This window comes from Curtobacterium sp. ODYSSEY 48 V2, from assembly GCF_023712625.1.
Taxonomy (GTDB): domain Bacteria; phylum Actinomycetota; class Actinomycetes; order Actinomycetales; family Microbacteriaceae; genus Curtobacterium.
On record NZ_JAMAXX010000005.1, the window covers coordinates 287,692 to 340,589 of the forward strand.

At 73.2% G+C, this 52,898-nt stretch carries 47 protein-coding genes, 3 tRNA genes and 1 rRNA gene (1 of these 51 running past the window's edge); 14 read left to right on the forward strand and 37 right to left on the reverse strand.

From position 1 onward, the window contains the following. Window positions 1-390 carry the 5' end (the start) of a signal recognition particle protein gene (ffh, locus tag M3666_RS09910; protein ID WP_066654840.1) on the reverse strand. Its footprint begins 1,167 nt before the window's first position, so 390 of the gene's 1,557 nt are visible here — the first part of the coding sequence; it begins with the start codon at window positions 388-390; its stop codon lies off the left edge, out of view. 95 nt (window positions 391-485) lie between these two features. Between ffh and lipB the strand changes: the two genes are divergently transcribed. Both lipB and lipA read left to right on the forward strand, forming a co-directional pair. After that, window positions 486-1,169: a lipoyl(octanoyl) transferase LipB gene (gene lipB / locus M3666_RS09915; protein WP_374109578.1), complete on the forward strand. Its 684-nt coding sequence runs from the start codon at window positions 486-488 to the stop codon at window positions 1,167-1,169. Further along, window positions 1,166-2,149, forward strand: coding sequence for a lipoyl synthase (gene lipA / locus M3666_RS09920; RefSeq protein ID WP_209682212.1), 984 nt, complete (start codon window positions 1,166-1,168; stop codon window positions 2,147-2,149). Before lipB ends, lipA begins: the two co-directional genes overlap by 4 nt. Window positions 2,150-2,247: 98 nt before the next feature. On the opposite strand, the gene M3666_RS09925 is transcribed toward lipA, so the two are convergent. The 4 genes from M3666_RS09925 to ftsY are packed head-to-tail and all read right to left on the reverse strand — an operon-like array spanning window position 2,248 to window position 6,065. After that, window positions 2,248-2,406: a DUF4175 domain-containing protein gene (locus M3666_RS09925; protein ID WP_137767577.1), complete on the reverse strand. Its 159-nt coding sequence runs from the start codon at window positions 2,404-2,406 to the stop codon at window positions 2,248-2,250. A 55-nt stretch (window positions 2,407-2,461) separates the two neighbouring features. Then, on the reverse strand, window positions 2,462-3,832 hold the full coding sequence (locus M3666_RS09930; RefSeq protein WP_251155120.1) for a hypothetical protein: 1,371 nt from the start codon (window positions 3,830-3,832) through the stop codon (window positions 2,462-2,464). Beyond that, on the reverse strand, window positions 3,829-5,199 hold the full coding sequence (locus tag M3666_RS09935; protein ID WP_144411318.1) for a hypothetical protein: 1,371 nt from the start codon (window positions 5,197-5,199) through the stop codon (window positions 3,829-3,831). Before M3666_RS09935 ends, M3666_RS09930 begins: the two co-directional genes overlap by 4 nt. Beyond that, window positions 5,196-6,065 carry a signal recognition particle-docking protein FtsY gene (gene ftsY / locus M3666_RS09940; protein ID WP_058748735.1) on the reverse strand — a complete coding sequence of 290 codons (870 nt, stop codon included), beginning with the start codon at window positions 6,063-6,065 and terminating at the stop codon, window positions 5,196-5,198. Before ftsY ends, M3666_RS09935 begins: the two co-directional genes overlap by 4 nt. A 214-nt stretch (window positions 6,066-6,279) precedes the next feature. Here ftsY and M3666_RS09945 point away from each other — a divergent pair, with 214 nt between their 5' ends. Next, window positions 6,280-7,305: a TerC family protein gene (locus tag M3666_RS09945; RefSeq protein WP_066654849.1), complete on the forward strand. Its 1,026-nt coding sequence runs from the start codon at window positions 6,280-6,282 to the stop codon at window positions 7,303-7,305. 187 nt (window positions 7,306-7,492) lie between these two features. On the opposite strand, the gene M3666_RS09950 is transcribed toward M3666_RS09945, so the two are convergent. The 7 genes from M3666_RS09950 to M3666_RS09980 all read right to left on the reverse strand — a co-directional run bounded on the left by M3666_RS09950 (window position 7,493) and on the right by M3666_RS09980 (window position 16,615). Beyond that, complete coding sequence (locus M3666_RS09950) at window positions 7,493-11,245, reverse strand: chromosome segregation SMC family protein (protein ID WP_251155121.1); 3,753 nt, start codon at window positions 11,243-11,245, stop codon at window positions 7,493-7,495. 32 nt (window positions 11,246-11,277) lie between these two features. Then, complete coding sequence (gene mutM / locus M3666_RS09955) at window positions 11,278-12,249, reverse strand: bifunctional DNA-formamidopyrimidine glycosylase/DNA-(apurinic or apyrimidinic site) lyase (protein WP_251155122.1); 972 nt, start codon at window positions 12,247-12,249, stop codon at window positions 11,278-11,280. 4 nt (window positions 12,250-12,253) lie between these two features. Continuing rightward, window positions 12,254-12,979, reverse strand: a complete 726-nt coding sequence (gene rnc / locus M3666_RS09960) for a ribonuclease III (protein WP_066654858.1) — start codon at window positions 12,977-12,979, stop codon at window positions 12,254-12,256. Between the two features lie 14 nt (window positions 12,980-12,993). Then, window positions 12,994-13,197 carry a 50S ribosomal protein L32 gene (rpmF, locus tag M3666_RS09965; protein WP_058728177.1) on the reverse strand — a complete coding sequence of 68 codons (204 nt, stop codon included), beginning with the start codon at window positions 13,195-13,197 and terminating at the stop codon, window positions 12,994-12,996. Window positions 13,198-13,240: 43 nt separating this feature from the next. After that, on the reverse strand, window positions 13,241-13,831 hold the full coding sequence (locus M3666_RS09970; RefSeq protein ID WP_066654860.1) for a DUF177 domain-containing protein: 591 nt from the start codon (window positions 13,829-13,831) through the stop codon (window positions 13,241-13,243). Between the two features lie 70 nt (window positions 13,832-13,901). Further along, window positions 13,902-14,396 carry a pantetheine-phosphate adenylyltransferase gene (gene coaD, locus M3666_RS09975; protein ID WP_066654861.1) on the reverse strand — a complete coding sequence of 165 codons (495 nt, stop codon included), beginning with the start codon at window positions 14,394-14,396 and terminating at the stop codon, window positions 13,902-13,904. Between the two features lie 26 nt (window positions 14,397-14,422). Beyond that, window positions 14,423-16,615 carry an ATP-dependent DNA helicase RecG gene (locus M3666_RS09980; protein WP_251155152.1) on the reverse strand — a complete coding sequence of 731 codons (2,193 nt, stop codon included), beginning with the start codon at window positions 16,613-16,615 and terminating at the stop codon, window positions 14,423-14,425. A gap of 123 nt (window positions 16,616-16,738) precedes the next feature. Between M3666_RS09980 and M3666_RS09985 the strand changes: the two genes are divergently transcribed. Then, complete coding sequence (locus M3666_RS09985; protein WP_066654862.1) at window positions 16,739-17,299, forward strand: RsmD family RNA methyltransferase; 561 nt, start codon at window positions 16,739-16,741, stop codon at window positions 17,297-17,299. A 66-nt stretch (window positions 17,300-17,365) separates the two neighbouring features. Here the strand turns inward: M3666_RS09985 and thiL are convergent, their stop codons facing one another. Then, a complete protein-coding gene (gene thiL, locus M3666_RS09990) occupies window positions 17,366-18,358 on the reverse strand; it encodes a thiamine-phosphate kinase (RefSeq protein WP_251155153.1) in 993 nt (330 codons plus the stop codon). Window positions 18,359-18,392: 34 nt separating this feature from the next. Here thiL and M3666_RS09995 point away from each other — a divergent pair, with 34 nt between their 5' ends. Continuing rightward, entirely contained in the window at window positions 18,393-18,878 is a 486-nt protein-coding gene (locus tag M3666_RS09995) for a DUF3515 family protein (RefSeq protein WP_066654863.1), read from the forward strand. Window positions 18,879-18,923: 45 nt separating this feature from the next. Here M3666_RS09995 and M3666_RS10000 read toward each other — a convergent pair whose 3' ends face one another. The 6 genes from M3666_RS10000 to leuC all read right to left on the reverse strand — a co-directional run bounded on the left by M3666_RS10000 (window position 18,924) and on the right by leuC (window position 25,447). Then, on the reverse strand, window positions 18,924-20,021 hold the full coding sequence (locus M3666_RS10000; RefSeq protein ID WP_066658373.1) for a D-alanine--D-alanine ligase family protein: 1,098 nt from the start codon (window positions 20,019-20,021) through the stop codon (window positions 18,924-18,926). Between the two features lie 32 nt (window positions 20,022-20,053). Further along, a complete protein-coding gene (locus tag M3666_RS10005) occupies window positions 20,054-21,067 on the reverse strand; it encodes an NAD(P)H-dependent glycerol-3-phosphate dehydrogenase (protein WP_066658371.1) in 1,014 nt (337 codons plus the stop codon). A 91-nt stretch (window positions 21,068-21,158) separates the two neighbouring features. Next, entirely contained in the window at window positions 21,159-22,007 is an 849-nt protein-coding gene (locus tag M3666_RS10010; RefSeq protein WP_235426341.1) for a 1-acyl-sn-glycerol-3-phosphate acyltransferase, read from the reverse strand. A 4-nt stretch (window positions 22,008-22,011) separates the two neighbouring features. Next, window positions 22,012-23,379 (reverse strand): UDP-N-acetylglucosamine 1-carboxyvinyltransferase, encoded by a 1,368-nt coding sequence (murA, locus tag M3666_RS10015; protein ID WP_066654865.1) that lies wholly within the window; start codon window positions 23,377-23,379, stop codon window positions 22,012-22,014. Beyond that, a complete protein-coding gene (leuD, locus tag M3666_RS10020) occupies window positions 23,379-23,975 on the reverse strand; it encodes a 3-isopropylmalate dehydratase small subunit (protein ID WP_066654867.1) in 597 nt (198 codons plus the stop codon). Before leuD ends, murA begins: the two co-directional genes overlap by 1 nt. After that, on the reverse strand, window positions 23,975-25,447 hold the full coding sequence (leuC, locus tag M3666_RS10025) for a 3-isopropylmalate dehydratase large subunit (protein WP_251155123.1): 1,473 nt from the start codon (window positions 25,445-25,447) through the stop codon (window positions 23,975-23,977). Before leuC ends, leuD begins: the two co-directional genes overlap by 1 nt. 204 nt (window positions 25,448-25,651) lie before the next feature. Between leuC and M3666_RS10030 the strand changes: the two genes are divergently transcribed. Further along, complete coding sequence (locus tag M3666_RS10030; RefSeq protein ID WP_251155124.1) at window positions 25,652-26,719, forward strand: FUSC family protein; 1,068 nt, start codon at window positions 25,652-25,654, stop codon at window positions 26,717-26,719. 341 nt (window positions 26,720-27,060) lie between these two features. Here M3666_RS10030 and M3666_RS10035 read toward each other — a convergent pair whose 3' ends face one another. From M3666_RS10035 to M3666_RS10065, 7 genes are all read right to left on the reverse strand, one after another. Next, window positions 27,061-27,666 (reverse strand): histidine phosphatase family protein, encoded by a 606-nt coding sequence (locus tag M3666_RS10035; protein ID WP_066654871.1) that lies wholly within the window; start codon window positions 27,664-27,666, stop codon window positions 27,061-27,063. After that, on the reverse strand, window positions 27,663-28,052 hold the full coding sequence (crcB, locus tag M3666_RS10040; RefSeq protein ID WP_209682187.1) for a fluoride efflux transporter CrcB: 390 nt from the start codon (window positions 28,050-28,052) through the stop codon (window positions 27,663-27,665). The genes M3666_RS10035 and crcB overlap by 4 nt, the downstream gene beginning before the upstream one ends. After that, window positions 28,049-28,498 (reverse strand): CrcB family protein, encoded by a 450-nt coding sequence (locus M3666_RS10045; RefSeq protein ID WP_251155125.1) that lies wholly within the window; start codon window positions 28,496-28,498, stop codon window positions 28,049-28,051. The genes crcB and M3666_RS10045 overlap by 4 nt, the downstream gene beginning before the upstream one ends. 5 nt (window positions 28,499-28,503) lie before the next feature. Further along, the gene (locus tag M3666_RS10050; RefSeq protein ID WP_251155126.1) at window positions 28,504-28,911 is read right to left on the reverse strand and encodes a RidA family protein; all 408 of its coding nucleotides are present in this window, start codon (window positions 28,909-28,911) and stop codon (window positions 28,504-28,506) included. Window positions 28,912-28,995: 84 nt separating this feature from the next. After that, the gene (locus M3666_RS10055) at window positions 28,996-31,332 is read right to left on the reverse strand and encodes a GNAT family N-acetyltransferase (RefSeq protein ID WP_251155127.1); all 2,337 of its coding nucleotides are present in this window, start codon (window positions 31,330-31,332) and stop codon (window positions 28,996-28,998) included. Further along, window positions 31,329-32,834, reverse strand: a complete 1,506-nt coding sequence (locus tag M3666_RS10060; RefSeq protein ID WP_374109579.1) for a lysine N(6)-hydroxylase/L-ornithine N(5)-oxygenase family protein — start codon at window positions 32,832-32,834, stop codon at window positions 31,329-31,331. Before M3666_RS10060 ends, M3666_RS10055 begins: the two co-directional genes overlap by 4 nt. Continuing rightward, window positions 32,831-34,330, reverse strand: a complete 1,500-nt coding sequence (locus M3666_RS10065) for an aspartate aminotransferase family protein (protein WP_251155128.1) — start codon at window positions 34,328-34,330, stop codon at window positions 32,831-32,833. The genes M3666_RS10060 and M3666_RS10065 overlap by 4 nt, the downstream gene beginning before the upstream one ends. Before the next feature lie 110 nt (window positions 34,331-34,440). Here M3666_RS10065 and M3666_RS10070 point away from each other — a divergent pair, with 110 nt between their 5' ends. After that, complete coding sequence (locus M3666_RS10070; RefSeq protein WP_251155129.1) at window positions 34,441-35,634, forward strand: NAD(P)-binding domain-containing protein; 1,194 nt, start codon at window positions 34,441-34,443, stop codon at window positions 35,632-35,634. Between the two features lie 54 nt (window positions 35,635-35,688). Here the strand turns inward: M3666_RS10070 and M3666_RS10075 are convergent, their stop codons facing one another. Next, window positions 35,689-36,894 (reverse strand): FAD-dependent monooxygenase, encoded by a 1,206-nt coding sequence (locus M3666_RS10075; protein ID WP_251155130.1) that lies wholly within the window; start codon window positions 36,892-36,894, stop codon window positions 35,689-35,691. Window positions 36,895-36,979: 85 nt separating this feature from the next. On the opposite strand from M3666_RS10075, the gene M3666_RS10080 reads away from it, so the two are divergent. Next, the gene (locus tag M3666_RS10080) at window positions 36,980-37,504 is read left to right on the forward strand and encodes a MarR family winged helix-turn-helix transcriptional regulator (protein ID WP_251155131.1); all 525 of its coding nucleotides are present in this window, start codon (window positions 36,980-36,982) and stop codon (window positions 37,502-37,504) included. Between the two features lie 111 nt (window positions 37,505-37,615). Here the strand turns inward: M3666_RS10080 and M3666_RS10085 are convergent. The 3 genes from M3666_RS10085 to M3666_RS10095 all read right to left on the reverse strand — a co-directional run bounded on the left by M3666_RS10085 (window position 37,616) and on the right by M3666_RS10095 (window position 38,556). After that, a tRNA-Glu gene (locus tag M3666_RS10085) sits at window positions 37,616-37,691 on the reverse strand. Between the two features lie 58 nt (window positions 37,692-37,749). Further along, window positions 37,750-37,825 (reverse strand) — tRNA-Glu (locus tag M3666_RS10090). Between the two features lie 98 nt (window positions 37,826-37,923). After that, window positions 37,924-38,556 carry an MBL fold metallo-hydrolase gene (locus M3666_RS10095; protein WP_251155132.1) on the reverse strand — a complete coding sequence of 211 codons (633 nt, stop codon included), beginning with the start codon at window positions 38,554-38,556 and terminating at the stop codon, window positions 37,924-37,926. A gap of 102 nt (window positions 38,557-38,658) precedes the next feature. Here M3666_RS10095 and M3666_RS10100 point away from each other — a divergent pair, with 102 nt between their 5' ends. The 4 genes from M3666_RS10100 to M3666_RS10115 all read left to right on the forward strand — a co-directional run bounded on the left by M3666_RS10100 (window position 38,659) and on the right by M3666_RS10115 (window position 42,841). Then, a complete protein-coding gene (locus tag M3666_RS10100) occupies window positions 38,659-40,005 on the forward strand; it encodes a glycosyltransferase (protein WP_251155133.1) in 1,347 nt (448 codons plus the stop codon). Between the two features lie 74 nt (window positions 40,006-40,079). After that, window positions 40,080-40,283 carry a hypothetical protein gene (locus tag M3666_RS10105; RefSeq protein WP_066654886.1) on the forward strand — a complete coding sequence of 68 codons (204 nt, stop codon included), beginning with the start codon at window positions 40,080-40,082 and terminating at the stop codon, window positions 40,281-40,283. Between the two features lie 102 nt (window positions 40,284-40,385). Continuing rightward, window positions 40,386-41,291, forward strand: a complete 906-nt coding sequence (locus M3666_RS10110; RefSeq protein ID WP_066654888.1) for a beta-1,6-N-acetylglucosaminyltransferase — start codon at window positions 40,386-40,388, stop codon at window positions 41,289-41,291. Continuing rightward, the gene (locus M3666_RS10115) at window positions 41,288-42,841 is read left to right on the forward strand and encodes an oligosaccharide flippase family protein (RefSeq protein ID WP_251155134.1); all 1,554 of its coding nucleotides are present in this window, start codon (window positions 41,288-41,290) and stop codon (window positions 42,839-42,841) included. Before M3666_RS10110 ends, M3666_RS10115 begins: the two co-directional genes overlap by 4 nt. A 91-nt stretch (window positions 42,842-42,932) precedes the next feature. Here M3666_RS10115 and M3666_RS10120 read toward each other — a convergent pair whose 3' ends face one another. From M3666_RS10120 to M3666_RS10130, 3 genes are all read right to left on the reverse strand, one after another. After that, window positions 42,933-43,892 (reverse strand): glycosyltransferase family 2 protein, encoded by a 960-nt coding sequence (locus M3666_RS10120; protein ID WP_251155135.1) that lies wholly within the window; start codon window positions 43,890-43,892, stop codon window positions 42,933-42,935. Further along, the gene (locus tag M3666_RS10125; RefSeq protein ID WP_066654892.1) at window positions 43,889-44,716 is read right to left on the reverse strand and encodes a glycosyltransferase family 2 protein; all 828 of its coding nucleotides are present in this window, start codon (window positions 44,714-44,716) and stop codon (window positions 43,889-43,891) included. The genes M3666_RS10120 and M3666_RS10125 overlap by 4 nt, the downstream gene beginning before the upstream one ends. A 502-nt stretch (window positions 44,717-45,218) precedes the next feature. Further along, window positions 45,219-46,559, reverse strand: coding sequence for a glycosyltransferase family 2 protein (locus M3666_RS10130; protein WP_251155136.1), 1,341 nt, complete (start codon window positions 46,557-46,559; stop codon window positions 45,219-45,221). A gap of 229 nt (window positions 46,560-46,788) precedes the next feature. On the opposite strand from M3666_RS10130, the gene M3666_RS10135 reads away from it, so the two are divergent. Together M3666_RS10135 and M3666_RS10140 are read left to right on the forward strand one after the other, a co-directional pair. Beyond that, window positions 46,789-49,008, forward strand: a complete 2,220-nt coding sequence (locus M3666_RS10135) for a hypothetical protein (RefSeq protein WP_251155137.1) — start codon at window positions 46,789-46,791, stop codon at window positions 49,006-49,008. Continuing rightward, a complete protein-coding gene (locus M3666_RS10140) occupies window positions 48,998-49,876 on the forward strand; it encodes a glycoside hydrolase family 16 protein (protein ID WP_251155138.1) in 879 nt (292 codons plus the stop codon). The genes M3666_RS10135 and M3666_RS10140 overlap by 11 nt, the downstream gene beginning before the upstream one ends. Window positions 49,877-50,106: 230 nt before the next feature. Here the strand turns inward: M3666_RS10140 and M3666_RS10145 are convergent. From M3666_RS10145 to rrf, 4 genes are all read right to left on the reverse strand, one after another. Next, a tRNA-Gln gene (locus M3666_RS10145) sits at window positions 50,107-50,178 on the reverse strand. A gap of 46 nt (window positions 50,179-50,224) precedes the next feature. After that, window positions 50,225-51,184, reverse strand: coding sequence for an NAD(P)/FAD-dependent oxidoreductase (locus M3666_RS10150; RefSeq protein WP_251155139.1), 960 nt, complete (start codon window positions 51,182-51,184; stop codon window positions 50,225-50,227). A 10-nt stretch (window positions 51,185-51,194) separates the two neighbouring features. Further along, window positions 51,195-52,682: a glutamate--tRNA ligase gene (gltX, locus tag M3666_RS10155; protein WP_251155140.1), complete on the reverse strand. Its 1,488-nt coding sequence runs from the start codon at window positions 52,680-52,682 to the stop codon at window positions 51,195-51,197. Window positions 52,683-52,807: 125 nt separating this feature from the next. Further along, window positions 52,808-52,898, reverse strand: a 5S ribosomal RNA gene (gene rrf, locus M3666_RS10160); the annotation flags it as partial.

Consider the following 52,898-nt stretch of genomic DNA (forward strand, 5'->3'; position numbering starts at 1 on the left):
GCCGTCCTTCTTGAGCCACTTGCCGAGCTTGCCCGCGAGCGTCGTCTTGCCGGCGCCCTGGAGGCCCGCGAGCATGATCACGGTCGGCGGTCGCTTCGCGAACTCGAGTCGGCGCTGCTGGCCGCCGAGGATGCCGACGAGTTCCTCGTTGACGATCTGGACGACCTGCTGCGCGGGGTTGAGCGCCTTGTTGACCTCGTCCGAGAGCGCACGTTCCCGCACCGAGGCGGTGAAGGCCTTGACGACCTCGAGCGCGACGTCCGCGTCGAGCAGGGCCCGGCGGATCTCGCGGACGGTGCCGTCGACGTCGGACGGGGACAGACGACCCTTGCTCCGCAGGTTGCGGAAGGTCTCGGTCAGCCGATCGGAGAGTGAGCCGAATTGTGCCATGGTCCGACGATTCTACAGGGCCACCTCCGACCGCCCCGGACCGCCCACGAACCGGTTGTTGGACTGCGTCCAGGAACCGGGGTAGCGTGCTCGACGTGCCCCAGCTCGAGATCATCCGCTGGCCCGGGCTCCTCGACTACGAGGAGGGCCTCGCCGTCCAGCGGTCGTTCCACGCCGACGTCGTCGCCGGCCGCTCCCCCGGCGTCGTCGTGCTCTGCGAGCACCCGAGCGTCTACACGGCCGGGCGCCGCACCGAAGCCGCTGACCTGCCGACCGACGGGTCCCCGGTCATCGACGTCGACCGGGGCGGACGGATCACGTGGCACGGGCCGGGGCAGCTCGTGGCCTACCCGATCGTCCGGCTCGCCGACCCGCTCGACGTCGTCGCGTGGGTCCGCGACCTCGAGCAGGTCGTCCTCGACGCGGCGGCCTCGGTCGGGGTCACCGCCGGACGGGTCGACGGGCGCAGCGGTGTCTGGGTGCCCCGACCGGGCGGCGGCCCGCACGACAAGGTGGGCGCGATCGGCCTGCACGTCGCTGAGCACGTCTCGAGCCACGGCATCGCGGTCAACTGCGACAACGACCTCGCCCCCTACGGCGCGATCGTCCCGTGCGGCATCGCCGACGCGGGCGTCACCACCCTCAGCCGCGCGACCGGCCGCCACGTCACGGTCGACGAGGTCGCCGCCCTCGTCGGGCCGCGGATCCAGCAGGCGGTCGACGGCATGCACGCCGGTCACCGCATCAGCAGCACCACGCGACAGGAGGTCGCCGCATGACCCTCGCCCCCGACGGCCGCCGCATGCTCCGGGTCGAGGCCCGCAACGCCGCGACACCCATCGAGACGAAGCCCGCCTGGATCAAGACCCGCGCGACGCAGGGCCCGGAGTTCCGGGACCTCTCCGCACTGGTCCGGGACAAGCAGCTGCACACCGTCTGCCAGGAGGCCGGCTGCCCGAACATCTTCGAGTGCTGGGAGGACCGGGAGGCCACCTTCCTGATCGGCGGCTCGCAGTGCACCCGGCGCTGCGACTTCTGCCAGATCGACACCGGTAAGCCGAGCCCGCTCGACCGGGGCGAACCCCGGCGTGTGGCGGACTCGGTCGTGTCGATGGGCCTCAAGTACGCGACCGTGACCGGGGTCGCCCGGGACGACCTCGACGACGGCGGCGCCTGGCTCTACGCGGAGACCATCCGACAGGTCCACGAGCACTCCCCCGGCACCGGCGTCGAGATCCTCGTACCGGACTTCAACGGCCGCCCCGACCAGCTCGGGCAGGTGTTCGACGCCCGCCCGGAGGTCTTCGCGCACAACGTCGAGACCGTGCCACGCATCTTCAAGCGCATCCGGCCCGCGTTCCGCTTCGAGCGCTCGCTCGACGTCCTCACGCAGGGCCGCGACGCGGGCCTGGTGACGAAGTCGAACCTCATCCTCGGCATGGGCGAGGAACGGCACGAGGTCGTCGACGCACTCGAGCAGCTGCACGAGGCGGGTACCGACATCATCACGCTGACGCAGTACCTCCGTCCGTCGCCGCGGCACCTGCCCGTCGCGCGGTGGGTGACGCCGGAGGAGTTCGTCGACCTGCGCGAGATCGCCGAGGACATCGGCTTCGCGGGTGTGCTCGCCGGTCCGCTCGTGCGCTCGTCCTACCGGGCGGGCCGGCTGTGGGCGCGCGCCACCGTTGCGCGCGGGGGCACGGTGCCGCCGCACCTCGCCCACCTGCTCGAGGCGACCCCGGGTCGCCAGGCCGTGTAGCGCCGATCCGGCGACCGACGGACGGACGGGAGGCCCGGTACCAGCTGGTACCGGGCCTCCCGTCCGTCCGTGGTCACGTCCGACGTGACCGGCCGACGCTACGCGCGACCGCGGATGCTCCGGAGGAGCCAGCCGATGACCGCCAGCAGGATGAGCACGATGCCCACCCAGAGCAGGAACTTCAGCGCACCGACGAAGATGCCGCTGAAGAGCAGGACGAGGCCGACGATGATCGCGATGATCAGCAGTGCGGGCATGAGGGTCTCCAATCCCTGGAACGAGACCGAGCGGACGCCCGGGCCGAAGCGGACACTACTCGCGAGCCGGCGACGCCGTTCCCCGAGCACGGAGCCCGGCAGCTGCCCCCGGTCGGGGATCCGGCCCCGGGCGGTCCGCGTCGCGGTCCACCGCACGGCTCCGCAGGAACACCACCGCCAGGATCGGCAGCAGGACGATCTGCCCCCAGATCCCGATGGTCTGCGCCTCGTCCGCCCAGGTCCGGGCGGAGACGCCCACGGCCTTCAGCGCGAACGAGTGGAACCACCCGACGAAGAGCAGCAGGTTCGCGGTCACGTAGGCCACCACCCACCCGAGGCGGATCCGCACGACGGCGAAGAACGGCGTCAACCAGAGCACGTACTGCAGCGAGTCGACCTTGTTCGTGACGAGGTACGCACACAGCAGCGCCGCGCTCGTCTCGATCCAGGGCATGCGGCCGCGCCGGAGCCCGATGACCAGACCGACGGCGAGCACGGCCAGCACGGCCACGGCGGTCGCCGCCGTCGAGAGCAGGTTGAGTCGGAGCTGGACCTCCGGGCTGCTCTGCGCGGACCACGGCTGCAGCGCCCAGTACCAGACCGACAGGGTGCTCGGGTCGATGTCCCGGGTGCCCTGGAAGCGGATCACGGAGAACCACGACGTGGCGTTGACGAGCACGAACGGCAGGTTCGCGGCGAGGACCACGCCGAGCGCGCCGGCCACCGCCCCGGCGGCACGACGGACCCGGTCCGGCCAGGACGGCCCGGCGTCCACGAGGAGTGCGAGGACGAACGGTGCCACGAACGCGAGCGGGTACAGCTTGAACGCTCCGCCGAGTCCGAACAGCGCGCCCACCACGACGGCACGCCACACCAGCGCACGTCCGGCCGGCCACCGCACCGCGGCGAAGACGCCCGCGGTCGTGCACACCACGGTGAGCAGGTCCCAGTTGTAGAGCGCGTAGAGGAACAGCGGCGGTGTCGCGGCGAAGATCCACGCGCGCCGGCCGGCCATCCGGGCGAGGAGGACGGTCACGACCACCACCACCGGCACGAACGTGAGCGCCGTCACCACGAGGAACCCGCGGCTGGACCCGACCGGCAGGGCGCTGAGCCAGGCCCACAGGCCGGTGAGGGTCGGGTACTCGAGCGTGCCGGGCGGCAGGCCGCGGGTGGTCAGCGGCCCGACGTAGGGGAACACGTGCGATGCGAGGTCGCGGATGCCCCAGAGGCTCAGGGTGTCGCCGAGGCAGGCGTGCCGTGTCACGTACGCCAGGTCGAGACCCTCGCCCGCGCACTGCAGCTTCTGGAACAGGCTCCCGACGGTCAGGCCGACGGCGACCACGCACATCACGACGAGCTCGACGGCGGCGACCCCGCCGGCCGGACGGACGCTGCTGCTGCCGGCGATCGCGCGCGTGTTCACGCGCTCGGCGTGGGCGTCCGCTGCGGCTCCGGCGCTCCGTGCACCACCGACACCTCGTCGTCGCGGTCCACCGCCCGGCTGCGCAGGAACACGACCGCCAGGATCGGGAGCAGGACGATCTGCGCCCAGACACCGATCGACATCGCCTCGTCCGCGTAGGTCCGCACGGTGGTCCCGATCGCCTGCAGGTAGATGTGCCGGAACCACCCGGCGAAGAGCAGCGTGTTCGCGGCCAGGTAGGCGATCACCCAACCGCTGCGGATCCGGACGAACACGAAGAACGGCGCGAGCCAGAGCGCGTACTGCAGCGAGTCCACCTTGTTCGCGACCAGGTAGGCGCAGAGGAGCGCCGCGCTGGTCTCGATCCAGGGCATGCGACCGCGACGGACCCCGAGGACGAACCCGGTGACCAGCACCGCGAGCAGTGCCACCGCCGTCGCTCCGGTCGCCAGCAGGTTCAGCGTGTGCTGGAACGCGGGCGAGTCCTCGGCCGACCACGGCTGGAAGGCGTAGTACCAGACCGAGAGCGTCGCCCCGTCGATGTTCCGGATGCCCTGGTAGCGGATCACGGAGAACCACGACTCGGCGTTGATGAGCACGAACGGCAGGTTGGCCACGAGGACCACGCCCACCGAGCCCGCCACCGCACCGAGGGCACGGCGCACGCGATCGCCCCACGATGCGGTCGCGTCGACGAGCAGGGCGAGGACGAACGGCGCGACGAAGACGAGCGGGTACAGCTTGAAGGCACCGCCGAGACCGAACAGCGCACCGACGACGACGGCCCGCCACACCAGCGACCGCCCGGCCGGCCACCAGACCGCCACCGCGATCGCGACGACCGTGCACATCACCGGGAGCAGGTCCCAGTTGTAGAGCGCGTAGAGGAAGAGCGGCGGCGTGGCCGCGAAGAACCACGCCCGGCGTCCGGCGACGCGGGCCAGCGCCACGACGGTGACGACGACCACGGGCACGAAGGTCAGCGCGGTGACCACGAGGAACCCGTGCAGCGAGCTCACCGGCAGCGCGCTCAGCCACGCCCAGATCCCGCTGAGCGTCGGGTACTCGAGGCTCCCCGGCGGCAGCCCGTTCTCGCCGAGCGGCTGCACGTACGGGAACACGTGCGACGCGAGCTCGCGACTGGAGAACAGGCTCACGGTGTCCGCGAAGCAGGCCTTGCGCGTGGCGGTCACGAAGTCGACCCCGGGGGCGGCGCACTGCAGCTTGTGCAGCAGGCTGCCGATCGTCAGCCCGACCGCGACCACGCACATCACGACGACCTCGAGCACCGAGACGGTGGCCGGCGGTCGGGTCCCTCGCCCGCCGGTCGTGGACGGCGCGGTCGCGGACGACACCACGGCGCTCAACCGACCAGGTTCTGGACGAAGACGTGCGGGGTGAAGCCGGTGAGGTCGTTGATGCCCTCACCCTGCCCGATGAGCTTGATGGGGATGCCGGTCTTCTCCTGCACGCTGAGCACGAAGCCGGCCTTGGCCGATCCGTCGAGCTTGGTGATGACGAGTCCGGTGACGCCGGCACCCTCGATGAAGGCCTGCGCCTGGGCGAGACCGTTCTGCCCGGTGGTGGCGTCCAGGACGAGCAGCACCTCGGCGATCTCGGTCTGCTTCTCGACGACGCGCTTGATCTTGCCGAGCTCGTCCATCAGGCCGGCCTTGGTGTGCAGTCGGCCGGCGGTGTCGATCACGACGATCTCGGTACCGTCGCGCATGGCCTTCTCGACCGTCTGGTACGCCACCGAGGCCGGGTCCTGGCCGGGCTGCGCCGGTCGGACGACCTCGACCCCGGCGCGCTGCGCCCACGTCGCGACCTGCTCGACCGCCGCCGCGCGGAACGTGTCCGCCGCGCCGACCACGACCGTGCGGTCGTAGGTCTTGAGGAACTTCGCGAACTTGCCGATCGTCGTGGTCTTGCCGACGCCGTTGACGCCGACGACGAGCACGACCGCCGGGCGGTTGCTGAGCTTGAGGGTCGTGTCGAGCTTCGACAGGCGCTCCTCGAGCACCTCGCGGAGCATGCGCTGCAGGTCGGCGGGGTCCGTCGTGCCGTACCGGTCGACGCGGGCGTGGAGGTCCTCGATGACCTCGTCCGCGATGTCGGGGCCGAAATCCGCACCGATCAACGCGGTCTCGAGATCGTCCCACGTGGTCTCGTCGATGGTCTTCCGCTGGAACAGGCCGCGCAGACGGGTGGACAGTGACCAGGAACTCGCCATGCTCCCAGCTTAGGGCGCGACCAGTGGGCACTGCGCCCGGTATCCTCGGTTCCTGAAGGGGAGTACTCCCGCGCGGCGCACCCGTCAGTACGGTCTGGGACGATCCAGACCCGGGACGCCGGTCGTGTCCGACCAGTCGGTCGACACGGCGGAGGAGACCTTCAGGCATCGGCGTACCCGCTCCGCGGGACGCCCCGAACCTGAAGGACATCCATTGGACGTTCCCCTCTTCGTCTGGCTCCTCACCATCGCGGGCATCCTCGCGCTGCTGGTGTTCGACTTCTACTCGCACGTGCGGACCCCGCACGTGCCGCACATCAAGGAGTCCGCGTTCTGGTCGGCGTTCTACGTCGGGCTCGCGATCCTGTTCGGTGTCGGGATCCTGGTCTTCGGCGGCGGTCAGGCCGGTGGCGAGTACTTCGCCGGCTGGTTGACCGAGAAGGCCCTGTCGGTCGACAACCTGTTCGTCTTCCTCATCATCATGTCGAGCTTCGCGGTGCCGAAGGAGTTCCAGCAGAAGGTCCTGCTGGTCGGCGTCGCGATCGCCCTCGTCGCCCGAGGCGTCTTCATCGCCCTCGGCGTCACGATCATCGAGAACTTCTCGTGGGTCTTCTACCTGTTCGGCGCGCTGCTGTTCTGGCTCGCCTGGTCGCAGGCGAAGGGCGGCGGGCACGACGAGACCGAGGGCGACTCGAAGCTCATCCGTGTCCTGCGTCGCATCATCCCGACCACGGACGACTACCACGGTGACAAGCTCACGGCCCGTGTCGACGGCAAGCGCCTGTTCACCCCGATGCTGCTCGTCATGGTCGCGATCGGCCTCACCGACGTGCTGTTCGCCCTGGACTCGATCCCCGCGATCTTCGGTCTGACGCAGGACGCGTTCATCGTGTTCACCGCCAACGCGTTCTCCCTGCTGGGTCTGCGTCAGCTGTACTTCCTCATCGCGGGGCTGCTCGAGCGCCTCATCTACCTCGGTCAGGGCCTGGCGGTCATCCTCGCCTTCATCGGCGTCAAGCTCGTCTTCCACGCCATGCACGTCAACGAGCTGCCCTTCATCAACGGTGGCGAGCACATCGAGTGGGCCCCGGAGATCCCGATCTGGTTCTCGCTGAGCTTCATCGCGCTGACGATCGCGGTGGCCACGGCCGCCTCGCTCATCGTCTCGAAGAAGCGCCAGGAGCGCGGCCTGACCCCGACGGGCGAGCCGAAGGAGGCCGTGGAGGCCGACGCGAAGTAGTCGCGACCACGTGCCGGACGGGAGGCGCGGTGCCGGCTGGCACCGCGCCTCCCGTTCGTCTCCGCACCCCGAGACTCGCTCCAGCGGACGGTTTCGCGGTGTCCCCGTCACGAACGTGCCCGCCGAGCCGAGTCTCGCCGTGCGGCCGCCAGCGCGCCAGGGCCAGCGCGGGCCGGGCGCGGGCGCGCTACGCGACCGCGGCCGCGTCCGCGGGCTCGCGCCGCTGCACGCGCTGACCGACCACGGCGGACACGCCGTCCTGCCGCATCGAGACGCCGTACAGCGCGTCGGCGATCTCCATCGTGCGCTTCTGGTGCGTGATCACGATGAGCTGCGACGACTCCCGCAGTCGCTCGAACACGGTGAGCAGCCGCCCGAGGTTGGCGTCGTCGAGCGCCGCCTCGACCTCGTCCATGATGTAGAACGGCGACGGCCTGGCGGTGAAGATCGCCACGAGCAGGGCCACCGCCGCGAGCGAGCGTTCACCGCCCGACAGGAGCGTCAACCGGTCGATCTTCTTGCCCGCGGGCTTCACCTGGACGTCGAGCCCCGTCGCGAGCATGTCGTCGGGGTCGGTCAGCGTGATCGATCCCGTGCCGCCCGGGAACAGGATCGGGAAGATCACGTCGAACGCGGCCTTCGTGTCGTTGTACGCCGCCTCGAAGATCGTCTGCATCTTCGTGTCGAGCTCCTCGATGATGGTGAGGAGGTCGGTCCGGGTCTTCTGCAGGTCGTCGAGCTGCTCCGCGAGGAAGGCGTGCCGCTGCTCGAGCGCCTGGAACTCCTCGAGCGCGAGGGGGTTCACCTTGCCGAGCCGGCCGAGGTCCCGCTCCGCCGCTGCGAGCCGCTGCTCCTGCTCCGCGCGGACGTACGGCACCGTCTCGACGTCGGCGGGGTCGACCTCGTCGGTGGTGTCGAGCTCGGGCAGCGCCGGACCGCCGGGCAGTGTCGACTCGGCGTCGACGAGCCCGGGCAGGTCGGCGTCGACATCGACATCGGCGACGGCGGTCGTGGCGGCGTCGCCATCGGGAGCGTCCGCGTCGGGCGCCGCTGCGGCCTCTGCCGCCGCCCGTGCCCGGTCGGCCTCGCGGTGCCGACGCGCGAGCACCCGTGGGTCGACCAGGACGTCCACCGGCACCGGCACGTCCGGCCCGTACTCCGCGACGAGCACGGCCTCGTTCAGCCCGAGGTCGCTCTGCGCGCGGTCGAGCACGCCGGACACGTGCAGCTTCTTCTCGTAGATCTCCATCTCGAGCGAGTGCACGCCGTCGGTGATGGTCTGCAGCCGCTCGCGGAGCTCGCGCTCCTCGTTGCGGACGACCTGCAGCTCAGTGTTCCGCTTCGTGCGCTCGGCCTCCTCGGTCGCGAGCTGCACCCGGGCCTCGGCGAGCGACCGGTCGACCGCGCCGAGCACGCCCGGCAGGTCGGCGAGCACCCCCTCGGCGACGGCGATCTGTCCGCGCCGGATCACCGCGAGCCGCGCTGCCTCCTCCGCAGCCGCACGCTCCGCCTCGAGCTGCCGCTGCAGACCGGCCGCACGGTTCCGCTCCGACCGGGCCCGCTCCCGCACGGTCTCCACCTGGATGCGCTGCTCGATCTCCGCGGCCCGCGCGGACTCGACGGCGTCCTGCAGCGCCGGGCGCCCGGACGCGTCGACGACGGGTCGCGGTCGCTCCTCGAACCCCCGCAGCGCGTCCTCGGCCCCGGCCAGCGCGGCGTCGACCGCCTCGACCGCACCGTCCGTCTCGCCCAGGGCGGCGCGCAGACGTTCCACCTCGGCCGCGGCGTTCTCCGCCCCGGCGCGGACCGCGGCACTGGAGCGGTCGTAGTCGGCGACCGCCGCGGTGTGCGCGCGCAGCGCGCGATCGGCCTCGTCGGCACGGCGGCGCACGTCCTCGACCTCCTGGCGAGCGGCCTGGAGGCCCGTGGCCGCGTCCGCCGCGTCCGCCGCGACCGCGTCACGGCGGGCCTGCGCGTCGTCGCGTTCCGCCACGAGCTCGATGCGGGAGACCGTGCGCGCGCCACCGCCGGTCACCCGGACGGTGCGGACGAGGTCACCCGACCGCGTGACGACCGTCGCGTGCGGGGCGGCGGCGAGCACGGCATCCAGGTCGACGTCGTCCGCCACCGCGACCAGCGTCGCACGGAGCACCGCGGTGATCGCGGTCGGCCCCTGCACCACGTCGAGGGCCGGACGCACGCCCGGCGGCAGCGACGCGGGGAGCCCCGGCCCGTCGAGCTCCGCGTCCGCGACGACGACGTCCACGCGGCCGAGGTCGGCGCCGCGCGCGTGGGCGACCGTGGCGAGGGCGGTGCCGCGGTCGGTGGCGAGGACCGCGTCGGCGAGCCCGTCCAGCGCTGTGGCGATCGAGGCCTCGAACCCGGGCTCGACCGTCAGCGCGTCGGCGAGGCGACCGAGCACGCCGTCGCGCCGGGCGTCGATCACCGCCTGCGACCCGTCCCGGACATCGATCGACATGCCGAGGGCCGCGACCCGGGCATCGAGGGCGTCGCGCTCGCGTTCCAGGGCGTGGAGCCGGTCGCGCAGGGTCTCGCGCGCCGTCTGCGCTGCCTCGAGCCGCTGCCGCGCCGTGTCGTGCGCGGCGGCGAGTGCGTCCACGTCCACCCCGGCGGAGGGGTCGTCCCCGATGTCGTGCAGGGCCGCGGCGGCACGCGCCGCTCGGTCCTCGGCCTCGGCCAGTGCCCGGGCCCGCCGTTCGCGGTCCGCGACGACGGAGGCGCGGCGCGACCGCTGCACGTCCACGGCGTTGCGGAGGCGCTGGGCCTCGAGGTCGTGCTGCGAGACGAGCGCGGCCTGCGCGGCGATCTGCTCGTCGAGGGCGTCCAGGCGGGCCCGCGCCTGCTCGACGGCCGCCGCCGCTGCCCCGGACCCGGCTGCCATCTCGGCAGCACGGGCCTCGAGCCGGTCCGCCTCGGCACGGACGCCCTGCACCCGCTCCGGCGTGATCGTGGGGCCCTGCTGCGGCGCGTCGGCCTGCTGGGCGAGGAACATCAGGCGCTGGTTCGCCAGGCTCGACAGCCCGCGGAGCCGCTCCTGCACGCTCTCCAGCCGGTGCACGACGGTCCGGGCGCGGTCGACGGCGTCACCGACCATGCTCTGCTCGACCTGCTGCTGCCGGGCACGGGTCTGGTCGAGGCGCTCCTGCAGGACGATGCGCTCGGACTTCCGGCCCGTCTCGACCTCCTGGTGCTCGTGGAGCTCACGGCGCAGCCGGACGACCTCGTCGGCCAGGAGGCGGGCCTTGGCGTCGCGGGCCACCGCGGCGACGGACTGCGCCTTGCGCGCGACCTCGGCCTGCCGACCGAGCGGCTTCAGCTGCCGACGGATCTCCCCCGCGAGGTCGGACAACCGCGTCAGGTTCGTCTGCATGGCGTCGAGCTTGCGGAGCGTCTTCTCCTTGCGACGCCGGTGCTTGAGGATCCCGGCGGCCTCCTCGATGAAGCCGCGGCGGTCCTCCGGCGTGGCGTGCAGCACCTTGTCGAGCTGGCCCTGCCCGACGATCACGTGCATCTCGCGACCGAGCCCGGTGTCGCTCAGGAGTTCCTGCACGTCGAGCAGCCGGCAGTTCTCGCCGTTGATGGCGTACTCGCTGCCACCGTTCCGGAAGAGCGTGCGGGCGATCGTCACCTCGGAGTACTCGATCGGCAGCAGGCCGTCGGTGTTGTCGATGGTCAGGAGCACCTGCGCGCGACCGAGCGGACCGCGCGTCGAGGTGCCTGCGAAGATGACGTCCTCCATCTTGCCGCCGCGGAGGGTCTTCGCGCCCTGCTCCCCCATCACCCAGGCGAGGGCGTCCACCACGTTCGACTTGCCCGAGCCGTTCGGGCCGACGATGCAGGTGACGCCGGGCTCGAACGCGAACGTCGTCGGCTGCGCGAAGGACTTGAACCCCTTGATGGTCAGGCTCTTCAAGTACATGCGGGTCTCCGGGTGCTCGGTTGCGCGTCAGGCTAACGCCTGCGTCGGCGCGGAGCGGGTTGGCACACGGGGCACCGGTGGCTCGACCGGTTCATGAAGGCCTCGCGCACGATGGTCGTGCCGCAGCGCGGGCACGGCTTCCCCTGCTGCCCGTACACCGCGAGACGCTGCGAGAAGTACCCGGACTGCCCGTTGACGTTGACGTACTGCGCGTCGAAGCTCGTCCCGCCGTCCTCGAGGGCACGGGCGAGCACGGTGCGGACCTCGGCCAGGAGCCGGTGCAGGTCGGCCCGCGGCAGGCGGTCGGCCGGACGGTCGAAGTGCAGCTGCGCGGCCCAGAGCGACTCGTCGGCGTAGATGTTGCCGATGCCGCTCACCACGCCCTGGTCGAGCAGGACGCGCTTGATGCCGCTGGAACGCTTCCGCGCCATCGCGACGAAGCGGTCGTCGTCGAACGCCGGGTCGAGCGGGTCCCGGGCGATGTGCGACACCTGGGTCGGGATGCTCCTCCGCCACGGCGCGTCGGGGTCGTGGGCGTCGACCGCACCGGCGGACCCGGCCGGGGCCCCGTCGACGGTCGGCACCATCGCGTCGATCGCCATCGACCCGAAGGTCCGCTGATCGACGAACTCCAGCGCGACCGGCTGCTCGGGACGGCCGTCTCGGTCGGTCCCCGTCGGTTGCACGTCGATCAGGATGCGGCGGTGCCTCGCGGCCGGTCGGTCGCGGCCGAGCAGGACCTGACCGGACATCCCCAGGTGGGTGACGAGTGCCTCGGGTCGGTCGCCGTCGCGCTCGGGGACGAGGGGGAACCACATGAACTTGCCACGGCGCACGGCCGCGGCGATCGTGCGGTCGGTCAGGCGTTCGGCGAAGTCCTCGGCCGGGCCGTCGTGCCGGGTGAGTGCGCGGTCGTCGACCACGTCGACGTGCAGCACGCGGGCACCGCTGACGGCGGGTTCGAGGCCGGCACGGACCACCTCGACCTCGGGGAGTTCGGGCACGCGGTCAGGCCGCCCGGCCGGAGAGCCGCGTCCACGCCTCGAGCGCGGCGGCCATCTCGGCGGTCTTCTTGCTGGTGCCGGACCCCGTCGACACGTCCTCGCCCTGCAGCACGACCGTCGCGTGGAAGGTCTTGTCGTGGTCGGGGCCCTCCTCGGTCACCCGGTAGGCCGGGTTGCCGAGGGACAGGCTCGCGGCGAGCTCCTGCAGGCTCGTCTTCGGGTCCATGGCGGCGCCGAATCGGTCCGGGTCGACGAGCAGCGGCTCGACCAGTCGCAGCACCAGGTCCGTCGCGGCGTCGGGGCCCGCGGACAGGAACGTCGCACCGATGACGGCCTCGACCGTGTCGGCCAGGATCGACGCCTTGCCCCGGCCGCCGGTCTGCTCCTCGCCCTTGCCGAGGCGCAGGTAGGAGCCGAGCCCGATCATCCGGGCGATCTCGGCCAGGGCGACCGTCGAGACGAGGCTGGCGCGCCGCTTGGCGAGCTCACCTTCGTCGAGGTCGGGGAAGGACCGGAAGAGCTTCACGGTCACGGCCTGGCCGAGGATGGAGTCCCCGAGGAACTCGAGGCGCTCGTTGTGCTTGATGCCCCCGTGCTCGTACGCGTACGAGCGGTGCGTGAGGGCGAGCTGGAGCAGCTCGGCGTCGATCTGGACGTCGAGGATGCCCTGCAGACGAACGACGTCCGGCCCCACGGGGCGGGACCCCGTGGCGCCGGACGTCGCTGTCATGTGGTCCGGTCCGATCAGACGTCGGCGACCTTGCGGCCCTTGTACTCCATGTACAGGGCGGTGCCGGCCGAGTCCTCGACGACCTTCGCGCGGTGCGGGAGGCTGTAGGTGACCTTGCCGTTCTCGATCGTCTTCACGAGCTGGACCGGCGCGGCCTTCCACTGCGAACGACGGGCGTGCGTGTTGGCACGGGACTGCTTGCGCTTGGGAACGGCCATGGTGGTTCTCTTTCGGTTGGTCGGTGGTCAGGGTCGAGGTGCGTCAGGCCGTGCGGCCGTCGCCCTCGGGGCTCTGGGTGGGGGTGCTGTCGTCGGCGTCGGTGCTGTCGGCGTCGGTGCTGTCCGCGTCGGCGCCCCGGAAGCCGCTCAGCGCGGCCCAACGCGGGTCGACGACCTCGCGCGGGGTGACCTCGCCGAGGTCGGCCAGCCGCTCACCCGTGACGGGGTCGAGGCCGGGGCAGTCCGGCCGGCAGACCGGCTGGAACGGCAGCGCCAGCACTACCGCATCTCGAACGACCGGTTCACAATCCACGTGGTCATCGTGAACGAAGAAGTCGAAATCCTCCGAGACATCGTACGCGAACAGCTCGGCGAAGTCGACTTCGACCGGTTCGCTGATGTCGATGAGGCAGCGCGAGCACTCCCCCGTGGCCTCGGCCGAGGCGTGTCCGGAGACCAGGACACCCTCGTGCAGGCCCTCGAGCTTCACGTCGAGCTGCAGCGTGGCGCCCTCGCGCACGGCGATGACGCCGGCGCCCATCGCGTCCGGCACCTCGACGTCGAGCGAGTGCTCGCGCATCTCGCCCGGCCGGTGCGCGAGGTCGCGCACGCGCAGGGCGAAGGGGCTGTTCACGGGGGAAGACACGATCGACGAGTCTACCGCGATCTCCTGCGGACGTCGAGGACGCCCGGGACGCGGCGTGTCAGCGCCCGAGGTGCTCGGCCAACGCGTCCGCGACGACGACGGGCACGTAGGGCGTCACGTCGCCCCCGAGCGTCGCGACCTGGCGGATGAGGGAGCTCGACACGTGCGCCCGCGACGCCTCGGGCAGCAGGAAGACCGTCTCGACGTCGGCCAGGTGCCGGTTCATGATGGCCATCGGGGTCTCGTACGCGACGTCCTCGCCCGAGCGCACACCCTTCACGAGCACACCCGCACCCACCTGTCGGCAGTAGTCGACGAGCAGGCCGGAGGTCCACTCCCCGACCCGGACGCTGTCCGGTGCCCCGGTCTCGACGAGGGACTGCTCGATCAACCGCACCCGGTCGGCGGCGGCGAACATCGCGGGCTGCTTGTCCGGGTTGTGCACGACGAGCACGTGCACCTCGTCGAACAGCCGCGCGGCACGCCCGATGACGTCGAGGTGCCCGAGGGTCACGGGGTCGAAGGAGCCGGGGACGACGGCGATCTGGGCCATGTCCGTCACGCTACCTGCCGACGGCGTCAGTTCTTCCCGAGGAACGCGGCGTCGGACTCGTCGAGCCGCCGTGCCAGGGCTTCGCGCAGGGCGGGGTGCTCCCGCAGCTCGGGGTCGGGCTCGAGCACGCGTTCGGCCTCGCCGCGTGCGTCGACGATGAGGTCGGCGTGCTCGACGACGCGGAGCAGGTTCAGCGACGACCGGCCGCCGGACTGCCGCTCGCCGAGCACGTCGCCCTCGCGCCGGAGCTCCAGGTCGACGCGGGCGAGCTCGAAGCCGTCGTCGGACGCCGCCACCGCGTCGACGCGCTCGCGTGCGGTCGTCTCGGCCTCGGCGGTCGTCACGAGCAGGCACACCCCGGCGTACTGCCCACGACCGATGCGACCGCGCAGCTGGTGGAGCTGGGAGACCCCGAAGCGGTCGGCGTCGAGCACCGCCATCATCGACGCGTTCGGCACGTCCACGCCGACCTCGATCACGGTCGTCGCGACGAGCACGTCGACGTCGCCGGCCGCGAAGGACGTCATGACGCGGTCCTTCTCGTCCGCGGTCATCCGCCCGTGCAGGACCTCGATCCGTCGGTCCTGCAGGACCGGCATGGCCCGCATCCGCTCGGCCGTCGCGAGCACCGTCGCCGGTGTGTGCTTCGGCGCGTCGTCCTCGGCGGGCTCGGGGCCGCCGTCGTCCTCGGCGTGGGCGTCGTCGATCGCCGGGCAGACCACGAAGGCCTGCCGCCCGTCGGCGAGCTCCTCGGCCATCCGGGTCCAGATGCGCCCCTCCCACCCGGGGTGCTCGGCCAGCCCGACGGCGAAGGTCTCGACCCCGGCACGGCCAGACGGCAGCCCGGTGATGGTGGACACGTCGAGGTCGCCGAACACCGTCATCGCGACGGTGCGCGGGATCGGCGTCGCGGTGAGGACGAGCACGTGGGGTGGGGTCGCGCCCTTCGTCCGCAGCGCCTCGCGCTGCTCGACGCCGAACCGGTGCTGCTCGTCGACCACGACCAGACCGAGCTCCGCGAAGTCGACCCGGTCGCCCAGCAGCGCGTGCGTGCCGACGACGAGCCGTGAGCTGCCGGATGCCGCCGCGAGCAGTGCCCGGCGCCGTTCGTCGGTCGACTGCGAGCCCGTCAGGATGACCGGCCGGAGCTCGGCCGCCAGGTCGGGGCCGAGGAACTTGACGATCGACCGGAGGTGCTGCGCCGCGAGCACCTCGGTCGGGGCGATGAGGGCCGACTGCCCACCGGACTCGGCGACCGTCAGCATCGCCCGGATCGCGACCAGGGTCTTGCCGGAGCCCACCTCGCCCTGCACCAGCCGGTGCATCGGCCAGTCCCCCGCCAGGTCGTGCGCGATCTCGGCCCCCACCGCCTGCTGGTCGTCGGTCAGGGTGAACGGCAGCGAGGCGTCGAAACGCTCGAGGGTCCCGCCGGGCGCCGCCCGACGCGGGGTGGCAGCGGTCGCCCGGGCAGCGATGCGCCGCTGCACGAGGGCGGTCTGCAGCACGAATGCCTCGCGGTAGCGCAGCGCGTCCTGCGCGCGCTTGAAGTCGGCGACCTTCTCCGGACGGTGCAGGAGCTCCAGTGCTCGGCGGAACGGCACCAGGCCGAGTCGCGTGCGCGCGGGTGCCGGGATCGGGTCAGGCACGTCGGGCAGGGTGTCGAGGACGACGGCGATCGCCTTCGCGATCTGCCACGAGGTCAGCGACGCCGTCGCCGGGTAGATCGGGATGGGCTGCCGTGACCAGCGGATCGCCTCTTCGTCCTCGGGGTCCGCCGTCGCGCGGGGGTCGTCGCGGTCGAACAGCTCGTAGTCCGGGTGGGCGAGCTGCCGCGCACCCCGGTAGTCGCCGACCTTGCCGGCGAAGATCCCACGGGCACCGGGCACGAGGTCCTTCGTGCGCCACCCCTGGTTGAAGAAGGTGAGCGTGAGCAGGCCCTTGCCGTCACCGATCTTCGCTTCGAGGATCGAGCCGCGTCGAGCGCGCATGGTCCGTTCGCGCACGTCGATGACCTCGGCCACGATCGTGACCGACTCGCCGATCGCGAGCGAGTCGAGCGCGGTCAGGGCGCCGCGCTCCGCGTACCGCCGGGGTGCGTGCTCGAGGAACTCACCGACGGTGCGGTACCCGAAGGCCTTCTCGATCGCCTTCGCCGTCCGTCCGCCGAGGACCCCGCCCAGCCGGGCGTCGAGGGGCGCGGGGCCGAGGTCGGGCCGCACCGGCGGCGCCTCGGTGTCGGGGGTGTCGGAGGTGACCACGCGACCACGGTACCGGGCCGGTCCGACGCACCGCGCGCCTCCCGTCCGGCCTGTGGAAGCCGTGCACGCCGCTACGGTGGCTGCATGACCCGCATCATCGCCGGCGCCGCCGGTTCCACGACGCTCCGGGTGCCGAAGTCCGGCACCCGGCCGACGAGCGACCGCGTGCGCGAGGCCCTGTTCTCGTCGCTCGGCGCGCGCGGGCTCGTGGAGGGCACCTCGGTCGCGGACCTCTACGCCGGGACGGGCGCGCTCGGGCTCGAGGCGGCGTCCCGCGGGGCGGCGGAGGTCGTGCTCGTCGACCGCGCGTCCGCTGCCGCGCAGGCGTGCCGGGCGAACGCGAAGGCCGTGCAGCAGCGGGTGCCGGGGGTGCGGATCGACGTGCAGCCGCAGCCGGCGCTCGGCTACCTGCGGAGCACGGTGCGGACCTTCGACCTCGTCTTCGTCGACCCGCCGTACGAGGTCGCCGAGCAGGAGATCGCGGACGTGCTCGAAGCACTCGTGCCGCGCCTGACGGCGGGCGCGGTGGTCGTCGTCGAGCGGAGCAAGCGGTCGCCGGAGCCGACGTGGCCGGCCGGGTTGGAGCCCTTCAGCAAGCGCAGCTACGGCGAGACCGTGGCGTGGGAGGCCGTCACCCCGGCCTGACGCAGGCGGTCGGACGCGCGCGGTCGCGCGATCGGGCGGCCGGGAGGCCCGGCGCGGCCCCGACGGTCAGCCCGCGGCGCCGTCCCAGTCGGCGTACGGGTCCCACCCGGTCGTCGGGACCGGCTCGCCTCCGCGCACCAGGTCCGCGTCGCCGCGGGCGACGACCGCGCCGATGCGCCGGAAGCCGCCGGGCAGCGCCACGCCGGGCGGGAAGGTCGCGAGCAGCCCGTGGTCCTCGCCGCCGTGCAGTGCGAGGTCGTCGGCGCCCGCGACACCGTCGGCATCGAGGTCGAGCGTCACCCGGCTGGCCCGGGCGAGCCGCCCGGCGTCGATCGCCAGCCCGTCGGACAGGTCGAGCATCGCGGTCGCCCCGGCCGTGGCCGCGAGCGGACCGTCGGCGATCGGCGGGACCGGGCGTCGCTGCCGGTCCACGTCGGGGTCGGTGTCCGCGCCGCTCGCGACGGTCGCCGACCGCGAGGGCTCTCCGTGCGCGTCGACGCCGTCGCGGAACAGCCGTGCGAGGCCACGAGCGGCGCGGCCGAGCTCCCCCGAGACCGCGAGGACGTCGCCGGGACGAGCACTCGAGCGGAGCACCGGCGCTCGCCCACCGAGGTCGCCGAACGCCGTCACCGAGACCGTGAACACGGCCGAGGTCGACAGGTCCCCGCCGACCACGCCGCAGCCCGGGGAGAGCTCGTCCACGGCAGCCCGCACCCCGTCCGCGAAGGACTCGAGCACCGCGACGGGGGTCTCCTGCGGCGCGGCCAGGGCGATCACGAGTCCGCTCGGCGTCGCGCCCATCGCTGCGACGTCGGACAGGTTCGTCGCTGCCGCCTTCCACCCGACGTCCGCCGGCGACGACCACGCCCACCGGAAGTCGGGCCCGTGCACCATCATGTCCGTCGTGACGACGAACCGGCCGTCCGGGGCCGCGACGACGGCGCAGTCGTCACCGGGACCGACGTCCGGTGCACCCGCCGGCAGTCGACGGACGATCCGGTCCAGCACGGCGAGCTCCCCCAGCTGTCCCACGGTCGGTCCGGTCCAGGCGTCGTCCATCTCGTCCACGTCCGCAACGGTAGCCTGGACGTCGATGGACACCGTGCGCCGACCCTTCCGCTGGACCGCGATCGCGGGTGTCGCCGTGGCACTCGCCGCCGGGCTGACCGGGTGCACGAACGCCGTGTCGATGGCACCCGCTCCGTCCGCCGACACCGCCGCGTGCGCAGCCGTGCAGGTCCGCCTCCCCACGACCGTCGGGAACGACCTGCCGTTGCGGAACACGAACGCGCAGTCGACGGCCGCGTGGGGCGACCCGGCCGCAGCGCTCTACCACTGCGGCGTCGCGGTGCCGACGGTGTCCGACCTGCCGTGCTTCAGCAAGGGCGGGGTCGACTGGATCCGCGACGACCGCGGGGCGCAGGTCGTCTACACGACCTTCGGCCGGTCCCCGGCGGTGCAGGTCGTCATCGACTCGACGAAGACCACCGACCAGGTCGTGCAGGACCTGTCCGACGTCGTGTCGACGCTGCCGGAGGACGGGCACCGCTGCCTCGACCCCGCGGACGTCCAGGGCTGACGACCGCGTGCGGTGCGCACGGCCAGCCGCACGCGACGCCGGACGTCAGCGGACGGCGACCCGTCCCAGCTCGATGAGCTCGGCGACGAGTTCGCCGTAGGACATCCCGGACGCCGCCCAGCAGCGCGGGTACATCGACAGCGGCGTGAACCCCGGCATGGTGTTGACCTCGTTCACGACGAAGCCGTCGTCGGTCAGGAAGCAGTCCACGCGCGCGAGACCCGCACCGCCGATCGCCTCGAACGCCCGTGCACCGATCGACCGGATCGCGTCGGTCTCGTCGGCGGTCAGGGGCGCGGGGCAGAGGAGCGCCTCGTCGCCGCCCAGGTACTTCGACGCGAAGTCGTAGAAGCCGTCCTCCGCCACGACGATCTCGCCCGGCAGGCTCGTGCGCGGGACACCGTCGCGGCCCTCGAGCACCGCGACCTCGACCTCGCGCCCGACGACGCGCGGTTCGACGATCACCTTCGCGTCGTGCTCGAACGCCAGGTCCATCGCGGCCGCGAGCTGCGACGGCTCGTCGACCCGGGACACGCCCATGCTCGACCCGGCGCGGGCGGGCTTCACGAAGAGCGGCCACCCGTGCACCGCGACGGCCTCGGCGACGCCGTCGGGGTCGGCCGACCACTGCCGGCGGAGCACGGTCGTCCAGGGCGCGACCCGCAGCCCGGCGTGCTCCAGCACGGCCTTCGCGGTGTGCTTGTCCATCGCCAGGGCGCTCGCGAGGACGCCGTCGCCGACGTACGGCAGCCCGGCGACCTCGAGGAGCCCCTGGACCGTGCCGTCCTCACCGAACGGACCGTGCAGGATCGGGAACGCCACGTCGACCGCGATCGTCGTGACCGAGCCGTCCGGGTGCGACACGACCAGCTCGTTCGTGGCCGGCGACGTGGGGAACGCCACACGGGTGCCGTTGTCCGGCACGACGGGGAGCGCACCGTCCCGGAGCGCCCACTGTGCCGGGTCGTCGGACTGCAGGGTGAAGGCGCCCTCCTTCGTGATGCCGATCGGCACGACCGCGTAGACCGAGCGATCGACGACGTCCATGATCCCGCCGGCGGTCACGCAGCTGATCTCGTGCTCGCTGGACCGGCCGCCGAACAGCACGGCGACGGTCGTGGGAGCGGGAGCGATCGTGGGCATGGCAGTCCCCTTGGTGGTCGGGACCGGACCGGTCACTCGCCCTGCGGCTCGTCGGTCTCGGTGAGGTGCGGCGCGATGTTGCGCGGGTCGAGCCTACCGGCGAGGACCTCGGCCACCTGGCCGACGATGGGCATGTCGACGCCGTTCGCCGCCGCCAGTTCGAGGATCGGGGCGACCGATGCCAGGCCCTCCGCGGTCTGGTTCATCTGGCGCACGACCTCGTCGAAGCGGTACCCCTGACCGAGCAGGCGGCCGGCCGTGTTGTTCCGCGAGAGCGGGGACTGGCAGGTCGCGATCAGGTCGCCGAGGCCGGCGAGCCCGGACAGCGTCGACGGCTGCGCACCGAGCGACACCGCGAAGTCGGTCATCTCGGCGAGCCCGCGGGTGATGATCGACGCCTTGGTGTTCTCGCCGTAGCCGACGCCGTCGACGATGCCGATCGCGACCGCGATGAGGTTCTTCAGCACGCCGCCGAACTCCGTGCCGATGACGTCGGTGTTCGTGAACGAGCGGAAGTACGGGTTCGTGGCGACCGCGGCCACCGCGGTCGCCGTCTCGAGCGACGTCGACGACACGACCGCGGCGGTCGGCTGCCGGCGGGCGATCTCGAGCGCCAGGTTCGGTCCGCTCGCGACCGCGATCCGGTCGCGGTCGATGCCGAGACCCTCGTGCAGCACCTCGCTCATCCGCAGGCCCGTGGCCTTCTCGACGCCCTTCATCAGGCTCACGACGGGGACGCCCTCGGGCAGCAGCGGCGCGATCGCGGACAGGTTCGACCGGAGCGTCTGCGACGGCACCGACACGTACACCTGCTCGGCGCCGTCGAGCACCGCGGACAGCGACGTCGACGCGGTCAGCGTACGCGGCAGGTTGATGCCCGGCAGGTAGTCGGAGTTCCGCTTCGTCTCGGTGATCTCCCGTGCGACCTCGGGCCGACGTGCCCAGACGACGGTGTCGGCACCGCCCTCGGCCAGCACCTTCGCGAAGGTGGTCCCCCAGCTGCCCGCACCGATGACGGCGACGCGCGGCTTGTCGGTGGACTGCATGACCACGCGGATGGCTGCGGTGTCGACGGCGCCTGGGGCTGCCACGACGGGGTCCGGGTGGTCGTCGTGCGGGCGCAGGCCCGAGCGGTCGTCAGTCAAACTTCCCGGTCTCCTTCTGGTCGTTGGCGGCCGGGTCCCACCGGGTCGCCGGTGCCTGCTCGCCACGGAGCTCCTCGAGCAGCTCGGTGATCCGGCGCATGAGCAGGTCGGTCGCCGCCAGCAGGGTCTTCTGGTCGAGCGGCTTCCCGCGGTACGCCGACAGGTCGACCGGGTCGCCGACGATCACGTCGACGCGCGACGGCGGGAACAGCCGGAGCTTCTTCGCGTACCGGCCCATGATCCGCTGCGTGCCCCAGTGGGCCATCGGGATGAGCGGGACGTCGTTCTCGAGCGCGATCCGCACCGCGCCGGTCTTGCCGCGCATTGGCCACAGGTCGGGGTCACGGGTGAGCGTGCCCTCGGGGTAGACGATGATCGCTCCACCCTGCTCGATGACGGACCTGCCGCCGCCGAGCGGGTCGTTCAGGCGCGTGCGGCCGGAACGCTCGACCGGGATCTGCCCCATGCCGGCCATGAGCTTGCCGACGACCGGCACCCGGAAGATCGACGCCTTCGCGAGGAACCGCGGCGCACGGCGGGACAGCCAGACGGCGGTGCCGACCACGAGCGGGTCGATGTTCGTGAAGTGGTTCGGGGCCAGCACGAAGGCGCCGCCCTCCGGCAGGCGCTTCGGTCCGTGCCAGTGGTAGCGGGCGGTGAACCGGAAGACCGGGATCACCACGGACGCCGTGATGCGGAAGGCGGTGTTCAGCTCGCCGCGCCGCCACCGGCGCCCCGGGTTCGGGAGGCCCGTGGTGACGTCGGAGGCGGACGCACGCCGTGCCTCCAGGCCGTCACCCGCGCCGCTCGCCGTGCCGTCGCCGCCCGTCGTGCCCTCCACGCGCCTAGCCCGCGAAGTCGAAGTCGGCGCCGAGCTTGCGCAGCTTCGGGATGAAGTGCTCGTACCCGCGGCTGATGATGCCGACGTTCGTGATGTGCGACTCGCCCTCGGCCGTCAGGGCGGCGATGAGGTGGCTGAAGCCGCCGCGCAGGTCGGGCACGCGGACGTTCGCGGCGTGCAGCGTCGTCGGGCCGGTGATGACCGCGGCCTGCTCGAACGGGCGGCGGGCGACACGGCGGTCGTGCCCGGGCAGCCCCTCCTTGTGCACGACGATGTCGGCACCCATCTCGTTCAGGGCGTCGGTGAAGCCGAAGCGGTTCTCGTACACGGTCTCGTGCACGATGCTCGTGCCCTCGGCCTGGGTCAGCGCGACGACGAGCGGCTGCTGCCAGTCCGTCATGAAGCCGGGGTGGACGTCGGTCTCGACGACGACCGGGCGCAGGGTCTCGCGCTCGCGGTAGAAGCGGATGCCGTCCTCCTGGATGTCGAACCCGCCACCCACCTTGCGGAAGACGTTGAGGAACGTCATGAGGTCCTGCTGGTCGGCACCCTCGACGAAGATGTCGCCGTTGGTGGCGAGCGCGGCGGAGGCCCAGCTCGCGGCCTCGTTGCGGTCGTTGATCGCGCGGTGCGTGTACCCGCGCAGCGACTCGACGCCCTCGATGAAGATCGTGCGGCTCGGCTCGACCGTGACGATCGCGCCCATCTTCTGCAGGATCGCGATGAGGTCCATGATCTCGGGCTCGATCGCCGCGTTGCGGAGCTCGGTGACGCCCTCGGCCAGGACCGACGAGAGCAGGACCTGCTCGGTCGCCCCGACGCTCGGGTACGGCAGTTCGATCTTCGCACCCTTGAGACCGTCCGGGGCCGTGAGGTGGATGCCGTTGAGCTGCTTGTCGACCACGGCACCCATCGCGCGCAGGGCGTCGAGGTGGAAGTCGATCGGACGGTCGCCGATGCGGCAGCCGCCGAGGTCGGGGATGAAAGCCTCGCCGAGCTTGTGCAGCAGCGGACCGCAGAACAGGATCGGGATGCGGCTCGAGCCGGCGTGGGCGTCGATCTCGGCGAAGTGCGCCGACTCGACGTTCGCCGGGTCGAGGATGAGCTCGCCTCGTGCAGGGTCCGTGATCCGCACACCGTGCACCTCGAGCAGGCCGCGGACGACCTTCACGTCGGAGATGTCCGGCACGTCCTTGAGGATCGACGGGGTGTCGCCGAGCAGCGAGGCGACCATCGCCTTGGTCGCGAGGTTCTTCGCGCCGCGGACCTCGATGCGCCCCACGAGCGGCTTGCCGCCCCGGATGACGATCTCGTCCGACTTGAGGCCGACGCGGGCCCCTGCTGCTGCTGCGTCCTGTACGAGGGAGTTCACTACTTCACCGGCAATGTCTTCGGCCGCCATCGGGAGCGGCGGGATTCGAACTCCGTGATCGAGGACTCGTCACGGAGGGTGAGCCCGATGTCGTCGAGCCCTTCCATCAACCGCCAACGAGTGTAGGCGTCGATCTCGAAGGGCACGTCCACCGCGCCGAGCGACACGCGCTGCGCGACCAGGTCGACGGTCGCCTCGATGCCCGGGTTCGCCGCGATCTCGGCCCAGAGTGCCTCGACTTCCGGTTCGGTCACGATCGCGGTGACCAGGCCCTGCTTGCCCGCGTTGCCCTTGAAGATGTCCGCGAAACGACTCGACACCACCACGCGGAAGCCGAAGTCGCGGAGCGCCCAGACCGCGTGCTCGCGGCTCGACCCGGTCCCGAAGTCCGGGCCCGCGACCAGCACCTGCGCCCCCTGGTAGACGGGCTGGTTCAGCACGAAGTCGGGGTCCTGGCGCCACCCGGCGAACAGGGCGTCCTCGAAGCCGGTCTTCGTGACGCGCTTGAGGTAGACCGCGGGGATGATCTGGTCGGTGTCGACGTTCGAGCGCTGCAGCGGCGCGGCGATCCCGGTGACGGTGGTGATCTTGTCCATCAGTTGGCTCCTTCAGCGGTCGCTGCCGTCGCGGCGGTGTCGTCGGTGACCGTCGCGATCGCGTCGTCGGTCTCCAGGTCCCACGGGCTCGACAGCGTGCCCCGGACCGCGGTGGCGGCGGCGACGAGCGGCGAGACCAGGTGCGTGCGGCCGCCCTTGCCCTGCCGCCCCTCGAAGTTGCGGTTCGAGGTGCTCGCGCACCGCTCCCCCGGTGCGAGCTGGTCGGGGTTCATGCCGAGGCACATCGAGCAGCCGGCGAACCGCCACTCCGCGCCGAAGTCGGTGAACACCTTGTCCAGCCCCTCGGCCTCGGCCTCGAGCCGGACCCGGGCGGACCCCGGCACGACCATGACCCGCACGCCGTCGGCCTTCTTCCGTCCCCGGATGACCGACGCGAAGGCCCGGAGGTCCTCGATGCGCGAGTTCGTGCACGACCCCATGAAGACCGCGTCGACCGCGATGTCCTTCATCGGTGTGCCGGCCTCGAGGTCCATGTACTCCAGCGCACGCTGCGCGGCGGCCTGGTCGTTCGGGTCGCTGTAGCCCGCGGGGTCCGGGACCGTCTCGGACAGCGACACGCCCTGGCCGGGGTTCGTGCCCCACGTGACGAAGGGCTCGAGCTCGTCCGCGTCGATGAAGACCTCGGCGTCGAAGACGGCGTCGTCGTCGGTCGCCAGCGTGTCCCAGTACGCGACGGCGTCGTCCCAGTCCTGACCGGTCGGTGCGTGATCGCGGCCCTGCACGTAGTCGTAGGTGGTCTGGTCGGGGGCGACCATGCCGGCGCGGGCACCGGCCTCGATCGACATGTTGCAGATCGTCATGCGCCCCTCCATCGAGAGCGAGCGGATCGCCGAGCCGCGGTACTCCAGCACGTAGCCCTGCCCGCCGCCGGTGCCGATCTTCGCGATCACGGCGAGGATGATGTCCTTCGCCGTGACGCCCGGGCGCAGGGTGCCCTCGACCGTGATCGCCATCGTCCTGAACGGCTTCAGCGGCAGGGTCTGGGTGGCGAGGACGTGCTCGACCTCGCTCGTGCCGATGCCGAACGCCATCGCACCGAACGCACCGTGGGTCGACGTGTGCGAATCGCCGCACACGACGGTGATGCCGGGCATCGTCAGGCCGAGCTGCGGGCCGACCACGTGGACGATGCCCTGCTCCTTGTCGCCGAGCGAGTGCAGACGGACGCCGAACTCCTCGCAGTTGCGACGCAGGGTCTCGATCTGCGTGCGGCTCGTCGGGTCGGCGATGGGCCGGTCGATCGCGAGGGTCGGGGTGTTGTGGTCCTCGGTCGCGATGGTCAGGTCGAGGCGACGCACCGGGCGGCCGGCCTGGCGGAGGCCGTCGAAGGCCTGCGGGCTCGTGACCTCGTGCACGAGGTGGAGGTCGATGTAGAGGAGGTCCGGGCTCCCGTCCTCGCCCTTGACCACGACGTGGTCGTCCCACACCTTCTCGGCGAGCGTCTTTCCCATCGGCCCGGCCCTTCCTCATCGACGTTGCGGTACCGCTCTCGCGGCTCGGTCCGGCGAGTCTAGCAGGTTGGTATACCAACGCGGGCCGGGACGGACGGGAGGCGCGGTGCGGCGCCGCCACGCGCCTCCCGTCCGGCCGTGGTGCGGTCCGGACGAGGCGACCCGCGTCGGCGACACCCGTCGCGGTGGGAAGATGGTGACGACATGACGACACCTGCGCACTCGACCCGGACCACCAACCTCGAGGGCGCAGCCCGCGCCGCGATCGCCGGCGGCGCACCGCTCGCGCTGCTGATCGCCCTGGGGATGCCGGGCTACGCAGCGTTCGCGATGTTCGCCGGCTTCACGGCGATCTTCGGCGCGACCGAGCCGTACCGCCAGCGTGCCGTCACGACCGGCGTCGCCGGTGCGCTCCAGGCGGCGTGCATGCTCGCGGGCATCGGCGTCGCGTTGCTCGGGCACCCGCTGTGGCTGCAGGCGGTCGGGCTCGTGGTGGTGCTCGTCGTCGCCGTGTGCACGCTCACGGCGCTGCAGACGATCCCCGCGCAACCGATCTTCCCGGTCTTCGCGTTCGTCGTCTCCTCGCTCGTCCCGCTGCGGCCCGCCGACCTGCCGACGGTCCTGCTGATCATCGTCGGCTCGGTCGCGTGGGCGTGGCTCGTGGCGATGTCGGGCGCGGTGCTCCGTCGACTCCTGCACCCGCGGGCGCCGCACCGCTTCCGGCCGCTGGCGGCACGCAAGCACCGCACGCTCGACGTCCTGCGCACGCCGGCGCTGCGGGAGACCGTCGCCCTCAACGTCGTCGGGTCCGTCGTGGCCGGAGCGGTCGCCGTCGCGATCCCCGGGCTCGGACACCCGTACTGGGCGGTGATCGCTGTGGTGTCGACGCTCCCCGCGCTCCGGCAGCGGCACACGCTGCGTCGCGCCTGGCAGCGGGTGGTCGGCACCGTCGGGGGCACGGTCGTGGCCGTGGGGATCCTGCTGCTCGAGCCGAGCGTCTGGTGGATCGTCGTGATCGCCGTCGTCGGGCAGTTCTTCGCGGAGATCTTCGTCGCGCGGCACTACGCCGTGACCCTGCTGTTCCTCACGCCGCTCGCGCTCGCCGTGTCGTGGCTGAGCCTGCCCGAGGCGCCGGAGCTCCTCGCACTCGACCGCATCGCGCAGACGCTGCTCGGTGCGCTCGTGAGCGTCGCGCTCCTGGTGGTCGGGCGGTTCGTCGAGCGTCGACGAGGCCGGCCGCTCGGCGCGACGAGCGCGATCCGCACCGTCTGACGGGGCGTCGGCGCGGCGCCGACGCGGCGCGCCGGTGCCGCGCAGCGCCGGTGCCGCGCGCCCTGTCGCGCGCACGACCGCGAGCACGTCGCGCCGCGGGAACACGTGGCGCGACGTGCCCCGGGTCGTGCGGGAGCAGGACGCGCAAGCGAGCCCGCGCCGGTCGGGAGGCGCAAGCGAGCGCGCGCCGGACGGGAGGCGCGTGGTCAGCCCGCACCGCGCCTCCCGACCGCAACCGGGTCGCCTGTCGCGCGCACAGCCGCCAGCACGTCGCGCCGCGGGAACACGTGGCGCGACGTGCCCCGGGTCGTGCGGGCGCAGGACGCGCAAGCGGGCGCGCGTCAGTCGCGCGGGGCGACGTTCCAGGAGTCGATGACGGGGCGGCCGTGCTCGTAGCCGAGCGAGCTCACGGTGGCGGTGCCGAGCTTGAGCACGGCTCCGTCCTGCGGCGCGAGGCGGATCCAGGCGGCACCGAGCGCGCGGAGCACGTGTCCGTGCGCGACCACGATCGCGTCGTCGCCCTCGGCGAGGACCGGACGGACGCGGTTCAGGACCCGCTCGACGCGGACCCGGACCTCGGCGGCGTTCTCACCCGGGGTGTCGCCGGCAGGGACCCCGTCGGTCCAGAGGTCCCACGGGCCGTGCCGCTTGACCTTGATCTGCGGGGTGGTCAGGCCCTCGTACGCGCCGTAGTCCCACTCGTACAGGTCCTCGTCGAGCTCGGGGTCGACGCCGACGAGCGCAGCGGTGTCCCGCGCGCGCTGCAGCGGGCTCGAGAGCGCGAGCGCGAAGGTGCGGTCGGCGAGGTACCGGCCGGCGCGCTTCGCCTGCTCGATGCCCTCGTCGGTGAGCGGGATGTCGGTGCGGCCGGTGTGCTGACCGCTCTTCGACCACTCCGTCTCTCCGTGGCGGACGAGGACGAGTTCGCCGGGGCGTTCCGAGGTCATGTGTTCCTTCCGATGAGCAGGCCGAGCGCGGCTGCGCCGACCGAGACGACGAGCATCCCGAGGCCGTTCAGGACGGCGGTCCGGGTCTTGCCGGATCGGAGGAGCTGCACGGTCTCGACGCTCGCCGTCGAGAACGTCGTGTACCCGCCCATCATGCCCGTCCCGAGCACGGCGACCACCGAGGGGCCGAGGGCGCCGGTCTCCCCGAGTCCGGTGACGAGCCCGAGCACGAGCGATCCCGTGACGTTGATGACGAGCGTGCCGAGCGGGAAGCGTCCGAGCGCGGTGCCGTCCACCCGGGCCTTGACGGTGCCGTCGAGCCAGCAGCGCAGCGCCGCGCCGACCCCGCCGCCGAGGGAGACCAGCAGGAGTCCGAGCAGGGTCACCGGGCACCCCCGCTCCGAGCGCCCCGGGAGCGCCGAGCGCCGGCGACCCACGCTCCCGCTGCCGCGGCGGCCAGCCCGAGCACCACCGACAGCAGCGCGTACCCGGTGCCGGCGCCCCACCGCCCGACGTCGAGCAGCCGGGCGGTGTCGTCGGCGAGGGTCGAGTAGGTCGTGAAACCACCGAGGACGCCCGTGCCGACGAACAGCCGGAGCGCCCGACGTCGGCCGAGGTCCGGACCCGCGTGCGCGAGTGCCTCCAGGAGCACCCCGAGGCAGAACGCTCCGACGACGTTGATGCCGAGGATCGTCCAGCTGATGCCGTCCACCGCGGGGAACGCTGCGGCGAGCGCAGCCCGCACCCCGGTGCCGATCGCACCGCCGAGCGCGACGAGTCCGAGGTACCGCCAGCGCAGGTGCGGGGGCCGATCGGTCGTGCGGGTGTCCACGGACGTCAGTCCACCAGGGCGGCCACGCCCTCGACCTCGACGAGCTGGTCGTCGTAGCCGAGGACGGTCACGCCCGTCAGCGTGCTGGGCACGTCGTGGTCCCCCATCGCGGCCCGGACGACCTCCCACGCGGCGACGAGGTCGGCCTGGTCGGACGACGCCACGAGCACGCGGGTGTGCAGGAGGTCACCGAGTCCGGCGCCGGCCGCGGCGAGCGCCGTCTCGAGGTTGGCCATGCACCGAGCGGCCTGGGCACGGTGGTCCCCCACGGCGACGGTGCGACCCTGCTCGTCGAGCGGGCAGGCCCCGGCGAGGAACACCAGTCGGGCACCGGCAGGCGCGGTGGCGGCGTACGCGTACTCCGCCACGGAGCTGAGTCGGTCGGAGCGGATGAGCTGCACGGCGCTGGTCACCCTGCCAGCCTGCCACGACCGGACCCGCGGGAGCGTGCCCGCCGCCCGCGGGACCGGCCCGGAGCCGCCCGTGTGAGCGGACCCTCAGCGTGCGACGGGGTTCGCCGTGCGGCCGGCCCGGATGAGCGAGTCGGTCTGCGCCGACAGGTCGACCATCTGCAGGGTGTTCCGCAGCTGCAGCCGGTTCAGGCACGAGTGCTCGAAGTCCGGCACGCGGAGGTCGATCGGCCGCGCCCGTCCCGCCGCGGCGTCGTCCACGCAGGAGCCGACGAGCCGCCAGAAGACCCTGCTCGGCAGGACTCCGTCGTCGTCGAGGATCGCCGCGAGGTACCGGAGCACCCCGTCGAACACGTCGGTGAAGACGCCGAGCGCCGCCTCGTCGTCGTCGACCGGGTGCACGATCCGCTCGATCCCGGCGGGCACCGGGACGTCCCCGACGACCACGACCTCCTCCCCGATGTCCTTCATGAACACGCGGGACACCGCACCGTCGCGCAGCACGAGCACGAGGTTCTCGCCGTGCGGCATGAACAGCAGCTGGTGCTCGGTGAGGCAGTGCACGACGGGGCGGAGGTACGCGTGAAGGTACCGCTCGACCCACGACGCGGCGTCGAGACCCGACTCCGCGACGAGCGCAGCAGCCACCGACCGCCCCCTCGCGTCCCGGTGGAGCAGCGCCGCCATGGTGATCGGCCGCTCCCCCGGCAGCAGGCGCGGCACCGGGCTCTCCCGCCAGAGCGCCGCGAGCATCTTCCGCTGCGGCGCGCCCTGCTGTGCGGGCACGGCCCCGATCCGGTGCCAGACGTCTCCCGTGTACCCGATCGCCGCGTGCTCGCGGAGCACCCCGAAGCCGGCGTCGGCCAGGACCGGATCGGCATCGACGAGTCCCGCCACCCAGTCGTTCACCGCGGGCGCGGTCCGCATGTACGCCGGCGACATCCCCCGCAGGAACCCCATGTTCTGCACGGCGAGCGCCGTCTTCACGTACGACCGCTCCGGCCGGGAACGGTTGAACGCGGTGCGGATCGACTGCTGCGGCTGGTGGTCGTCCGGTCCCTCGCCGAGATCGACGAGGTCCTGCCGCCCGAGGTCCGGGGCGAACGTCACCGCGATCCGGTGCTGCCACTGCCAGGGGTGCACCGGGAACCACGTGTACTCCGCGGGGTCGAGCCCGCGTCGGTCGAGCACCTCGTGGAAGCGCGCGACCGTCGACGCGTCGAGCTCGGCGTCCCAGTGCTGGTGCTCGGACCGGTCCGCGGCGAGCGCCAGGTGCGTGTGCTCACGACGGGCTGCGAGCCACCGGTACCGGAAGCGCCCGCCGGACTCGGGGGCGAACGCGCGGTACTCGTCGAGCCCGAACCCGATCCGCCCGTTCGCGGCGACGAACGCCGGGTGCCCCTCGGTCATCGCGGCCTCGGCGTCCTGGAACCCCGCGACCACGTCGCCGTCCGACCGGCCGCGGGCGAGCTGCGCGGCGGAGGGGCCGCCGCGCCGGTGCTTCGCCGCGGCGCTGGCGAGCGTCGAGGCGATCTCCTCCAGGTACGTCCCGAGGAGGGCGTCGGGGATCCCGAGCTGCTCGTGCAGCGCGAGCACGAGGTCCTGTGCATCGAGCGGTGCCGGGACGCCCGCGCGGCTGCGGGTGAGCGAGGCCTCGTCGACGACCCAGTGCTCGAGCGTGTGCACCCGCGCGCGGAAGCGGTAGGTCGAGTCCCCGGCGTCGAGCACCCAGCCCGCACCGTCGGGCCGTGGGGCGACCAACCGTTCGTGCGTGAACTCCGCGATCGCCTTGGCGACGAGGTGCCGCTCGGCCGGCTCGAGGTGCTCCGGCCGCAGGTGCGCGGCGGGTCCGTCGTCGTCGGGCGTGCCGATCCGGCCGGTGTCCAGGACCGACAGCAGCGCGCGCTTGCCGTCGACGTCGACCTCGCGCAGGACACGGAACCCGACCTCGGCGTTCTTCCGCTGCACCGCCGTGTTGCGCACGTCCGGCTCGACGACGACCCGCTGCGCGCCGAGGGCGTCGCGGCAGTGCTCGACCACCGCTCGCATCACGGCACGTGTCAGCCCGTGGACACGCCCCTCGTCGGGCGGCGGAGCGACGAGCAGGTGCATGCCGACGTCGCCCGGTTCCGCGTCCCACACGTCGGTGAGCAGCACGGCCGCCGGGTCGTAGGTCTCCGCGTACGCGACGGGCTCGCCCTCCCACCGGAGCACCCACCCCGCCTGCGCCGGGTCCTCCTGCACGGAACGGAGGTACGTGCGGACCGCGTCGGTGTCGTGGTCGGACATCGCCCACCACGAGGACGCCGGGGCGGCGAGCCACGCCTGCACGACGGCGGCGTCGCGGTCCGGGACCACCGGGTGGACGGACGGGAGGCCCGTGGTCGCGTCCGCCCGTGCGGCGACGGTCGCCAGGGCGCTCACGACGCGTCCCCGGCGGTCGCGGTCCGACGGGCTGCCGCGGCTGCGGCGCTCGCCGGGGCGTCGGCGACGGGACCGGCCGCAGCGGCCGCTCCGGTGTCGGCAGCAGCGTCCGGAGCCGGCCGTCCACCGGGCAGGCCGAATTCCTGGAAGGCGATCCGCTCCTCCAGGCCGTACACGGACCGCCCCGTGACGGAGCGGATGATCGAGGCGTTCCGCCACGCCCCCATCCCGAGGTCGGGGGCGGTCAGACCGTGCGTGTGCTCCTCGGCGTTCTGCACCCAGATCCGTCCGCCGAGGGTGTCGACGTGCAGGTCGCGTGCGACGGCGAACCGACCGCGGTCGTCGCGGCGGACGAGGTGCTCGACCGGGGCGAGGAAGTCCGGGTCCCGCGGTCGGTACCCGGTCGCGAGGACGAGCCGGGCGACCTCGTGCACCGCCTCGGTGCCGAGCTGCCCGTGTCGGAGGGTCAGTCGGAAGCGGTCCCGCTCGGGCAGCCACGCAGCCGCGACGACGCTGGTGTCGGTCCGGAGCGTCGTCGGGACCGGCCCGCGGGCGCTGATCCGGTAGAGCGTGTCGTAGACCTCGTCCACCAGATCGGCACTGATGCCCTTGTACAGCCCCCGCTGCTCGCGACCGAGCCGGTCTCGCACCTCGCCGGGCAGGGCGTGGAAGTGGTCGGTGTACTCCGGGCTCGTCATCTCGAGCGTGAGCTTGGTGTCCTCCATCGGGAAGAACCGGGGCGATCGGGTGATCCAGTCGAGGCGGTAACCGCCGTCGCGGATGCCCTCGAGCAGGTCGCGGTAGACCTCGGCCGCGGACTGCCCGCTCCCGACCACGGCGATCGAGTCGGCGCTCCGGAGCGCGTCACGCGCCGGCAGGTACCCCGCGGAGTGCACGACCGGTCCGTCGAGGTCGCGGAGCGCCTCGGGCACAGCGGGTTCCGTGCCGATCCCGAGCACGACGTGCCGGGCGACGTACCGCTCGGACCCGCTCGGGGTCTCGGCGAGCACGGTGAACAGGTCGGTGTCCTCGTCGTGCTCGACGGCGACGACCCGACGGCCCCAGCGCAGCGTGTCGAGCCGTTCGGCGGCCCAGCGGCAGTAGGCGTCGTACTCCACGCGCAGGGGGTGGAAGTCCTCGCGGATGAAGAAGGGGTAGAGCCGCCCGGTCTCCTTGAGCCAGGCGAGGAACGAGAACGGCGACGTCGGGTCCGCCATGGTCACGAGGTCGGCCAGGAACGGGACCTGGATGGTGGCGTCGACGAGCATCATGCCGTGGTGCCAGGCGAAGCCGTCGGCCTGGTCGAGGAACACGGCGTCGAGGTCGTCGATCGGGTCGGTCAGGCAGGCGAGCCCGAGGTTGAACGGGCCGATCCCGATCCCGACCAGGTCGAGGACGCGGCCGACACCGTCGCCGGTGTCGCTGGTCCTGGTGCCGGTGTCGCTGGTCCTGGTGCTGGTGGCGCTGGTGCTGGTGGTGCTGGTGCTGGTGCTGGTGGTCACCGGGTTGCTCCCGTCGTCGTGCCGGCCGTGCTGGGGACGCCGCTGGCGTGCAGGCGCGCCGCGGTGTCGACCACGTGGTCGAGCGCCGCGACGACCTGCGTCGTGCTCGTGGTGGGGTTGAGCAGGGTGAGCTTGCTGCACGGACGGCCGTCGATCACGGTCTTCGCGACGAGTACCCGCCCCTCGGCGAGCAGGGCCGCGCGCAGCGGCGCGACGAGTGCGTCGGCCTCGGCGTCCGACACCCCGTCCGGCTGCCAGCGGAAGAGCACCGTGCTCAGCTGCGTCGGCGCGACGAGCACCAGGTCCGGGTGTGCCGCGACGTGCTCGTGCACCCGCTCCGTGACGTCGAGCACCGCGTCGAAGGCCCGTCCGATCGCCTCGGCGCCGCTCGCCCGGAGGGTCGCCCAGAGCTTGAGCGCGTCGAACCGCCGGGTGGTCTGCAGGGACTTGTCGACCTGGTTCGGCTCGTCGGCGTCCTCGGGGTTGAGGTAGTCCGCGTGCCACGAGGCCCGGCGGAGGTCCTCCGGGTCCCGCACGAGCAGCGCGCTCGACGACACCGGCTGGAAGAACGACTTGTGGAAGTCCGCGGTGACGCTCCGCGCTCGTCCGATGCCGGCGAGCAGGTGTCGGCGGGTCGGGGACACGAGCAGGCCACAGCCGTACGCGGCGTCGACGTGCAACCAGACGTCCTCGAGGTCGCAGACGTCGGCGATCGCCTCGAGCGGGTCGATGCAGCCGCGGTCGGTCGTGCCCGCGGTCGCGACGACGGCCGCGGGCGTCCGGCCCTCGCGCCGGGCGTCGGCGATCGCGTGGGCGAGGGCGTCCGGTCGCATCCGGCCGGCTGCGTCGGCGGCGACGTCGACCACGGCACGTTCCGGCAGGCCGAGCAGCATCGCGGACTTCCGGACACTGAAGTGGCTCGACGCGGTGGCGAACACGACGAGGTCGTCGAGTGCCGGCGAGCGGTGCGCACGGTCTCCCGCGCGGAGCGGTGCGGTCGCGGCCTGGCGCGCCAGGAGCAGGGCGTGCAGGTTCGACTGGGTCCCACCCGAGGTGAAGACCCCGTCCCCCGTCGGGAAGCCGATCGCGTCCGTGACCCACCGGACCGTCCGACGTTCGATCTCGGTGCCGATCCGCGACTGGTCCCAGGTGTCGACCGACGGGTTGACCGCCGCGAGGACCGCCTCGGCAGCGACCGCGGGCACCGCCACCGGACAGTTGAGGTGCGCGAGGTACCCGGGGTCGTGGAACCAGACGGCCTCCGCGGTGAAGAGGTCGTCGACCTCGGCGACGGCGGCCTCCGCCGACCCGAGCGGTCGGTCGAGGTCGACCGCCGCGACACGCTGCCGGAGGACGGCGGCGGGCGTGTCGGTGGTCGGCGCGGTGACGGCCGCGAGTCGGTCGGCGGTCCGGTCGACCGCGCCCCGGACGACCCTGCGGTACCGGTCGGAGCGGTCGGACGTGAGGAGTTCGAGCAATGGCGTGGAGCTGTTCACGTTAGGTAAGGCTAACCTCACTCCTCCGCGGAACGGAAGCCACACCCGGGGGAAGACCGGTCGTTCTGTCGCGCTCGGCCCGCCCCGGCCTGCCCCGGTACGCTCACCGGGTGACCTGCCCTCCGTCCGCCGCCGACGCCGACGCGGACGCGACCGCCGACGCAGTCGCGACCGTCGCCGTCATCGGCGCGGGGCAGGCCGGACTGTCGGTCGCGCACCACCTGCGCCGACGCGGGTTCCGCGCCGTGTCCGGCGCCGGGGACCGCGGCGGGCCGGCCGGCAGGACCGTCGTCGTGCTCGACGCGAACCAGCGGCCAGGAGGCGCGTGGCAGCACCGGTGGGCGTCGCTGCGGATGGCCACGGTGAACGGCATCCACGACCTGCCCGGCACGCCGCTCCCACCTGTCGACCCTGCGGAGGAGGCCCGCACCGCGGTCCCCCGCTACTTCGCCGACCACGAGGCGCGCGAGGCCCTCCCGGTGCTGCGGCCCGTCCGCGTGCGGTCGGTGACCCCGGTCGACGACCGCCCCGACGGGGTACTCCGTCTCGACACGGACCACGGCTCGTGGCTGGTGCGCGCCGTGGTGAACGCCACCGGCACGTGGGACACCCCGGTGGTCCCGGACGTGCCGGGTGCCGCGTCCTTCCTCGGCGAGCAGCTGCACAGTCGCGACTTCGTCGACGCCGAGCACTTCCGCGGCAGGCGCGTGGCCGTCGTCGGCGGCGGGATCTCCGCGGTGCAGCTGCTCGGGGAGATCAGCCTCGTCACCTCGACCGTCTGGTACACCCGGCGCGAACCGGTGTTCCTGCCGGGCGGCTTCGTCCACGAGGTCGACGGCGTCGACGTGGAACGACGCGTGGCCGCCGATGTCCGGGCCGGTCGACCGCCGGCGAGCATCGTGTCGTACACCGGACTGATCTGGACCGGCGCGCTGCGTGACGCCGCTCGGCGCGGTGTGCTCGAGCGGCGGCCGATGTTCACGCGGGTCCGACCGCACGGCGTCGTGGAGGCCGACGGCACCGACACCTCGGTGGACGTCCTGCTCTGGGCGACCGGGTACCGCGCGGACCTCGACCACCTGGCGCCGATGCACCTGCGCGGCCCGCTCGGCGGCGTCCCGGTCGCCGGTACGCAGGTGACCGACGAGCCGCGCGTGCACCTCGTCGGGTACGGCCCGTCGCAGTCGACCGTCGGGGCGAACCGCGCGGGCCGGGCCGCCGCCCGCGACCTGGACCGCTGGCTCGACACCCACGAGGGCACCCGCGGGGACGGTCGACCGCCGAGTGCTGACGTCGAGCGCTGACCGCCGGACCCCGGACCCGATCAGCGTCTCGCCGAGCGGTGCCGCCGAGCAGCCTCAGACCACCGGGACCGGTGGGAGCTCGCGGTCGGTCTCGGCGACGCGGGTGGCCTTCGCCGCGAGGCCCTGCAGCGGCCCCTCGAGCAGCACCCTGTCGGCGACGTGGCGGAGCGCGAGCCCGAGCCGGGTCCGGGGGTAGGCGAACCGGACGATCCCGCGCGGGATGCCCTGCACGTCGTCCACGAGCGGTCGCATCCAGTCGTCGAACGCCGCGAGCGCACGGTCGAGGTCCGCACGGTCCGAGGAGCGACCCGTGACCGATGCGGCGAGCACGTACCCGCTGGTGAGGGCGAGCGACGCGCCTCCTCCGCCCATGGGCGTGACGCACCACGCCGCGTCGCCGACGAGGGCCACGCGGCCCCGTCGCCAGACGGGCATCCGCACCTGGGTGAGCCGGTCGACGTAGACGTCGTCCGACGTGGCGAAGCCGTCGAGCACACGGCGCGACTGCCACCCGGCGTCGGCGAACCGTTCCTCGAGCCCCGCCTGCACCCCCGTGCGCTCGGCGCCGGTCACCCCGTCGTCGTCGCCGGCCCAGGCCAGGATCGCGCGGGTCGTGTCGTACGGGTCGGGGCGCAGGTGCACCTGGCGTCCACCGACGGCGTTGTACCAGCGCCACCGTCGGTCGTCGGAGTCCGTCCGAGGGATCGTCCCGAACGCCATCGTGACGCCCAGGTCCCGCTCGGCGACGTCGCCCGGGTGATCGAACACCAGCGCCCGGGTGGTCGACCGGACACCCTCGGCGACCACGAGCAGGTCCGGCCGGAGCGTCCGACCGGAGGTCGTCGTGACGGCGACGTGTCCGGGCGCGGTGTCGTCGACGTCGGTGATCCGCTCACCGAAGACGAAGGGCACCTCGTCGGGCAGCGCGTCGCGGACCGTGCGGGCCAGGTCGCCCCGGAGCACCTCGAGCTCGGCGGTCGCGCCGTCCGGCCCCTCGGGCAGGGTCGCGGTCACCCGTCCCTCGGTGTCGACCAGGACGGCCCCGGTCTCGGTGGTGTTCGCGGCACGGACCGCATCCGTCAGCCCCATCCGCTCGAGCACCTGCTTCGCGACGCCGCGGACGTCGACGTTCTGCCCGCCGTCACGGAAGGCCGGAGCGCGTTCGACGACGGTGACGTCCCAACCGGTGTGCCGGAGCCACCAGGCGGCGGACAGACCTGCGATGCTCGCTCCCGAGATCACTGCGTGTGGTGCGGACATGTCCTGCTCCTCGTGTGCTGCGCGGTCGGCTGGGACCGACCGCTCGTGCTTTACAGTGAAGCGACTTGACTGTGGAGGAACCTGGATGCCCGACATCGACCCGCTCACGACGGACTGGCAGGACGACGAGGTCGCCGTCATGCACCACCTCCGGGACTGGGCCGTGGCGTTCGAGGAGCTCGACCGGCACCTCGGCGTGTGGATGGGGATGTCGACGACGGATGCGAACGCCCTCGGTCAGGTGCTGTGGGCCGAGCAGGCGGGCGAGCCGCTCTCCCCCGCGCAGCTCGCCCGGCAGATCGGCATGACGTCCGGTGCGACCTCGGTGCTCGTCGACCGGCTCGAGACGGCAGGGCACGTGACCCGCCACCGCGAGAGCACGGACCGCCGGCGGGTGACCCTGCGCGCGACCGCCGCGGCGCGGGCTGCGAACGAGGCGTTCCTCGCGCTCGCCGGGCGCGAGATCGCCGGCGCCCTGCGCGAGAGCGACCCCGCCGAGCTCCGGGCCGCACTGCGGTTCCTCGCGCGGATGACGACGGCGGCGACCGCGGCGAACACGCGCCTCGCGGCGCGTCGGAACGGTGGCTCGACCACCGCGACCGCCCACTGATGAACGGGCGGCGCCTCGCCGGGAGCGACGGGCTCCGCATCCCCGAGAGCACTGCATCGCCGCGAACGACGAGAACCCCTCCGGGCCGGAGCTCGGAGGGGTTCTCGGGTGTGGTGACCCCAGCGGGATTCGAACCCGCGTTACCGCCGTGAGAGGGCGACGTACTAGGCCGCTATACGATGGGGCCGCACGCCCCGCTCGGGAGCGGGACACACTCGTTGTCGGACTCGGAGGCTAGCCACCTGTGGTGACCCCAGCGGGATTCGAACCCGCGTTACCGCCGTGAGAGGGCGACGTACTAGGCCGCTATACGATGGGGCCGCTCCGACAACCCGATAAGTATGGCACAACGCGCGCACGCTGCCAAAACGGGGCGTGTCGCCCGGGTGTGCCGCGCCTCCGGGCGGATCCGCAGCGTCTCAGATCGTGAGCGACTCGCCGGGCCGGAGCACGACGAGTTCCCCGTCCCCGAGCGCCTCGCGCTGCCGGTCGGTGTGCATGGCGAAGCCGATCTCGGAGAGCGTCGCCTCGTGCACCGGGTAGGCGCGCCGCGGACCGACCGCGGCGATCCAGTCCATCATCTCCTCGACCTTGAGCCACGGTGCGCCGACCGGAGCAGCGAGGACCTCGACGGGGACGCCGGGCACCGTGTACGCGTCCCCGGGGTGGAAGAGACGACCGTCCACCAGCACCCCGGTGTTGTCGACGAGGGGCACCGAGGAGTGGATGCGCTGGTGCCGGGCGCCGTGCAGGTCGAGCGTGAAGGGGCCGACCTCGCGGTGGTCACCGTCGCCGACCACCTCGACCGTGATGCCCGCGTCGGCGAGCGCCGCGGCCACGCCCGACGGCCCGAGGACCACCGCGTCCGGGTTCCGCTCGAGGATCCCGTGCAGCTGCTCGGGGGTGCCGTGGTCCGGGTGCTCGTGCGTCACGACGACGGCCACGACCCCGGTCACGTCGACCGGGCGGGTGAACCCGCCGGGGTCCAGGACGAGCCGTGCCCCGTCCTTCGTGACGACCTGGCACGCGTGCTCGAGCTTGGTGACCTCCATGCGGGCGACCCTACGCGCGTGGCTGCGGGGTTCCGCACCGGTCCCGCCACGGTCCTGGCACGCCGTTGTCGGACGTCGATGCGTGCCCGTAGCGTCCGGGACATGGCCACCACCACCGCCGTCGCCCTGCCCGGACCCCGGCGCGTCGTGCACGTCGACCTCGATGCCGCGCTGCCGGAGCTCGTCGCCGACGGGACCGGCACTGAGGCCCTCGTCGTCGGACGCCGCGACGGGTACCCCGTCTGCACGGCCGGGCTGACGCTCACGGCCGACCCGTCCGACGCCGCGCGGGTGCTGCGGGCGCTCGCCGCATCGTCGTCCGTGACCACCCCGACCGCGCCGGCCCCCGTGCACGACGACGACCTGCCGTCGGTCTCCGTCGTCGTGTCCACCGTGGTCGACCGTGTCGAGGGCCTCGGTCGGTTGCTCGACGCCCTCGAACGCCACGACCACCCGGAGCACGAGGTCATCGTGGTCGACAACCGTGTCCGGGTCCCGGAGGACGACCCGCTGCCGGCCCTGCTCGCGGGACGCCGTGTCCGACTCGTCGAGGAACGGCGCCCCGGGCTGTCCGCCGGGCGGAACGCGGGGATCGCTGCGGCACGGGGCGAGGTCGTGGCGTTCACCGACGACGACGTGCAGGTCGACCCGCGCTGGCTCCGTGCCCTCGGCGAGCGCTTCGTCCGTGAGCCGGAGCTCGACGCCGTCGTCGGTGTGGTCCTGCCGACCGAGCTCGCGACGCCCGCGCAGGTCTGGTACGAGGCGTACTACGGCGGCTTCAGCGGCGAGCGCTCCTTCGAGCCGGTGACCATCGTCCCCGAGGACGTGCCCGGCGCGATGCGCTTCGCCCGCGTGGCCGCGGTGCGACCGGACGGCTCGGTCCGGCGACGGTTCCCGGTGTACGGCATCGGTGCGTACGGCGCCGGCGCGAACATGGCGTTCCGCCGGACACTGCTCGAGTCGGTCGGTGGGTTCGACCCGACCCTCGGCGCCGGGTCCCCCGCACGCGGCGGCGAGGACCTGGCGATGTTCGTCGAGACCCTCTGGCGCGGCGGACGCATCGGCTTCGAACCCCGCGCCGTCGTGCACCACCGGCACCGCCGGACCGTCGCGGAGCTGCACGCGCAGCTGCACGGCAACGGCGTCGGGTTCGCCGCCCTGCTCTGCGCACTCGTGGCCCGGGACCGACGACACGTCGCCGTCCTCGCTCGGCTCGTCCCCCTCGCGGCGACGGCGAAGGCCCGGGTCGCGGCCGCGGCCCTGTTCCGCGGCCGTGGCGCCGACCACCGACGGGCCGCGGACCCGACCCTCCCGGCTCCGGCGAGCACACCGGTGCCGCGGTCGCTGGCGTACCACGAGCTCCGGGGGTTCCCCGCGGGACCGTCCGCATGGCTCCGCAGTCGTCGACGCTGGCGCGCCGTCAGGGCGGGACGTCCCCTCGCCGGGTGACCCGGAGGCGCAGCGCCACGCGTGACCGTAGGATCGGTCACGTCCGACGACTGCGTCGGGCGCGAGGAGGGCGCATGCTGCTGGGTACCGACACCGAGCGCCGTGACGTCCCGGCGGACGACGCCACGGGTCCAGCGCCGGTGCTGCACCTCGTCGCGCCGAGCGCGACGGACGCCGCCACGTGCGCGTGCGGCCACCAGCGGGAGGCGCACGAGCACTACCGACGCGGCTCGGACTGCGCGCTCTGCGACTGCCCGCGCTTCCGTCGCCGGGGCTGACCGCCGCGCTCGAGCGGTACCGCGTGCGGGAAACCGCTGCATCCCCGCAGCCGCCCCGGCGGTTCCTTGTCGGGCTCCGGGGCCGGAGTTAGCGTCGCTCGCATGCCCACCCCCACCGCGGAGCTCGCCTGCGTCGTCCTCGCACACGAGGACCCGACCCAGGTCCGCCGACTCCTCGAGGCGCTGGACCCCTTCCCCGTCTTCCTGCACTGCGACGTCCGCACTCCGGACGCCGCGCACGACGCGATGACCGACGGGCTCCCGCCGCGCGTCCACCTGCTCGACCGCCGGCGCACCGGATGGGCGCGGTGGGAGAACGCAGCAGCGGAGCTCGCCGGGTACCGCGCCGCGCTCGCCGGGACGGATGCGAGCCACATCGCCGTCCTGACGGGCAGCGACTACCCGCTCGCGACCGCCGACGAGGTGCGCGCGGTGCTCGGGCGCCACCCCGGTCGTTCGTTCCTCGTCACCCACCCGCTCCCGCACCCGGACTGGCGCGGCGGGGGCTGGTCGCGGTTCCGCTACCGCCACTGGGCGTGGCGCAAGCACATGCTGCGGCTGCCGGTGCCGCGTCGGCTGCCGCGTGGGGTCGTCCTGACCGGTGGGTCCCAGGTGAAGCTGATCAGTCGTGAGCACGCGCAGGCCGTGGTCGACGTCGTGGACGCCCGCCCGGACCTCGTGCGCTTCTGGCGCCGCGTGTGGATCGCCGACGAGTCGCTCGTGGCCTCGATCCTGAACTCCCCCGCACTCGTCCCGGGGTTCGCCGACGAGCACCTCGAGCACCCGCTCTGGTACATCGGGTGGGACGGTACCCGGATGAAGAGCCCGCCGTGGCTCGGGACGCCGGACGCCGGACGCCTGCTGGAGCACTGGACCGGTCCGGACGACCAGCCGCCGTACCTGTTCGCGCGGAAGTTCTCCACGAGCCGCAGCGCCGACCTGCTCGACCTCGTCGACGCGGCGGTCGGCCTGCGGGCGCACCGTCCCGCCGGGGCCACCGCGCCGTGAGCGTCCCGTCCGACACCGGGAGTGCGACGCGGACGACGACGGTGCGGCGCGCCGGGCGGCACGTCGCCCGTACCCGCGACACCACGAGCAGCCCCGGCAGCACCGCCGGCACGGACACCGGCAGCACCGACACCGGCAGCACCGCCGTCCGCACGGGTGCCTCGGCGCTCTTCGGCCGGGGCATGCTCTACGTGGTCGTCTGGTCCATGCAGCTGGTCGTCAGCTCGCTCGTCTCCCCCGTCCTCGCGCACCTGCTGCCGCCGTCCGAGTTCGGCGTGCTCGCGTCCGCCATCGCGCTCTTCCAGGCGCTCGGCGTCCTCGCCGTGGCCGGACTCGACCAGGCGGCGGTGCTGCAACGCGCCGAGGACGGCGACGACCGTCGGGCCCGCGGGCTCGTCCCGGTCGGTGCGGTCCTCGCGACCCTCGTCACGCTCGCGGCGCTGGGGTCGCTGCCGGCGTGGGGTGACGCGGCCGGCTTCGTCGGCCAGCACCCGCTCCTCCTGGTCGCGGTGCTCTGGACGATGCCCGCGGCGGTCGTGCAGACGTCGCTGGCGCTCCTCGTGGCGCAGGACCGGATCCGCGTCTTCGCGGTCACCAGCCTGCTGTCGTCGGTGGGCGGCTCGGTCATCGGCCTCGGCCTCCTCGTGCTCGTGCACGCCGACGCGACCACCTACGCCTGGGGCGGCGTGGTCGCGCAGGGCGTGGCGATGGTGATCGGCGTCGTCGCCGTCCGCCCGCGCCTGCGGGGGCTGGTCGACCACGCGACGACGGCACGCGCCTTCCGGCTCGGCGTGCCGATCGCGCTGGGCAACCTGTCCTACTTCGTCCTGAACGCCGGGGACCGCATCGTCGTGCAGCGCCTCCTCGGACCCGACGAGGTGGCCCGCTACCAGATCGCCTACGTCGTCGGTTCGGCGGTCGTCCTGCTCCTGACCTTCACGAACAGCGCGTGGGCGCCGCACTTCGCCGCGCTCCGCGACGCCGCCGCACGACGGCGCCTCGCGATGCACGCGCGTGACGAGCTGTACCTGCTCCTCGCGCCGGTGCTCCTCGCCGTGACCCTCGTGTCGCCGGTCGCGCTCCCGGTGCTGGCACCGCCCTCGTACCGGGTCGAGGAGCTGTCGGTCGTCGTGTTCGTCGTCGCCCTGACGGCCTTCCCGGTCGTCGCGAGCGGCGCCACCGGACGACTGCTCGTCGTGGAGCGCCGCGGTGTCGCCGTCGGCGTGATCGCCGCCACCGCCGCCGCCGTGAACGTCGGCGCGAACCTGCTGCTCGTCCCACCGCTCGGCATCGCCGGCGCCGCGCTGTCCACGGTGCTGTCGTACGCGCTGCTCGCCGTGCTGCAGCAGGCCGCGCTGCGGGACCGGAGGCAGTGGCGTGGACCCGCCCGCCGGGTCCCCCTCGTCGTGGTGCCGGCCGTGCTCCTGGCTGCGGCCTCCCTGCTCGCCCCGCAGGACACCGTCTGGGACGTCGTGCGCATCGTCGGTGTCGTCGCCTGCCTGCCCTGGTTCCTGCAGCGGCTCCGGGCGGCCCGCGGCGACTCGCGCTGACCTGCACCCGCGCGCACCGACGCCCGCCCGGGCAGCACGCGCGAGGCCCCGGCACCCACGCGGGGTACCGGGGGCCTTGCATCTGCCGGGGTCAGACCGCGACGGGCTCCGGAGCCGGCGCCGCCGCCCGCACCACGACGGCGCCGAACGTCCGCCCGACCGCGTACCCGGTCACCGTGGCGACGACGCTCGTCACGATCGCGAGCGCACGGACACCACCACCACGGCCGACCGCCCCGAGCTCGCGCAGGAGCGCCCCCGGCAGCACCCGGGTCAGGTAGGTGCCCTCGCTCGAGAGCGAGTCCCGCGCACCGACCCGTCGACTCAGGACGGCCTTCGAGATCCCCTCGTAGTAGCTGCGACGACGGACGTACCGCATCGACACCCGGTCGGCCGACACGCGGTGCGAGACGTTCGACCGCGGCTCGTAGCGGATCCGGGCCGCCGGGCGCATCTGGGCGATCCGGATGCAGAGCTCGGTCTCCTCGCAGCCCAGCGGCTGGTTGCCGACCCGACCGATGCCGGACCGGAACCCGCCCGCGGCGAGCAGGACGTCCCGTCGGAACGCCATGCTCGACCCGATCACGTTCCGGACGTCGCCGGCCTCGGTCGGCAGCCCGGTGTAACTGCAGCCGACGATCCAGAGCAGCTCGTCCGGGAACGGTCCGGCGCCGGTGGTGTCCGGCCACGACGGGGTCGCGCGGCCGCCGACCCCGACGACGTCGGGCAGCTCGAGGGACTCGACGAGGTGCATCAGCCAGTCCGGGTCGGCCGCGGCGTCGTCGTCGAGGAAGGCCACGACGTCGGACGCGGCGAGTGCCACGCCCGTGTTCCGAGCGCCGGACAGGCCGCGCTCCTCGGCGTTCGGGACGACCCGCAGCTCGGGCCACCTGGCCGCGGCGCGGAGCAGCAGCTCGGGCTCGTGGTCGATCACGACGACGACCTCGGTGGCCTCGGGCTGCCGCTTCGCCGACTCCACGGCTGCCTGCAGGTCGCCCCAGCGCTGCTGGGTGTAGGCGCAGATGACGACCGCGACCGTGGGCAGGCTCACGCGGCTTCCTCGTCGAGGACGGCCACCGGCTCCGCAACGGCGCGGGCGCGCACCGGCGTCGGCGCGAGACGGGCGCGGGCGGCGACCTCGCCGGCGCGACGACGCTCGTGCATGATCGAGGTGAGGACGCGGATGCCGTCGCTCACGGCGTTGAGGTTGCTCGTGCCGTGCACGCGGAGCTTCTCGTGGCTCGGGACCTCGGTGATCGCGAAGCCGGCGGCGGACCACCGGCAGGTCAGGATCGTCTCGATCTCGAAGCCGTCACCCCACCGCATCGATCCGTCGGCGGGCTGCGGGAGCGTCGAGGACAGCAGACCGACCGTCGGCAGCGTGTCCGCCCAGAACGCGTTGTAGCCGTAGCAGAGGTCCGTGTACCGCGCACCGAGCAGCAGGTTCGAGATGATGTTGAGCCCCTTGTTGCCGAGGCCCCGGATCACCGTGATGTCGTCGCTGCCGCCGCCGGGCGCGTACCGGGACCCCTTGGCGACGTCGGCACCGGCGACGAGGGCGTCGACGAAGCGCGGGATCTCGGCGGCGTCCGCGGAGCAGTCCGCGTCGAACATGACGACCACGTCGCCGGTGACCGCCTCGAAGCCGCAGGCCAGTGCGTTGCCCTTGCCCTTCCGGGTCTGCTGCACGACCGTGATCGACGGCATCAGGCGCCGCGCGGTCGCGACGGTGTCGTCGACCGAGTTCCCGTCGACGAGGATCACCTCGTGCACGGGCGGCAGCATCGGCAGGATGATCTCGAGGTTGCGCGCCTCGTTGCGTGCGGGGATGACGACCGAGACACGGGGGTCTCGGGGTCGGACGGTGGTGCTCATGGTGCTCCTGTCGGGTTCAGGCTGCGTGGGTCGTGTCCCGTCGGTCCGGCGCTGGGTGGGCGCCGGTGGGACGTGTGGGGATGGTCCGTGGGGCGGGTGGGGTGCTCTCCCCGCGGGGACGGGGGTACGCCGTTCCCGCGGCGGTCCCACCTTCGTCCGCGCCGCGGTCACCGGTCAACGCGGCGCGGGGTGCGTTGCGGCAGCCGCGACCGCGCGTACGGAATCCCGCAAGCGGGTGCGGATCGCGCGGGCACGGATCGTGCGGGCACGTTGGCCGGGAGGCACGTGCTGACGCTCCGACGCACCGCCCGACGCGCCACGTGGCGACCGGGAGGGGCGGGACGGGTGGACCGTTCGTCCGACGTCCCGCACGTGGTCGGGTCGCGGAGCGTGGTGCGGCCGCGTGACGGTCGCTGCGGTCCGGTACCGGGCCGGGCCGCAGCCCGCGGTGCGGGCGCACGGCGCGCCTCCCGGTCGACACGCGGTCGGACCGCGTGCCGGATCAGGAGGTCCGGCGGGCGGCAGCCGAGCGGGCGCGCACCCTGCGACGGGACCGCGCGTAGCGACCGACACCCCGCAGCACGGCGCGGAGCTCGACGCCGCGCACCGCGGCGACCTCCCGGTCGAAGGCGCTGTCACCCGCTGCGGGGACGGTGTCGGAGCGCGCCGGCCCACCGGCGACGTCCGCCGCGGGGACCGCCGGCCCGGCGAGCAGGTGCCGGACCGCGCCGGGCGCGCGGACCAGCGCCATCCCGAGCGTCCGTGGCCGGAGGGCGGTCTTCGTCAGCCACGCCCCGAGCCCGGTGCCGTACCCGACCGCCTGGGTGCGGAGTGCGGCGACGTCGGCGCGGTGCCGGTGCCAGACCAGGGCGGAGGGCTCGACCGCGAGGGCCGCGCCGGAGAGCACCACGCGGGCGAAGACGTCGATGTCCTCGCCGCCGCCCGTGGCGGTGCCGACGCCGAGCGCCTCGTCGAAGCCCCCGAGCGCGAGCACCGCGTCACGGCGCATCGCGAAGTTCGCCCCGGTGCCGTAGTCGCCCACCGAGAACGGGAAGAGCGGCCGGTCCGCCGGCGGGGCGGTGAGCCGGAACACCCGCGGGGTGAGGTTCCGCGACCAGGTCACCCGTTCGTCGAACCAGCGCTGGGCCGGCGTGCGGAGCTCGCCGCTCGCCACGAGCCCGCTGACGCACACGACGTCCTCCCCGCGGGCGAAGCCGGACGCGAGGGCACGGAGCCACCCGCGGTCGACCACGACGTCGTCGTCGGTGAACGCGACGACCTCGCCGCGGGCGGCACGGACACCGGCGTTCCGGGCGCTGGACAGCCCGGGCGTCGGCTCGAGCACGTACCGGATGCGCGGGTCGGTGCCGGGCCCGGTGACGAGTCGACGGGTGGCGTCGTCGGACGGCGCGTTGTCGACCACGACGACCTCCAGGTCGGGGTGGTCGAGCGCGAGGACCGACCGCAGGGCGTCGGCGAGCTGGTCGGCGCGGTCGCGGGTGCAGAGCACGACGGTCGTGCTCGGGAGCCGCACCGGCACGGGCGGGTGCTCGGCCGGGGGCAGCGCGTCGACGGCCGCGCGGAGCTCGGAGGCGTCGACCGTCCCGTCGGTGACGGGCAGGTCGACGAAGCCCCGGGGCGACGTGCCCGCACGGACGAGGAGCCGCGCCGTCTTGTGGCCGGCGGCGTCCGCCAGCGGGATCGCGACGTCGCCGTCGGGGACCTCGTGCGCGTCGACGGCGCCGACCCAGACCGCACCCGACCAGGTGGGCGGCTCGGGGCTCGCCATCGTGCGCTCGAGCACGAGGCGGGACGACGACGGTCGCGGCGGCGTGGAGGTCATGGGACCACCGTCGTCGGCCCCGGCGGTGGCGTCAACGCGGCCGCGGGGAGCCTGCGGTTCCCCCGCAGGAGCGGACGCGACCGTGCGTGATGCCGCAATGCCGCAGGGCACCCGCACAACCCCGTCGGCACCCTCGTCGGTGGCGGTCGACGATGGTCGACTTGCCTCGACAGCCGGCACCCGACCCGAAGGAACGCCCGATGCCCCTCACCTCCGCGGTGGTCACCCCGTGACCGCGACGGCGCCCACGCGGGTGGAGCTCCGCCGGGCGCACCGGGTGCACCGGTCCCCGGTGCCGGCGGTCGCTGCCGCGGTGCTGGCGTTCGCGGCGACGGCGGTGCTGCTCACCGGGACGACCGGACCGGTGCAGACCGCCGTGGTCCTGACGTCGCTCCTCGTCGTGCCCGGGACGGCCGTCGTCCGGCCCCTCCGCCTGACCGAGCCGGTGAGCCGGGCGGCGCTCGTCCTCGTCGCCGGTGCCGCGGTCGACACCGTCGTCGCCCTCGCCATGGTCTGGACCCAGCGCTGGGCCCCCGTCCCGGCGGCGGGCCTCGTCCTCGTCGTCAGCGGCTGGGCGGCGCTGGCGCACGGGGTCGTCACGGCCCGGTCGTCCGACCGGGCGTCGGTGCAGCACGCCGTCCGCTCCGCCTGGGCAGCACGCCGCGACGGTACGCTCGTCCGGCTCGCGGTCGGCGGCGGCGTGCTCGTCACGGGGGTCGCGCTCTGGGTCGTCGGCACGGCGCAGACCACCAGAGGGGCGCTCGGCGAGTGGGGCCTGCTCACCGCCGTCCCCCCGGTGTGGTGGGTCGGTGCCGGTGCGGTCCTCGGGGTGACCGTCGTCGCGCTGGTCGACCGTCGGTTCCCGGCCGCGCTCCGCACCGCCACCGCCGCCGTGCTCGTCGTGGTCGTGTACGGCACGGCGAACCTCGCGGCTGCCGAGCCCCGACCGCCCTGGGTGTTCAAGCACATCGCGGTGACCGCGTACATCCAGCAGCACGGCTCGGTCGACCCGGCGATCGACATCTACAACCGCTGGCCGGGCTTCTTCGCGGTGAGCGCCTTCCTCGGCTCCGTCACGGGGACCACGGACGCCGCCGCGCCGGTCCGCTTCGTGGAGGTCGCGTTCGCCCTGCTCGACGGTGCCCTCGTCCTCGGCATCGCCCGGGCGCTCGGGCTCCGGGGCCGCTGGGCGGTCACGGCCGCCGTGGTCTTCAGCGCCGCGAACTGGGTCGGTCAGGACTACTACTCACCGCAGGCGTTCGCCTTCGCGCTCTTCCTCGCCGTCGTGCTCGTCGTGCTCACCACGCTGCGCAGCACCCCGAACGCGCTCGGGCGCGGGATCGTCGGTGTCGTCTCCCGGCTGCTCCGGGCCCGCCGGGCACCGATCGTGCCGACCCGTGGGACCGCCGCGGCCGTCGACCCCGGTACCGCCGCCACCCGCACCGCGACCGTCACCGCGGTGGTCCTGGTCGTGCTCCTCCAGGCGGTGATCACGGCGTCGCACCAGCTCACGCCCTACGTGCTCGTCGCCGCGTTCGTCCCGCTCGTCGTGATCGGGGTCGTCCGACCCTGGTGGACCGCGCTGCCCGTCGTCGCCGCACCGCTGCTGTACCTCCTGCCGAACCTCGACTACGTGCAGGAGAAGTTCGGCCTGACCACCGGGTTCGACCCGGTGAGCAACGCCACGGCCGCCTCGACGTCGATCGCGATCCCGTCGCTCGCGACCACCCTGCAGAGCCGCGGGGTGCTCGCCCTCACCGCCCTGGTCGCGGTCGTCGCCCTGGTCGGCATCGTGCGGACGGTGCGTGCCGGTCACGGCCACCGGGCACTGCTCGTGCTCTGGCTCGCCGCGTGCCCGGTCGTGCTCGTCCTCGGGCAGAGCTACGGGGGTGAGGGCAGGTTCCGCGTCGTGCTCTTCTCGGCGCCCTTCCTGGCGATCGCCGCCGTCCACGCGCTGCACGGGCGTCGGCTCCGTCTCCTGCTCACCGGCGCACTGGTCGGCGTCACGACGCTGCTCTTCGTCGCGACGACGTTCCAGGCCGAGCAGGCGAACCGGACGCCGGCCGGCGAGGTCCTGGCGGCGCGGTGGCTGGACGGCCGCTTCACGGCGGACGACACCCTGACGACCGTCGGCGGCTTCCCTGCCGTCATCGGCGCCGGGTACCCCGCGTACCTGCAGCGCTGGGGCCAGGTGCAGTCGCTGGGCGACCTCACGCAGTGGTACCCGGACGGCATCACGCCGGCCGACCTCGACGAGTCGCTCGCGGACCGGGCGCACGGCGGGGACGCGTGGCTGGTGTTCTCCGACGCCGAGCGCGCGGACGTGGTCGCCCGCGGCACCGCGACGGGCGCGGAGGTCGACGCCCTCGAACGTTCGGCAGCGGATCGCGGGACGCTGCGCTACGACCGCGACGGTGTCCGGATCTACGAGGTCGCCCGTGCGGCGTGAGCCCGCGACGCCCGAACGGGGCCCCACACGGCGCGACGTGCTGCGCCGCGGTGCGGTCGTCGCGGGACTCGTCGGCGCCGCGGCGCTGACCGGCACCGTGGCCGTCGTCCTGCCGACGGCGATCCGCCGGGCCGACCGTGCCGTGCCCGCGGAGATGCCCTCGGGGACGGTCGAGTCGGGCGGGGTCCGCTGGGTCCCGTACCTCGCCGAGGACTTCGACCGCGACGCCGCCCACGGCGACCTGCTCGCGGTCTACCCGGCGATGGCCGAGTACCGCGGGTTCCGCGACACCTCGGGCAAGGGGATCTACCACCCGGACGAGGTCGTCTCGGTCCACGACTCGACGCTCGACTTCCACCTGCGGACCGAGGACGGTCAGCCACTCGTCGCGGCCGTGCTGCCCGCGGGCTACCGGTCGTACACGCACCAGCGCGTCTCGATCCGCTACCGGGCCGGTGACGCCCCCGGCTACAAGTTCGTGATGCTCCTCTGGCCGCTGTCGGGCGACTGGAACGAGGGCGAGATCGACTGGCCGGAGGGCGACCTGGGCGGCGACGTCCGCCCGGTGTCGGCGGTGCCGGGCAGCTTCGACGCTGCGGACCGCACCATGCGGTTCCTGCCGGAGGACGCTCCGACGGTGCCGGGCGGCCAGGAGGACTGGCACGTCGCCACCGTCGAGTGGACCGCCGACGTCGTGCGCTTCTGGTGGGACGGTGCACTCGTCGCCTCGACGGCGGGCGCCGTGCCGAGGGTGCCGATGCGCGTCACCCTGCAGGCCGAGACCGCGATCGGCGACGCCCGTGTGCCGGCGGGCTCCGACGGGCACGTGCTCGTCGACTGGGTCGTGGCGTACCGCGCGGCCGACTGACGCCGAGCGGGCTCCTGCCCGGACGCCGACCACGACGGACCGACGGTCGACACCTCCGGGACACCGGCGCTCCTCGGTGCCGGCGTCCGGTGTCGTTCCGGGCGTTCCGCGTCCGTTCGCGCGCCCGGTGTCGATTCGGGCGTTCCGTGTCGATCCGGGCGTGTCTCCTCGTACGAGGCGCCCGGGAACGGGAAAAGCCCCCGGGATCTCCCGGGGGCTCTTCCTTCGAGCTGGGGTACCTGGACTCGAACCAAGAACGACGGTACCAGAAACCGCTGTGTTGCCAATTACACCATACCCCAAAAGGCCTGCTGGCCTTCCGTTCCCCGTTGTCCGGGGCACGATCAACTACTGTACAGCATCCCGGAGGTCCTCGAGACCACCCACCAGGTCCCGGTGCACCGCGGCTGCCGTCGACGCCCCGTGACCGGCTGCCACGACGAGCTGCTCGGGACCCGGCGGGGTGACGTCCCCGACGGCGTACAGCCCGGGCACCCGGGTCCGACCGACGCGGTCCACGCGGAGGAGCCCTTCGGCGTCCCGGTCCGCCGGCGCGTCGAGCCAGTCGAGGTCGGCGTGCCACAGGGGTCGCACGAACGCTCCGGTGTGCGGCCGCACGTCGCCGTCCGCCAGGCGGACACCGGTGAGGCCGTCCCGACCGCCCTCGAGGTCGGCCACGGGCCGTTCGTCGACCGTCACGCCCGCCGCCGACAGTCGCGCACGGCCGGCATCGTCCAGCACCGCGGCACCGTTCGTGTAGACCACCAGGTCGTCGGTCCACGAACCGACGAGCAACGCGCGGTCCACCACGTCGGGCGTCTCGCACAGGAACGCGAGGGGTTGCCCTGCGTGCTCGTACCCGTCGCACTCGACGCAGCTGTGCACCGACGTGCCGTAGAGGGCTCGCAGGGACGGCAGTGCCGGGAACTCCTCCCGGAGCCCGGTCGCGACCACGACGGCCCTCACGCGGGCCCGCAGCTCGGCCCCGCGGGAGGAACCGTGCACCGACCAGCCGTCACCCTCGCGGGACACGTGGTCGACGACCGACTGCACGACGGTCGCCTCCGGGTACGACTCGACCTCGACCCGGCCGAGCTTCCGGAGCTCGAGCGGCGAGATCCCGTCGCGCGTGACGAAGCCGTGCGAACGGAGTGTGGCAGCGTTGCGCGGTCGGTTCGCGTCGACGAGCAGCACCGTCCGCCGAGCGCGGACCAGGTTGAGCGCAGCGCTCAGCCCGGCCGGACCGGCACCGATGACCGCGACGTCGACGGACAGGCCGTCGCCGTCCCGCGCACCCGGAGTCGTCACCACGACGGTGTCAGCGGTCCGCGAGTCGGCGGAGACGGGTGAGTGTGGACTCCTTGCCGAGGATCTCCATGGACTCGAACAGCGGCGGGCTGATCCGGCGCCCGGACACGGCGACGCGGAGCGGTCCGAACGCCACGCGCGGCTTGAGGCCCATGCCGTCGATGAGGGACGACCGCAGGGCTGCCTCGATCGACCCGGTCGTCCAGTCCTCGACGCCCTCGAGCGCGGTGACCCCGGCGTGGAGCACGTCCCCGGCGTCGTCCTTCAGCGTGGCGCGGGCGTCGTCCTCGACCACGAGCTCGTCGTCGGTCGTGAACAGGAAGCCGAGCATCGCCGGAGCCTCGCCGAGGAGCTGCATGCGCTCCTGGACCAGCGGGGCCGCAGCCGCGAGCACCCGCTCCTGCTCGGCGGTCGGCGGCACCGACACGAAGTCCGTCAGGTACGGCAGCAGGCGTCCGCGGAAGTCGTCGGCGTCGAGCAGACGGATGTGGTCACCGTTGATCGCCTCGGCCTTCTTGTGGTCGAAGCGGGCGGGGTTCGGGTTCACGTCGACGACGTCGAACGCGGCGACCATCTCGTCCGACGAGAAGACGTCGCGGTCCGGGCCGATCGACCAGCCGAGCAGCGCGAGGTAGTTGAGGAGCCCCTCCGGCACCATGCCGGCGGCACGGTGGTGGAACAGGTTCGACTCGGGGTCGCGCTTCGAGAGCTTCTTGTTGCCCTCCCCCATGACGTACGGCAGGTGACCGAAACGCGGGACGACGTCGGTGATGCCGACCTCGACGAGCGCCTCGTACAGCGCGATCTGCCGCGGGGTCGACGACAGCAGGTCCTCACCGCGCAGCACGTGGGTGATCCCCATCAGGGCGTCGTCGACCGGGTTCGTGAACGTGTACAGCGGCTTGCCGTTGGGGCGGACCACCACGAAGTCCGGGAAGGTGCCCTGCTTGAAGGTGATCTCGCCGCGCACCAGGTCGTCGAAGCTGAGGTCGCGGTCGGGCACACGCAGCCGCAGCGCCGGCTGCCGCCCCTCGTCGCGGAACGCCTGGCGCTCGGCCTCGGTCAGGTCGCGCTCGTGGTTGTCGTACCCCTGCTTCGGGTCGCGACCGGCGGCCGTGTTCCGGGCCTCCATCTCCTCCGGTGTCACGTACGACTCGTAGACGTGGCCGGACGCACGCAGCTTCGCGATGACGTCCTCGTACACGTCCGAGCGCTCGGACTGGCGGTACGGACCGTGCGGACCGCCCACCTCGACGCCCTCGTCCCAGTCGAGCCGGAGCCACCGGAGCGCGTCGAGGATCTGCTCGTAGGACTCCTCGCTGTCCCGAGCGGCGTCGGTGTCCTCGATGCGGAACACGAGCTTGCCGCCGGTGTGGCGCGCGTAGGCCCAGTTGAACAGGGCCGTCCGGATGAGCCCCACGTGCGGGGTCCCGGTCGGGCTCGGGCAGAAACGGACTCGGACGTCGGAGCCGGTGGCAGTGGTGAACGGTGCAGTCATGACCACACGATCCTACCGGCGCGCCACGCTACCCGACCTGCGGTGGCGGTGTGCGGGTCGGCCCGGAAACGCAGGAAACCCCTGACCGGTCACGGTCAGGGGTTTCCTGGTGTTGCTGAAGTTGAGTCCGGCGGCGTCCTACTCTCCCACAAGGTCCCCCTTGCAGTACCATCGGCGCTGAGAGGCTTAGCTTCCGGGTTCGGAATGTGACCGGGC

Excerpts from the sequence above, each read along its gene's own strand:
- lipA (WP_209682212.1), top strand. The coding sequence starts at position 1,166 with ATGACCCTCGCCCCCGACGGCCGCCGCATGCTCCGGGTCGAGGCCCGC.
- M3666_RS09925 (WP_137767577.1), bottom strand. The coding sequence starts at position 2,406 with ATGCCCGCACTGCTGATCATCGCGATCATCGTCGGCCTCGTCCTGCTC.
- ftsY (WP_058748735.1), bottom strand. The coding sequence starts at position 6,065 with ATGGCGAGTTCCTGGTCACTGTCCACCCGTCTGCGCGGCCTGTTCCAG.
- M3666_RS09950 (WP_251155121.1), bottom strand. The coding sequence starts at position 11,245 with ATGTACTTGAAGAGCCTGACCATCAAGGGGTTCAAGTCCTTCGCGCAG.
- rnc (WP_066654858.1), bottom strand. The coding sequence starts at position 12,979 with ATGACAGCGACGTCCGGCGCCACGGGGTCCCGCCCCGTGGGGCCGGAC.
- rpmF (WP_058728177.1), bottom strand. The coding sequence starts at position 13,197 with ATGGCCGTTCCCAAGCGCAAGCAGTCCCGTGCCAACACGCACGCCCGT.
- coaD (WP_066654861.1), bottom strand. The coding sequence starts at position 14,396 with ATGGCCCAGATCGCCGTCGTCCCCGGCTCCTTCGACCCCGTGACCCTC.
- M3666_RS09985 (WP_066654862.1), top strand. The coding sequence starts at position 16,739 with ATGACCCGCATCATCGCCGGCGCCGCCGGTTCCACGACGCTCCGGGTG.
- thiL (WP_251155153.1), bottom strand. The coding sequence starts at position 18,358 with ATGGACGACGCCTGGACCGGACCGACCGTGGGACAGCTGGGGGAGCTC.
- M3666_RS09995 (WP_066654863.1), top strand. The coding sequence starts at position 18,393 with ATGGACACCGTGCGCCGACCCTTCCGCTGGACCGCGATCGCGGGTGTC.
- M3666_RS10000 (WP_066658373.1), bottom strand. The coding sequence starts at position 20,021 with ATGCCCACGATCGCTCCCGCTCCCACGACCGTCGCCGTGCTGTTCGGC.
- M3666_RS10005 (WP_066658371.1), bottom strand. The coding sequence starts at position 21,067 with ATGCAGTCCACCGACAAGCCGCGCGTCGCCGTCATCGGTGCGGGCAGC.
- leuD (WP_066654867.1), bottom strand. The coding sequence starts at position 23,975 with ATGGACAAGATCACCACCGTCACCGGGATCGCCGCGCCGCTGCAGCGC.
- leuC (WP_251155123.1), bottom strand. The coding sequence starts at position 25,447 with ATGGGAAAGACGCTCGCCGAGAAGGTGTGGGACGACCACGTCGTGGTC.
- M3666_RS10030 (WP_251155124.1), top strand. The coding sequence starts at position 25,652 with ATGACGACACCTGCGCACTCGACCCGGACCACCAACCTCGAGGGCGCA.
- M3666_RS10035 (WP_066654871.1), bottom strand. The coding sequence starts at position 27,666 with ATGACCTCGGAACGCCCCGGCGAACTCGTCCTCGTCCGCCACGGAGAG.
- M3666_RS10075 (WP_251155130.1), bottom strand. The coding sequence starts at position 36,894 with ATGTCCGCACCACACGCAGTGATCTCGGGAGCGAGCATCGCAGGTCTG.
- M3666_RS10080 (WP_251155131.1), top strand. The coding sequence starts at position 36,980 with ATGCCCGACATCGACCCGCTCACGACGGACTGGCAGGACGACGAGGTC.
- M3666_RS10095 (WP_251155132.1), bottom strand. The coding sequence starts at position 38,556 with ATGGAGGTCACCAAGCTCGAGCACGCGTGCCAGGTCGTCACGAAGGAC.
- M3666_RS10100 (WP_251155133.1), top strand. The coding sequence starts at position 38,659 with ATGGCCACCACCACCGCCGTCGCCCTGCCCGGACCCCGGCGCGTCGTG.
- M3666_RS10105 (WP_066654886.1), top strand. The coding sequence starts at position 40,080 with ATGCTGCTGGGTACCGACACCGAGCGCCGTGACGTCCCGGCGGACGAC.
- M3666_RS10110 (WP_066654888.1), top strand. The coding sequence starts at position 40,386 with ATGCCCACCCCCACCGCGGAGCTCGCCTGCGTCGTCCTCGCACACGAG.
- M3666_RS10125 (WP_066654892.1), bottom strand. The coding sequence starts at position 44,716 with ATGAGCACCACCGTCCGACCCCGAGACCCCCGTGTCTCGGTCGTCATC.
- M3666_RS10130 (WP_251155136.1), bottom strand. The coding sequence starts at position 46,559 with ATGACCTCCACGCCGCCGCGACCGTCGTCGTCCCGCCTCGTGCTCGAG.
- gltX (WP_251155140.1), bottom strand. The coding sequence starts at position 52,682 with ATGACTGCACCGTTCACCACTGCCACCGGCTCCGACGTCCGAGTCCGT.